This is a genomic window from Amycolatopsis sp. NPDC088138, assembly GCF_044741685.1.
Lineage (GTDB): Bacteria > Actinomycetota > Actinomycetes > Mycobacteriales > Pseudonocardiaceae > Amycolatopsis.
On sequence record NZ_JBIUTB010000004.1, the window covers coordinates 1,108,614 to 1,164,217 of the forward strand.

53 protein-coding genes (2 of these 53 cut by a window edge) are annotated in these 55,604 nt (G+C 72.1%); 22 read left to right on the plus strand and 31 right to left on the minus strand.

Annotated features, from left to right (window positions below):
• The 4 genes from ACIOD2_RS25955 to ACIOD2_RS25970 form a co-directional block, all read right to left on the minus strand.
• On the minus strand, positions 1-482 hold the 5' portion of the coding sequence (locus ACIOD2_RS25955) for an ATP-binding cassette domain-containing protein (protein ID WP_400542926.1). 475 nt of this gene lie to the left of the window's left edge; only the first 482 of its 957 coding nucleotides appear in the window; it begins with the start codon at positions 480-482; the stop codon falls past the left edge of the window.
• A 26-nt stretch (positions 483-508) separates the two neighbouring features.
• Positions 509-1,351 carry a DUF4097 family beta strand repeat-containing protein gene (locus tag ACIOD2_RS25960; protein WP_400542929.1) on the minus strand — a complete coding sequence of 281 codons (843 nt, stop codon included), beginning with the start codon at positions 1,349-1,351 and terminating at the stop codon, positions 509-511.
• Positions 1,352-1,421: 70 nt separating this feature from the next.
• On the minus strand, positions 1,422-1,913 hold the full coding sequence (locus ACIOD2_RS25965) for a toxin-antitoxin system HicB family antitoxin (RefSeq protein WP_400542932.1): 492 nt from the start codon (positions 1,911-1,913) through the stop codon (positions 1,422-1,424).
• Between the two features lie 92 nt (positions 1,914-2,005).
• The gene (locus tag ACIOD2_RS25970; protein WP_400542935.1) at positions 2,006-2,689 is read right to left on the minus strand and encodes a FadR/GntR family transcriptional regulator; all 684 of its coding nucleotides are present in this window, start codon (positions 2,687-2,689) and stop codon (positions 2,006-2,008) included.
• 49 nt (positions 2,690-2,738) lie between these two features.
• On the opposite strand from ACIOD2_RS25970, the gene ACIOD2_RS25975 reads away from it, so the two are divergent.
• From ACIOD2_RS25975 to ACIOD2_RS25985, 3 genes are all read left to right on the plus strand, one after another.
• Positions 2,739-3,968, plus strand: coding sequence for a CynX/NimT family MFS transporter (locus tag ACIOD2_RS25975; protein ID WP_400542938.1), 1,230 nt, complete (start codon positions 2,739-2,741; stop codon positions 3,966-3,968).
• 52 nt (positions 3,969-4,020) lie between these two features.
• Positions 4,021-4,929 (plus strand): XRE family transcriptional regulator, encoded by a 909-nt coding sequence (locus ACIOD2_RS25980; protein WP_400542941.1) that lies wholly within the window; start codon positions 4,021-4,023, stop codon positions 4,927-4,929.
• 85 nt (positions 4,930-5,014) lie between these two features.
• Entirely contained in the window at positions 5,015-6,841 is a 1,827-nt protein-coding gene (locus ACIOD2_RS25985; RefSeq protein ID WP_400542944.1) for a proprotein convertase P-domain-containing protein, read from the plus strand.
• Positions 6,842-6,918: 77 nt separating this feature from the next.
• Here the strand turns inward: ACIOD2_RS25985 and ACIOD2_RS25990 are convergent, their stop codons facing one another.
• Positions 6,919-8,313, minus strand: a complete 1,395-nt coding sequence (locus ACIOD2_RS25990; RefSeq protein WP_400542947.1) for a mycothione reductase — start codon at positions 8,311-8,313, stop codon at positions 6,919-6,921.
• 106 nt (positions 8,314-8,419) lie between these two features.
• Entirely contained in the window at positions 8,420-9,292 is an 873-nt protein-coding gene (locus ACIOD2_RS25995; protein ID WP_400542950.1) for a M15 family metallopeptidase, read from the minus strand.
• Between the two features lie 166 nt (positions 9,293-9,458).
• Here ACIOD2_RS25995 and ACIOD2_RS26000 point away from each other — a divergent pair, with 166 nt between their 5' ends.
• A complete protein-coding gene (locus ACIOD2_RS26000) occupies positions 9,459-10,277 on the plus strand; it encodes a S1 family peptidase (protein WP_400542953.1) in 819 nt (272 codons plus the stop codon).
• Between the two features lie 17 nt (positions 10,278-10,294).
• Entirely contained in the window at positions 10,295-10,726 is a 432-nt protein-coding gene (locus ACIOD2_RS26005) for a GNAT family N-acetyltransferase (RefSeq protein WP_400542956.1), read from the plus strand.
• A gap of 178 nt (positions 10,727-10,904) precedes the next feature.
• On the opposite strand, the gene ACIOD2_RS26010 is transcribed toward ACIOD2_RS26005, so the two are convergent.
• From ACIOD2_RS26010 to ACIOD2_RS26020, 3 genes are all read right to left on the minus strand, one after another.
• Positions 10,905-12,080 (minus strand): 8-amino-7-oxononanoate synthase, encoded by a 1,176-nt coding sequence (locus ACIOD2_RS26010; RefSeq protein ID WP_392775910.1) that lies wholly within the window; start codon positions 12,078-12,080, stop codon positions 10,905-10,907.
• A gap of 102 nt (positions 12,081-12,182) precedes the next feature.
• Complete coding sequence (locus ACIOD2_RS26015) at positions 12,183-13,793, minus strand: DEAD/DEAH box helicase (RefSeq protein WP_400542959.1); 1,611 nt, start codon at positions 13,791-13,793, stop codon at positions 12,183-12,185.
• 327 nt (positions 13,794-14,120) lie between these two features.
• Entirely contained in the window at positions 14,121-15,128 is a 1,008-nt protein-coding gene (locus ACIOD2_RS26020) for a serine protein kinase RIO (protein WP_400542962.1), read from the minus strand.
• Between the two features lie 284 nt (positions 15,129-15,412).
• Here ACIOD2_RS26020 and ACIOD2_RS26025 point away from each other — a divergent pair, with 284 nt between their 5' ends.
• Positions 15,413-16,942: a phytoene desaturase family protein gene (locus ACIOD2_RS26025; RefSeq protein WP_400542965.1), complete on the plus strand. Its 1,530-nt coding sequence runs from the start codon at positions 15,413-15,415 to the stop codon at positions 16,940-16,942.
• Positions 16,943-16,954: 12 nt separating this feature from the next.
• Here ACIOD2_RS26025 and ACIOD2_RS26030 read toward each other — a convergent pair whose 3' ends face one another.
• A complete protein-coding gene (locus ACIOD2_RS26030) occupies positions 16,955-17,509 on the minus strand; it encodes a suppressor of fused domain protein (protein WP_400542968.1) in 555 nt (184 codons plus the stop codon).
• A gap of 83 nt (positions 17,510-17,592) precedes the next feature.
• Between ACIOD2_RS26030 and ACIOD2_RS26035 the strand changes: the two genes are divergently transcribed.
• Positions 17,593-18,687 (plus strand): NAD(P)/FAD-dependent oxidoreductase, encoded by a 1,095-nt coding sequence (locus ACIOD2_RS26035; protein WP_400542971.1) that lies wholly within the window; start codon positions 17,593-17,595, stop codon positions 18,685-18,687.
• 394 nt (positions 18,688-19,081) lie between these two features.
• Here ACIOD2_RS26035 and yaaA read toward each other — a convergent pair whose 3' ends face one another.
• On the minus strand, positions 19,082-19,828 hold the full coding sequence (yaaA, locus tag ACIOD2_RS26040; protein ID WP_400542974.1) for a peroxide stress protein YaaA: 747 nt from the start codon (positions 19,826-19,828) through the stop codon (positions 19,082-19,084).
• A 55-nt stretch (positions 19,829-19,883) separates the two neighbouring features.
• Between yaaA and ACIOD2_RS26045 the strand changes: the two genes are divergently transcribed.
• On the plus strand, positions 19,884-20,843 hold the full coding sequence (locus ACIOD2_RS26045) for a GNAT family N-acetyltransferase (protein WP_400542977.1): 960 nt from the start codon (positions 19,884-19,886) through the stop codon (positions 20,841-20,843).
• A gap of 13 nt (positions 20,844-20,856) precedes the next feature.
• Here ACIOD2_RS26045 and ACIOD2_RS26050 read toward each other — a convergent pair whose 3' ends face one another.
• The 3 genes from ACIOD2_RS26050 to ACIOD2_RS26060 all read right to left on the minus strand — a co-directional run bounded on the left by ACIOD2_RS26050 (position 20,857) and on the right by ACIOD2_RS26060 (position 24,196).
• Entirely contained in the window at positions 20,857-21,762 is a 906-nt protein-coding gene (locus ACIOD2_RS26050) for a 2-hydroxyacid dehydrogenase (protein ID WP_400542980.1), read from the minus strand.
• 16 nt (positions 21,763-21,778) lie between these two features.
• Positions 21,779-23,587, minus strand: a complete 1,809-nt coding sequence (locus ACIOD2_RS26055; protein WP_400542983.1) for a S1 family peptidase — start codon at positions 23,585-23,587, stop codon at positions 21,779-21,781.
• Positions 23,588-23,839: 252 nt separating this feature from the next.
• A complete protein-coding gene (locus ACIOD2_RS26060) occupies positions 23,840-24,196 on the minus strand; it encodes a VOC family protein (protein WP_400542986.1) in 357 nt (118 codons plus the stop codon).
• Between the two features lie 124 nt (positions 24,197-24,320).
• On the opposite strand from ACIOD2_RS26060, the gene ACIOD2_RS26065 reads away from it, so the two are divergent.
• The 3 genes from ACIOD2_RS26065 to ACIOD2_RS26075 are packed head-to-tail and all read left to right on the plus strand — an operon-like array spanning position 24,321 to position 27,693.
• Positions 24,321-26,069, plus strand: coding sequence for a proline--tRNA ligase (locus tag ACIOD2_RS26065; RefSeq protein WP_400542989.1), 1,749 nt, complete (start codon positions 24,321-24,323; stop codon positions 26,067-26,069).
• The gene (locus ACIOD2_RS26070; RefSeq protein ID WP_400542992.1) at positions 26,069-27,004 is read left to right on the plus strand and encodes a hypothetical protein; all 936 of its coding nucleotides are present in this window, start codon (positions 26,069-26,071) and stop codon (positions 27,002-27,004) included. Before ACIOD2_RS26065 ends, ACIOD2_RS26070 begins: the two co-directional genes overlap by 1 nt.
• Positions 27,005-27,030: 26 nt before the next feature.
• Positions 27,031-27,693, plus strand: a complete 663-nt coding sequence (locus tag ACIOD2_RS26075) for a hypothetical protein (RefSeq protein ID WP_400542995.1) — start codon at positions 27,031-27,033, stop codon at positions 27,691-27,693.
• On the opposite strand, the gene ACIOD2_RS26080 is transcribed toward ACIOD2_RS26075, so the two are convergent.
• On the minus strand, positions 27,671-29,797 hold the full coding sequence (locus tag ACIOD2_RS26080; protein ID WP_400542998.1) for a bifunctional lysylphosphatidylglycerol flippase/synthetase MprF: 2,127 nt from the start codon (positions 29,795-29,797) through the stop codon (positions 27,671-27,673). The genes ACIOD2_RS26075 and ACIOD2_RS26080 overlap by 23 nt on opposite strands.
• A gap of 123 nt (positions 29,798-29,920) precedes the next feature.
• Positions 29,921-30,616: an HAD family hydrolase gene (locus ACIOD2_RS26085; protein ID WP_400543001.1), complete on the minus strand. Its 696-nt coding sequence runs from the start codon at positions 30,614-30,616 to the stop codon at positions 29,921-29,923.
• 104 nt (positions 30,617-30,720) lie between these two features.
• Here ACIOD2_RS26085 and ACIOD2_RS26090 point away from each other — a divergent pair, with 104 nt between their 5' ends.
• A complete protein-coding gene (locus ACIOD2_RS26090; protein ID WP_400543004.1) occupies positions 30,721-31,725 on the plus strand; it encodes an ABC transporter permease in 1,005 nt (334 codons plus the stop codon).
• Here the strand turns inward: ACIOD2_RS26090 and ACIOD2_RS26095 are convergent.
• The 3 genes from ACIOD2_RS26095 to ACIOD2_RS26105 are packed head-to-tail and all read right to left on the minus strand — an operon-like array spanning position 31,663 to position 33,696.
• Positions 31,663-32,073: a secondary thiamine-phosphate synthase enzyme YjbQ gene (locus tag ACIOD2_RS26095; protein WP_323335616.1), complete on the minus strand. Its 411-nt coding sequence runs from the start codon at positions 32,071-32,073 to the stop codon at positions 31,663-31,665. The two genes, ACIOD2_RS26090 and ACIOD2_RS26095, sit on opposite strands and share 63 nt — an antisense overlap.
• A 10-nt stretch (positions 32,074-32,083) precedes the next feature.
• Entirely contained in the window at positions 32,084-33,304 is a 1,221-nt protein-coding gene (locus tag ACIOD2_RS26100) for an MFS transporter (RefSeq protein ID WP_400543008.1), read from the minus strand.
• Entirely contained in the window at positions 33,301-33,696 is a 396-nt protein-coding gene (locus ACIOD2_RS26105; protein WP_400543011.1) for a cupin domain-containing protein, read from the minus strand. The genes ACIOD2_RS26100 and ACIOD2_RS26105 overlap by 4 nt, the downstream gene beginning before the upstream one ends.
• Before the next feature lie 53 nt (positions 33,697-33,749).
• Here ACIOD2_RS26105 and ACIOD2_RS26110 point away from each other — a divergent pair, with 53 nt between their 5' ends.
• On the plus strand, positions 33,750-34,409 hold the full coding sequence (locus tag ACIOD2_RS26110; protein WP_400543014.1) for a TetR/AcrR family transcriptional regulator: 660 nt from the start codon (positions 33,750-33,752) through the stop codon (positions 34,407-34,409).
• Here ACIOD2_RS26110 and ACIOD2_RS26115 read toward each other — a convergent pair.
• The 5 genes from ACIOD2_RS26115 to ACIOD2_RS26135 all read right to left on the minus strand — a co-directional run bounded on the left by ACIOD2_RS26115 (position 34,394) and on the right by ACIOD2_RS26135 (position 39,355).
• Positions 34,394-35,038, minus strand: coding sequence for a LuxR C-terminal-related transcriptional regulator (locus tag ACIOD2_RS26115; protein ID WP_400543017.1), 645 nt, complete (start codon positions 35,036-35,038; stop codon positions 34,394-34,396). The genes ACIOD2_RS26110 and ACIOD2_RS26115 overlap by 16 nt on opposite strands.
• 10 nt (positions 35,039-35,048) lie before the next feature.
• On the minus strand, positions 35,049-36,359 hold the full coding sequence (locus tag ACIOD2_RS26120) for a sensor histidine kinase (protein WP_400543020.1): 1,311 nt from the start codon (positions 36,357-36,359) through the stop codon (positions 35,049-35,051).
• A gap of 571 nt (positions 36,360-36,930) precedes the next feature.
• On the minus strand, positions 36,931-37,140 hold the full coding sequence (locus ACIOD2_RS26125; RefSeq protein ID WP_400543023.1) for a hypothetical protein: 210 nt from the start codon (positions 37,138-37,140) through the stop codon (positions 36,931-36,933).
• A gap of 13 nt (positions 37,141-37,153) precedes the next feature.
• Complete coding sequence (locus ACIOD2_RS26130; protein WP_400543026.1) at positions 37,154-38,269, minus strand: fatty acid desaturase family protein; 1,116 nt, start codon at positions 38,267-38,269, stop codon at positions 37,154-37,156.
• Between the two features lie 12 nt (positions 38,270-38,281).
• On the minus strand, positions 38,282-39,355 hold the full coding sequence (locus ACIOD2_RS26135) for a ferredoxin reductase (RefSeq protein WP_400543029.1): 1,074 nt from the start codon (positions 39,353-39,355) through the stop codon (positions 38,282-38,284).
• Positions 39,356-39,446: 91 nt separating this feature from the next.
• On the opposite strand from ACIOD2_RS26135, the gene ACIOD2_RS26140 reads away from it, so the two are divergent.
• The 5 genes from ACIOD2_RS26140 (at position 39,447) to ACIOD2_RS26160 (ending at position 43,759) form a co-directional block, all read left to right on the plus strand.
• Entirely contained in the window at positions 39,447-40,100 is a 654-nt protein-coding gene (locus ACIOD2_RS26140; RefSeq protein ID WP_323335629.1) for a TetR family transcriptional regulator, read from the plus strand.
• 122 nt (positions 40,101-40,222) lie between these two features.
• Positions 40,223-41,335, plus strand: a complete 1,113-nt coding sequence (locus ACIOD2_RS26145) for a Re/Si-specific NAD(P)(+) transhydrogenase subunit alpha (RefSeq protein WP_400543033.1) — start codon at positions 40,223-40,225, stop codon at positions 41,333-41,335.
• Positions 41,332-41,646: an NAD(P) transhydrogenase subunit alpha gene (locus tag ACIOD2_RS26150; RefSeq protein ID WP_400543036.1), complete on the plus strand. Its 315-nt coding sequence runs from the start codon at positions 41,332-41,334 to the stop codon at positions 41,644-41,646. Before ACIOD2_RS26145 ends, ACIOD2_RS26150 begins: the two co-directional genes overlap by 4 nt.
• On the plus strand, positions 41,643-43,031 hold the full coding sequence (locus ACIOD2_RS26155) for an NAD(P)(+) transhydrogenase (Re/Si-specific) subunit beta (protein WP_400543039.1): 1,389 nt from the start codon (positions 41,643-41,645) through the stop codon (positions 43,029-43,031). The genes ACIOD2_RS26150 and ACIOD2_RS26155 overlap by 4 nt, the downstream gene beginning before the upstream one ends.
• The gene (locus ACIOD2_RS26160) at positions 43,028-43,759 is read left to right on the plus strand and encodes a lipoate--protein ligase family protein (RefSeq protein WP_400543042.1); all 732 of its coding nucleotides are present in this window, start codon (positions 43,028-43,030) and stop codon (positions 43,757-43,759) included. The genes ACIOD2_RS26155 and ACIOD2_RS26160 overlap by 4 nt, the downstream gene beginning before the upstream one ends.
• Positions 43,760-43,840: 81 nt before the next feature.
• Here the strand turns inward: ACIOD2_RS26160 and ACIOD2_RS26165 are convergent, their stop codons facing one another.
• Positions 43,841-44,365 carry a histone-like nucleoid-structuring protein Lsr2 gene (locus tag ACIOD2_RS26165; protein ID WP_400543045.1) on the minus strand — a complete coding sequence of 175 codons (525 nt, stop codon included), beginning with the start codon at positions 44,363-44,365 and terminating at the stop codon, positions 43,841-43,843.
• A gap of 142 nt (positions 44,366-44,507) precedes the next feature.
• On the opposite strand from ACIOD2_RS26165, the gene ACIOD2_RS26170 reads away from it, so the two are divergent.
• Positions 44,508-45,902, plus strand: coding sequence for a dihydrolipoyl dehydrogenase family protein (locus tag ACIOD2_RS26170; protein WP_400543048.1), 1,395 nt, complete (start codon positions 44,508-44,510; stop codon positions 45,900-45,902).
• Position 45,903: 1 nt separating this feature from the next.
• On the opposite strand, the gene ACIOD2_RS26175 is transcribed toward ACIOD2_RS26170, so the two are convergent.
• Positions 45,904-48,648 (minus strand): hypothetical protein, encoded by a 2,745-nt coding sequence (locus ACIOD2_RS26175; protein ID WP_400543051.1) that lies wholly within the window; start codon positions 48,646-48,648, stop codon positions 45,904-45,906.
• A 268-nt stretch (positions 48,649-48,916) separates the two neighbouring features.
• Between ACIOD2_RS26175 and ACIOD2_RS26180 the strand changes: the two genes are divergently transcribed.
• Together ACIOD2_RS26180 and ACIOD2_RS26185 are read left to right on the plus strand one after the other, a co-directional pair.
• Positions 48,917-49,420: a DUF3145 domain-containing protein gene (locus ACIOD2_RS26180; RefSeq protein WP_323335642.1), complete on the plus strand. Its 504-nt coding sequence runs from the start codon at positions 48,917-48,919 to the stop codon at positions 49,418-49,420.
• A gap of 42 nt (positions 49,421-49,462) precedes the next feature.
• A complete protein-coding gene (locus ACIOD2_RS26185) occupies positions 49,463-50,056 on the plus strand; it encodes a hypothetical protein (RefSeq protein WP_400543054.1) in 594 nt (197 codons plus the stop codon).
• A 58-nt stretch (positions 50,057-50,114) separates the two neighbouring features.
• Here ACIOD2_RS26185 and ACIOD2_RS26190 read toward each other — a convergent pair whose 3' ends face one another.
• The 5 genes from ACIOD2_RS26190 to ACIOD2_RS26210 all read right to left on the minus strand — a co-directional run bounded on the left by ACIOD2_RS26190 (position 50,115) and on the right by ACIOD2_RS26210 (position 55,110).
• Positions 50,115-51,365 carry a beta-ketoacyl-[acyl-carrier-protein] synthase family protein gene (locus ACIOD2_RS26190; RefSeq protein WP_400543057.1) on the minus strand — a complete coding sequence of 417 codons (1,251 nt, stop codon included), beginning with the start codon at positions 51,363-51,365 and terminating at the stop codon, positions 50,115-50,117.
• 29 nt (positions 51,366-51,394) lie between these two features.
• A complete protein-coding gene (locus ACIOD2_RS26195; protein WP_037820481.1) occupies positions 51,395-51,640 on the minus strand; it encodes an acyl carrier protein in 246 nt (81 codons plus the stop codon).
• 84 nt (positions 51,641-51,724) lie between these two features.
• Positions 51,725-52,708, minus strand: coding sequence for a beta-ketoacyl-ACP synthase III (locus ACIOD2_RS26200; protein ID WP_400543061.1), 984 nt, complete (start codon positions 52,706-52,708; stop codon positions 51,725-51,727).
• On the minus strand, positions 52,705-53,628 hold the full coding sequence (locus tag ACIOD2_RS26205) for an ACP S-malonyltransferase (RefSeq protein WP_392771765.1): 924 nt from the start codon (positions 53,626-53,628) through the stop codon (positions 52,705-52,707). Before ACIOD2_RS26205 ends, ACIOD2_RS26200 begins: the two co-directional genes overlap by 4 nt.
• Before the next feature lie 267 nt (positions 53,629-53,895).
• Positions 53,896-55,110 carry a PucR family transcriptional regulator gene (locus ACIOD2_RS26210; RefSeq protein ID WP_400543065.1) on the minus strand — a complete coding sequence of 405 codons (1,215 nt, stop codon included), beginning with the start codon at positions 55,108-55,110 and terminating at the stop codon, positions 53,896-53,898.
• Between the two features lie 120 nt (positions 55,111-55,230).
• Between ACIOD2_RS26210 and ACIOD2_RS26215 the strand changes: the two genes are divergently transcribed.
• Positions 55,231-55,604: the start of an ABC transporter ATP-binding protein gene (locus tag ACIOD2_RS26215; RefSeq protein ID WP_400543068.1), read on the plus strand. It continues 532 nt past the right edge of the window; only the first 374 of its 906 coding nucleotides appear in the window; its start codon is at positions 55,231-55,233; its stop codon lies beyond the right edge, outside the window.

Genomic DNA, 55,604 nt, shown 5'->3' on the forward strand with positions numbered 1-55,604 from the left:
TCGTCGAGGAACAGCACCGGCGGGTTCGCGACGAGCGCCCCGGCCAGGTCGAGCCGGCGCCGCATGCCGCCGGAGTACGTCCGGACCGGCCGGTCGGCGGCGTCCTCGAGGCTGAACCGGGCCAGCAGCTCCCGGCCGCGGGCCTTGGCCCGCTTGGTGCCCAGGTGGTAGAGCCGCCCGACCATCTCGAGGTTCTCCGCCCCGGTCAGGTGCTCGTCGACGGCGGCGTACTGCCCCGACGCGCCGATGTGCGAACGCAGCTCGTGCGCGTCCCGCACCACGTCGAACCCGGCGACCGTCGCGTGGCCCGCGTCCGGCTTCTGCAGGGTGGTGAGGATCTGGACGGTGGTGGTCTTGCCGGCGCCGTTCGGCCCCAGCACCCCGAGCACGGTGCCCTCCGGCACCGTCAGCGACATCCCGTCGAGCGCGGTCACACTGCCGTACTTCTTGACGAGTCCTTCGGCCACGATGGCGTCTGACATCGGATTCCCCTTCTGTGTCAGCGAATTCAGGACCGGCGGACGACGATGTCGCCGGTGTAGGAGCGGGCGCGGACCTCGACGGTCTCGTCGGTCTGCCCGGGGCCGTCGGCTGCGGTGAGCGAGTTGTGCACCCGGCCGGTGAGCGAGTTGAGGGTCAGCCAGGCGGCGCTGCCTTCGCGGATGCCGACCTCGATCTCGCCGACCGCGGTTTCGAGCACGACGGAGTCGCGGATGACCTCACCGATCCGGACGTCCCCGGCGGCCGTCTTGGCGTTCACGGCCGTGTGCGCGACGTCGACGAGGATGTCGCCGTTGGCCGAGTTGACCCGCAGGTCGCCGGTCACGGTGCCGATCCGCGTCTCGCCGCTGGAGTTCTTCAGCACGGCCGAGCCGTCGATCTCGCGGATCCGCAGGTCGCCGGTGCCGGTGCTGAGCTCGGCGTGGTCGGACGCGTGCTCGACGGTGACGTCGCCGAGGGCGGTGACGGCCTCCAGCCGGGTCGTCCGCTCGAGGTGCAGGTTGCCCATCGACGTCTTGAAGCGGCAGTCGCCGAGCGACCCGGTGGCCCGGAAGTCCCCCATCGCGGTGGTGCCGCGGATCCGGGAGCCGGTGGGCAGTTCCACCGTGACGACGATCGAGCCGCCCTTGCCGAAGAGCTTCGTGTAGTACTTCGGGCCCTTGACGAGCAGGGCGCCGTCGGAGAACTCGACCTGGGTTTTCTTGACGGCGGCGACGTCGTCGCGGTCGTGCGGGTCGACCGGGAGGATCTCGACGACGGTGTCGTCGCGGTCGCTCGCGGCGATCCGGATGTCGGCGGCGCTGGCGTCGATGGTCGCGGTGATCGGTTCGGGGGTGGCGAAAACGGGCATGGCTGCGCCCTCCTGGGGTGCGTCGGTGGCGTCTCCGCAGGTCGGAGACGTGAGGGGAAAAGAGCTGTGGTTACCGGACCCAGCCGGTGTAGTTGTCGCCGTAGAGCGAGTTGCGGCGCCGCGGGGCGCTCTTGTCGGGCCCGAGCCCGGCGCTCGCCGCCCGGACGAGCCAGGCGTTGGTCGAGATCCGCTCCCGGGCCGCCGCCTCCTCGACCCGCTGCTTGAGCTGTTCGGGCAGGCGGAGGTTGATCCGGGCGACCGCGCCGTCGTCGGCTTCCAGTGGCGGCGCGGGTGTCTCCTGGGGTTCTGGCTCGGGTGCCGTCGGCACCGAGACGGCGAATTCGGCGTCCCGGCGGCGGAGGCGCACCTCGACGGAGCCGGGTGCGAGGTCGCGGGTGATTTCGTCGGCCGCGGCCGAGAGTGCGTCGAGCAGGGTCAGCCGGATCGCCGACTCGAGCGGCGCGGTGAGCCGCTCGGCGAGGGCGACGGCCTCGTCGCCCGCCGCTTCGGCGGCGACCGCGAGCTCCCGCCGGAGTTCGTCCACGAAGGGCGTCAGGTCCATGGCACAATTATGGCGCCATCGTGGCACCACGACAACCCTGAATTGGCACCCTTAGGGGTCAACGGTGGTGCCAGATTGGGTAAAAGCCCAGCTCAGGCCGTTTCGATCCGGGACAGCAGCTCGTCCAGGAACCCACAGGCCTCGGCCGCGGCCCGGTCCGCGTCGCGGTCGGCGATGGCGTCCGCGAGGCCTTCGTGGCCGATCTCGGGCATGTGCTCCGCGCCGGGCGTGATGCTGGACGTCGCCGCGACGCTCGCCGTGATGACCTCGGTCAGCCCGCGGTACAGCTCGGTGAGCAGCCCGTTGTGGCTGCTGCGGACGACCGCGCAATGGAACTCCGCGTCGGTGCGCGCGAAGTCCGGCCAGCGGCCTTCCTGCAGTTCGAGGTCGCGGCGGGCCAGCAGCGCGCGCAGCTCGGCGACGTCCTCGTCGGTGCGCTCGGCCGCGGCGAGCCGGGCGCCCTCGACCTCGAGGGTGCGCCGGACCTGCAGGACCTCGCGCAGCTCGTCGCCGCACAGCCGGCGGATCGCGCCGGACACCTCGCTGGTCGCGCGCACGTAAGTGCCGTCGCCCTGGCGGACTTCGAGGATCCCCGTGTGCGCGAGCGCGCGCACGGCCTCGCGGATGGTGTTGCGGCCGACGCCGAGCTGTTCGCCCAGCTCGACCTCGGTGGGAATGCGCTCGCCGATGGGCCATTCGCCCTGCGTGACCGCGGTCCGCAGCTGGTCGATGACCTGGTCGACGAGGCCTGCCCGCCGGGTGGTGGCCAGAGGCACAGGAGTTATCCCTTCATCCAATCATCCTACGTATGCGATAGTAGCTCGTATGCCCGTCGAATCCCGTGAATCAGCACTCGAAGCCGAACTGGACGGCGCGATCGAGACGCGCACGCCCGGTGTGGTCGCCGGCGGCGCGCTCCTCGCGGTCGCCGTGGTGCTGACGGCGCTCAACCTGCGCCCGGCCATCACCGGGGTCGGCCCGATGCTCGCCGAAATGCGCGCCGGCCTGGGCGCGTCCGTGCTCTGGGCGGGCGTGCTGACGACGTTGCCGACCCTCTGCTTCGCCGGTGCCGGGCTCGCCGCGCCGCTGCTCGCCCGCCGCGCCGGGATCGGCGCCGCCATCGCGGTCGCCCTGAGCGCGCTCGCGGCCGGGCTCGTGCTGCGCGTGCTCGACGGCCCGTACGTCGTGCTCGGCGGGACGCTCGTGGCCACCGCCGGGATCGCCCTGATCAACGTGCTCATCCCGGTCGTCATCAAGGGCTCCTTCCCGGCTCGGATCGGCCTGATGACCGGCGTCTACACCGCCGCCCTGCAGGGTGGCGGCGCGCTCGGGTCGGCCGTGACCCCGCAGCTGGGCGACGCGTTCGGCGGCTGGCGCCCGGCGCTGGGCAGCTGGGCGGTGGTGGCCGTCGTCGCGCTCGCCGCGTGGATTCTCGCAGCCCGCGGCACCGGCCGGGCACCGCGTCACGCCGACGCCGCCGAGGGCGGCCGCTCGCTGCTGCGCAACCGGCTGGCCTGGATCGTCACGGCCTTCTTCGGCCTCCAGGCCTTCTACGCCTACGCGGCGATGGGCTGGTTCCCGCAGGTGCTGATGGACGCCGGCGTGTCGCGTGACCAGGCGGGCCTGCTGTTCGGCCTGGTCTCGCTCATCGCGGTGCCGATCAGCCTGGTCGTGGCGCCGATGGCGGCCCGGCAGCGCGGCCAGGGCGGCTGGATCGTGCTCTTCGGCGTGTTCGGCGTCGCCGGCACGGCCGGGCTGATGCTCGCCCCGGCGTGGTCGCCGCTGCTGTGGAGCCTGCTGATCGGCCTGGGGATGAGTGTCTTCTCGCTCGCCTTGACGGTGATCGCGCTGCGGGCGAAGACCGGCGCCGACACCGCGCGGCTGTCCGGGATGGCCCAGGGCTTCGGGTACCTGTTCGCCGCGCTCGGCCCGTTCCTGTTCGGCCTGCTGCACGACGCCGCGGGCGGCTGGACGCTCCCGCTGGCCATGCTGCTGGGCCTGCTCGTGGTCCAGATGGTCTTCGGCGCCCTGGCCGGGCGCCACCGGTTCGTCTGATTCTTAACAGTTAATGCCTGTTCGCGGCCGTTCGGCGGCTTAAGATCGTTCGATGGCGGTTCCGTCGCCGGCCCTCGGGACGTTGCTGCGCACCGGCCCGTTCGACGCGGCCCTGCGCGCGGCGATCCGCGCCCGCGGGCTGAGCCTCGACCGCCTGCGTGAACACCTGCACGCCCGCGGCGTCTCGGTCACGACGGCGACGCTGAGCTACTGGCAGTCCGGCCGCAGCCGCCCGCAGCGGCGGGACTCGGTGCGCGGGGTGCGGCAGCTCGAGGTCGTTCTCGACGTGCCGCCGGGTTCGCTCGTCGCGCTGCTGGGTTCGTCGCGGCCGCGCCGGTCCACGGCCACTGAGATCGGCCGGTTCTGGCCGGACGGCGGGCGCATCGACGCCGCGGTGTCCGATGTGGACACCCGATGGGACGAGCGGCTGACCCGGATCAGCCAGCACGACGTCGTGACGGTCGGGCCGGATCGTGAGGAGCTGGAGTTCCATTCACGGCAGGTGCTGCGCGCCGAGGCGGACGGCCCGGACCGCTGGGTGGTCATCCTGCACCTCGACGAGCACGACCGGCCGCTGCCGGAGGTGCGGTCGCTGCGGGGCTGCCAGGCCGGGCGCAGCGTGCACAAGCCGGAAGACGGCCTGCTCGTCGTCGAGCTGCTCTTCGGCCGCCCGCTCGTCCGCGGCGAAACGGTGATCACCGAGCACACGCTCGTGAACCGCGCGCCGCACCCGCTGGCCACGAACTACGAACGGAAGTTCCGGCTCCCGGTCCGCGAATACGTGGTCGAAATCCGCTTCGACCCGGCGGCGGTGCCGCCGGTGTGCCGCCGTTTCGTCGAACGTGACGGGCAGCCGGCCGAATACGCCGACGTCGCCCCGGAATCCGGTGCGGTGCACGGGGTCGCACTCACCTTCGGCCCCGGCCGTTACGGTTTCGACTGGGAATGGGACGCCAGTTAACTGTTAAGGCCCTGCGGATCTTCAATTCGGTGTTTCCGGCGATCTACCGTTTGCGCATTCCACTCCCCGAACCGAGGAGAAAAGCATGCGCAGGATCGTTTCCGCCGCGAGCGTGGCCGCGCTGGCCGCGCTCGGACTGGGCTTCCAGCCCGCTCAGGCCGCGCCACCGGCATCGCCCTCCCATCCGCAGGCCGAGGTCGACGGCGTGGCCGCCGCGTTCGGCCTGTCCGCGGACCAGGCCCGGGGCCGTCTCGCCGCCCAGGACGGCGCCCACCGCCTGGCCTCGGCGCTGCCGACCGCCGTCCGGCAGCAGTCGGCCGGGCAGTGGTTCGACGCGGCCACCGGGAAGCTGACCGTCGCCGTCACCACCCAGGCCGCCGCGGACCAGGTCCGCGCCATCGGGGCCGCGGCGCAGGTCGTGGCCCGCGGCCAGGCCGAGCTGGACCGCACCGACGCGGCCGTGCGCGCCCTGGTCGGCAAGGGGGTGCCCGGCGTCTACGGCTGGGGCGTCGACGTCCGCGGCAACGAGGTCGGCGTCTCCGTCGACCGGACGAAGAAGACCGCCGCGACCGACGGTTTCCTGTACCGCGTCAAGGAACTCGACGGTGTCCGGATCACCGAGACGACCACCTCGCCGAAGCAGCAGTCGGGCACGATCCAGACCGGCAACCCGTGGTGGCCGGGCAGCGAGTCGAACTGCTCGGTCGGCTTCCCGGTCACGGATTCCAGTGGTGCCAAGCACTTCCTGACCGCGGGGCACTGCACGAACGACAGCAACCAGGCCGCCTACGGCGCGTCCGGCCAGCAGAACAAGGTCGGCACGTCGAACGTCGGCGGCACCCACAGCGTCAACGGCCAGGAAGGCGACATGGGCCTCGTCGCGGTGACGGAGGCGGGCTGGAACCTCTCGGCGTCGGTCAACACCTGGGGCCAGCCGGCGGTCACCCTCTCCGGCTCGGCGGAGGCCATGGTCGGCGACAGCGTCTGCCACTCCGGCAACACCTCGCACTGGCAGTGCGGCGAGGTGAAGTACACCCACAAGTCCGCCGACTACGGCAACGGCCTCATCATCGGCGACCTGACCTGGACGACGGCGTGCTCGCTCGGCGGCGACTCCGGCGGCGGCTGGCTGCTCGGCACCAAGGCTGCCGGCCTGCACGACGGCGGCCCGTCGCAGTGCGTCCAGAACCCCAGTGACGGCGACATGTCCCTGTTCCAGCCGGTGATCGAGGCGCTGAACAAGTGGCAGCTCACGCTGGTGACCAGCGGCGGCACCGGCGACACGACGGCGCCGAGCGCGCCCGCCAACCCGCGGTCCACGGGCACGACGTCGAACAGCGTCTCGCTCGCCTGGGACGCGTCGACGGACAACACCGGCGTCACCGGCTACGACGTCTACAACGGTTCCGCGCTCGCCACGAGCGTCGCGGGAACCAGCGCCACGGTCTCCGGCCTCACCCCGGACACGGCGTACTCCTTCACGGTCAAGGCGAAGGACGCCGCCGGGAACGCGTCGGCCGCGAGCGCCGCGGTGTCGGCACGCACCCAGCCGGGCAGCGGCGGCAACCGCACGCTGACCAACGACACCGACTACGCGATCCGCGACTACCAGCAGGTGTTCAGCCCGATCGGCTCGACCCTCACGGGCAGCGCGGCCGCCTCGATCGGCGTCTCGCTGACCATCCGCCACACGTGCGCCGAAGACCTCGGCATCACGCTGCTCGACCCGAAGGGCAAGGCGTATGCGCTGAAGTACAGCGGCGGCAGCACCTGCACACCGTGGAGCGGCCCCCGGACGTTCACCGTCCCGGCCGCGGCATCCTCCCCGGCCGCGGGCAAGTGGCAGCTGCGCGTCACCGACTACGGCCCCGGCGACACCGGCACCCTCGACACCTGGTCGATCACCCTGTGACGACCACCCGGTGAACGCCGTGAGGGGCACCTTCAGGGCTTATATGTCCCTGAAGGTGCCCCTCACGGCATTTCGGCTCAGTCCAGGGGCAGGTTGAGCAGCGCGTTCTCGACCAGCTCCGGCATGGCCGGGTGAATCCAGTACTGCCCGCGGGCCATCGCGTGCGCGTCCAGGCCGAAGCTCATCGCCTGGATCAGCGGCTGGATGACGCTCGACGCCTGCGGCCCGATGATGTGCGCACCGAGCAGCTGCCCGGTCGCGGGGTCGGCGAGCAGCTTCGCGAAGCCCGTGGTGTCCTCCATCGCCCAGCCGTAGGCGATCCCGGCGTAGTCCTGCTTCGAGGTCACGTACGAGACGCCGAGCTTGCGGGCCTTCTGCTCGGTCAGTCCGACGGAGGCGACCTGCGGGTGGGTGAACACGGCGTGCGGCACGAACCGGTGGTCGGCCTTGATCCGCTCGTCCGGGTGCAGCAGGTTGTGCTGCACCACCCGGGATTCGTGGTTCGCGACGTGCTTGAGCTCGTGCGGCGAGGAGAGGTCGCCGAGCGCGTAGATGCCCTCGACGACGGTCTCCTGGTAGTCGTCGACCACGACGTGCCCACTGTCCATTGTGGTCACACCGGTGGCGGCGACGTCGAGGAGGTCGGAGTTCGGCTTGCGCCCGGTCGCGACGAGCAGCAGGTCGGCCTCGACGGTCTCGGCGCCCTGCGGCCCTTCGAGGTCCAGCGCGACGCCGCCGTCGGTTTTGCGCGCCCGTACGGTCTTGCGCTCCAGCCGGACGTCGAAGCGTTCCGAAGCCAGCTCGGTGAAGCGGGCGCTGACGTCCTCGTCCTCGGAGCGCAGCAGCCGCGCGGACCGGTTGACCAGCGTGACCTGCACGCCGAACGACGAGAAGACGTGCGCGAACTCGGCCGCGATGTAGCCGCCGCCGAGGATGACGATCCGCTCGGGCAGCTCGTCGAGCCGCATCACCGTGTCGGAGGTGTGGTAGCCCGTGTCCTCGATACCGGGGATGTCCGGGATCACCGGGCGCCCGCCCGCGGCGAGCACGAACTTGTCGGCGGTCAGCACCTCGTCGGGACGACCGTCGGGGAAGCTGACGCGCAGCTCTTTCATGCCGGTGAACCGGCCGGTGCCCTCGTAGACGTCGACGTTCTTGTTGTCCTCGTGGCTGCGCCGGTACTCCGCGCCGCCCGCGGCGATCGGGTCGATGCGCCCGAAGATGCGGTCGCGGACGTCGCGCCAGCGGACACCCTTCAGCTCCTCGTCGACGCCGTAGCGCGCGCTCTCGGCGGGCGTGTACGCGACGTCGGCGGCGTAGACGAACATCTTCGTCGGGATGCAGCCGACGTTCAGGCAGGTCCCGCCGAAGGTGCCCTTCTCCACGATGGCCGTCTTCTTGCCGGCGAAACCGGGCCCGAGGATCGAGTTCCCCGATCCCGTCCCGACGATCACCAGGTCGTAGTGGGGCACTTCATCCTCCGCGGGGCTCGTTCCGGACCGTTCACCCTAGCCAACCGACGTCGCGAATCGAGTGTTCCCGGCTGTGCTTAACGTCGTATTACGTGCTCAGTACCCGTCAATGCCCGGTCGCCGTGAAGTGCATCCGGTCCTTCGGGCTGGTCCACGCGCCGCCCCAGCTCCAGCCGGCCGCCGCGAACGCGCGGACGGTGGCGTCGCCGGCCAGGACCATGCCGGGCCGCGCCCGCGAGCGGTCGACGTAGGCCGAGGCCAGCTCGGGCAGCACCAGGTCGCCCTGGGTGTAGGGGTTGCAGAACGGGTTGACGTCCACCGCCAGCCCGTAGGCGTGCGCCGACCAGTTCGTCTGGCCGCGCGCCGGGCGGCAGACGAACGCGCTGGTGGAGTTGCCGTCGCCGGTCGGCGGCAGGTTCAGCTCGGCCGGGCTGGTGACGCGCATTTCCTCCAGGGGGAAGTGGCGGGCGAAGAGCTGCCCGAAGACCTTCGTGATCGCGGCGGCGCCTTTGGCGTTCACCAGCATCTCGCCGGTGTGCGCGCGGCCGTCGAAGCCCCAGAACGCCATCGTGAGGTAGCGCAGGTCGGCCGCCTTGACCGGGCAGGCGGCCTGCCAGGTGCTGCGCGCGAGGACGGCGGCGGGCACCACGCTGATCGTCGAGGCGTAGGCGTTCCCGGCCGGTGGGGGAAGGACGTCTTTTGTCGGAAGTGCCCGGTTCACCAGTTCGGGTGGCGTCGGCTCGACCTCGCCGAAGCCGTCCGGGCGGCGGGGGAGCGGCCGGGCACCCACCTGCCAGGTGACGGCGGGCGCGCTCGACGTCGCCGGCGGCGTCGTTTTCACCGGGGCGGGGGGTTTGGACACGGTCGTCGTGACCGGTGCCGCGGCAACGGGCTGGGGCGTCGAGGGGACTTCCGACGTGCACGCGCCCAGCGTCAGAGCCATGACCGCCCCGAGCGCCGCCGTCGCTGTCCGTCGCATTCCGCAATCCTGACATAAACGTTCGGTGATCGCGGAGTCCACCCGTTTCAGTGACACCGCTTCGGGCTCACTCCGATTAGGGTATTCAGGGCCACCTGTTCACGCTGCGGAGTCGCGTGAGTGCCGTGCGCAGTGCCTTGTTTTGTGTCTAAGAGGGGAACGACCCATGTCCGTGAAGTCCCGCCGATCCCTGCTGCTCGTGAGCGGCGCGCTCCTCGCGGTCGCGGCGGTCGCCGTCCCGGTCGTGGTGAACACCGCTGCTTCGGCGGATCCGGCGTCCGCCAACCAGCCCCGGATCGTGGGTGGCAACAAGGCTTCGCTCGACGACCACCCGTACGCCGTCTACCTGGCCGACACGGGCGGGAACCAGTACTGCGGCGCGGTGATCGTCAGCTCCACGGCGGTCGCGACGGCGGCGCACTGCGCCAAGGCGGTCGCGAAGCAGGACGTCCGCGTGGTGGCCGGCCGCGAGGACAAGCGCACCAACGACGGCCAGGTGCTGAGCGTGTCGAAGATCTGGATCAGCAAGGGGTACAACGACCCGACGCAGGGCAACGACGTCGCGGTGCTGACCGTGCGCGGCCAGCTCGACTACCGGCCCGCGAAGCTGCCCGGCAGCGGCGACTCGGCGTCGTACCGCGAGGGCACCCAGGCGACGGTGCTCGGCTGGGGCCGCGTCGCCGACGGCGGCGACCGGTCCGACTACCTGCGCAGCGCCCAGGTCCCGGTGATCGGCGACAAGGCCTGCAACTCCGACTACGACGTCTACGACCCGAAGACCATGGTGTGCGCGGGTTACGCCGACGGCGGCGTCGACGCGTGCCAGGGCGACTCCGGCGGCCCGCTGGTCGTCGGCGACACGCTGATCGGGCTGGTGTCCTTCGGTGACGGCTGCGGCAAGGCCGGCAAGCCCGGTGTCTACACGCGCGTTTCCGCGTACGTCGACGACATCCAGCAGCAAGCCAACCCGCGACTCTTCGGCTGAGCGTGGTAAGCAGGGGCATGCCGACCCTGCACGACGCGACCGGCCCCGAGCTGACCGCCGCCCAGCTGCACGACATCCTGCGCCTGCGGGTGGACGTCTTCGTGGTGGAGCAGAAGGCCGCCTACCCGGAACTGGACGGCCGCGACCTGCTACCGGACACCCGCCACCTCTGGTTCGCGGACGGCAATGGGGTCACGTCCTACCTACGAGTCCTGCAAGACCCCGGCAACATCCGCCGCATCGGCCGAGTAGTCACCGCGGCCCCCGCCCGAGGCAAGGGCCTGGCAGCCCACCTGATGGACGCGGCCCTGACGATCCCCGGCGAATACGTCCTGGACGCCCAAACGTACGTCCAGGGTTTCTACGCGCGCTACGGCTTCGTCGCCGAAGGCCCCGAATACACCGACGACGACGGAATCCCCCACATCCGCATGCGCCGCCCCGCCTGACCCGACGCCGTGTCGTCCCCGCAATCACGCGTGATGCCCCTCTAATCACGCGTAGTGCCTCTTCAATCACGCGAGAAGCCCGCCGGATCACACGAGTCGTCCACCCAGGTACGCGAGTTGGCCCTCCGGGTACGCGTGTCGTCCGTCCAGGTACGCGAGCCGACCGTTCCGGTACGGCTCAGTCGGCCGCACCGCGCGGCGCGGTCGCCGTGATCACCTTCACCGCACGGTCCACATCGGACTCCGTGAGGTCGGCGCGGACCGTCAGCCGCAGCCGCGAAATGCCGTCCGGCACCGACGGCGGCCGGAAGCAGCCGACGCGGATGCCCTGCTCGGCGCAGGCCGCGGCCCACGCGACGGCCGTCTCCGCGGACGGCGCCTGCACCGAGATCACGGCCGCGTCCGGCAGGCTCGCCTTCAACCCCGCGGCCTTCAGCTGCATCGCCAGGTTCCCGGCGTTCTCCTGGACCTTCTCCGCCAGCCCCGGCTCTTCCTTCAGCGCGTGCAGCGCGGCGAGCGCGGCGGCGGCGCTGGCGGGTGCGAGCGCCGTGTCGAAGATGAAGCTGCGCGCGGTGTCGATGAGGTGCTTGATGACCCGGCGCGGGCCGAGCACCGCCCCGCCCTGCGCGCCGAGGGCCTTCGAGAGCGTCAAGGTCGTGACGACGTCGGGGGCGCCCGCGAGCCCGGCCGCGTGCACCGCGCCACGTCCGCCTTCACCCAGGACGCCGAAGCCGTGCGCGTCGTCGACCAGGAGTCCGGCGCCGTGTTCGCGGCAGATCCCGGCCAGCTCGCCGAGCGGGGCGAGGTCACCGTCCACCGAGAACACCGAGTCGGTCACCACCAGCGCCCGCGGCTTGCGCCGGGTCGCCAGGGCGTGCTTGATCGCCGACGGCGTCGCGTGCGCCACCGCGGCGATGTCGGCCCGCGACAGCCGGCAGCCTTCGATGAGCGACGCGTGGATGTACTTGTCGGTGACGATCGCGGCTTCGCTGCCGGACAACGCCGTCACCGCGCCGAGGTTGGCCGTGAAGCCCGACGAGAACACGAGCGCGGCCTGCACCCCGCAGAACCGGGCGAGCTCCATCTCGAGCTCGGTGTGCAGCTCGGTCGAGCCGGTCACCAGCCGCGAACCGGTCGAGCCGGCGCCCCACCGCAGCGCGGCGGCCGCGGCGGCCCCGGCGACCCGCTTGTCGTGGGCCAGCCCGAGGTAGTCGTTCCCGGCCAGATCCAGCTCGTCGGTCTTGGCGGGCCGTGGCCGCAGCTGCCGCACCAGACCCGCGCCCGCACGCTTCTCCGCCTCGACGTCGAGCCAGTCGAAAACCTCTTCGGGCGGAAGTGTCGGCGGCGTAGTCACGTCCCGCAGTCTCCCACCCGGACCTCGCCCGTCCGTGAAGCGGGCCTGGAAACGCCGGAAGCCCCGGACCGGCGAGTGCCGGTCCGGGGCTTCCGGGGGAAATCAGCTGTCGTAGCCGCGACGCGGGCCACGGCTCGGGCGGCCGTAACCGCCGCCGCCACCGCTGCCCGAGCGGGGCTGACGGCCGCGGCCGCCGAAGCCGCCGGGACGGCCTTCGCGCGAACCCTGGCCGTAACCGCCACGGTCGCCGCCGCGCTCACCGCGGTCGCCGCCGTAGCTGCCGCCGCTCGTGCCGCGGTCGCCGCCCTGGCTGCTGCTGCCACCGCGGTAACCACCACGGCTCGAGCCGCCGAAGCTGCCGCGGTCGCCGCGGTAGCCACCGCCGCCACGACGCGGGTTCTCGCGCCGACGCTCGATGACCGGCTCGCCACTGGGCTCGCGGGCACCGGTGATGCGGTTCAGGGCCTCGTCACCCGGGCGGACCATCGTGGACTCGGCGCGGACGCCGGCCCGGTCGGTCATCCGCTTGACCATGCGGCGCTGGTCGTTGGTGACCAGCGTGACGACGACGCCGGACGCCCCGGCGCGCGCCGTGCGGCCCGCGCGGTGCAGGTAGTCCTTGTGGTCGGCCGCCGGGTCGACGTGCAGCACCAGCGAGATGTCGTCGACGTGGATGCCGCGCGCGGCGACGTCCGTGGCGACCAGCACCGGGGCGTGGCCTTCCTTGAAGTCGGCGAGGACGCGGTTGCGCTGCCCCTGCGTCTTGCCACCGTGCAGGGCCTGCGCGTTCACGCCCTGCTCGCGCAGGCGCTCGGTGAGGCGGTCGACGTGGTGCTTGGTCCGGACGAACATGATCGTGCGGCCCTCGCGGGCGCCGATCTGCGTGATGACGTCCTGCTTGTCCTGGTGCGACACCTGGAGCACGTGGTGGTCCATGGTCGTCACGCTCGCGGTCGACGGCGCGACCGAGTGGGTGACCGGGTCGCTCAGGTACTGCCGCACGAGGCGGTTGACGTCACCGTCGAGCGTCGCCGAGAACAGCAGCCGCTGCCCACCCGGCGGGGTGAGGTCCATGATCTCGCGGACCTGCGGCATGAAGCCCATGTCGGCCATCTGGTCGGCCTCGTCGAGCGCGATGAAGTTGCAGTCGCCCAGGTGCGCGGTGCCTTGCCGGACGTGGTCCGACAGCCGGCCCGGGGTGGCGATCAGCAGGTCGACGCCACGGGAGAGCGCGTCGGCCTGGCGGGCGAAGGCCATGCCGCCGACGGCCGTGCGGCACCACAGGCCGAGCGACTTGGCCAGCGGGGTGAGCGAGTCGGCCACCTGCATGGCCAGCTCGCGGGTCGGCACCAGGATCAGCGCGCGGGGGCGCTTCGGGCGGGCCTTGCCGTCGGCGAGCCGGGCCAGCATGGCCAGGCCGAAGGCGAGGGTCTTGCCGGAACCGGTCTGGGCGCGGCCCAGGACGTCGCGGCCGGCCAGTGCGTCCGGGATGGTCGCGGACTGGATCGGGAACGGGCTGGTGATGCCGGCCTCGGCCAGCGCGCGGAGCAGCGGCTCCGGCAGGCCCAGCTCGGCGAAGGTCCTGGTCGCCACGGTCTCGACGGCGTCGTCGCGCAGCGAGTCCCCACCGGCGGGGCGCTGACGCGGCCGACGGTCGGGACGGCCCGCGTGCGCGGACGTCGAGGAGGGACCAGAGTTGAACGTGACTGTCACAAATGCCTCTCGGACGTGGTTCGTCACAAGGAGGCCCGGGCTCCCCGCGCGCAGGCAGGGCAAGATGGTGTGCGTGGGCGTTCACAGGGACGGACCCCGGCACACTGTGTCTTGTCGCTATCCGACACTGCGCGCCGCTTGTGGGAATGCGGATCACCGCGAGCCATTCGGTGGCTCTGGAGGCGACGGACACCAACTCATCCACGCCGCCGGTTGCGGTCTGTACATACTGTACCTGAAGGGGAGCTGGTCCTCCGCATCGAGGTAACCCGTTGTGGGCGGCGTCGCAGACGTGTTCCACACCACACCCGCGACGCCGCCGCGTGATCACCCGATCCCGGTCATCGCCACGAGTTCCGCCAGCAGCTCATCGGTCCTGGTGACGTGCTCGCCGAGGCCCCGGCCGTGGAACCAGCCGGCCAGGTTGCGCACGTCCCGCGCCAGGAATTCGACCCCGCCCGGGTTGGCGACGACGTCGACCACCTGAGGTAAGTCGATCACCACCAGCCGCCCCTCGTGCACGAGCACGTTGTACGCCGAGAGGTCGCCGTGGGCGAGCCCTTCGGACGCGAGCAGCTCCAGCGCCGCGGTGGCCTGGAACCACAGGTCCTTCAGCTTGCCGGGCTCCGGGCGCACCTGCGCCAGCCGCGGCGCCGCCGTCCCGTCGTCCTCGCCCAGGAACTCGAGCAGCAGCTCGGTCCCGTTGCGCTGCACGGGGTACGGCACGGGCGCGCCGAGCGTCCACAAGCGACTCAGCGCGGCGAACTCCGCGACCGCCCACTGCTCGGCGATCAGGTTGCGGCCGAACGCGGTGCGCTGCGCCATCGCCCGGGTCTCGCGGGAGCGGCGCATCCGCCGCCCCTCGAGGTAGCCCGCGTCGCGGTGGAACAGCTTGTGCTCGTCGCTGCGGTAGCGCTTCGCGGCGAGCAGCGCGCCGGGGGTGCCGGGCAGGCCGCGCCGCAGCAGGTGGACGTCGGCCTCCTTGCCGGTCTTGAGGACGCCGAGGTCGGTGTCGACCGCGGCGAGCTCGGTGACGACCCAGTCCGGCCGGGGGAGCGGGCCGTGTTCGGCGTCGTCCCAGGTGGACCAGCGGTCGGCCCCGTCGGGCAGCTGGTTTTCGGTGTAGGCGTCGTCCCGCAGTTTCGCGAGCCGGACGCGTTCGCCTTCGGTGAGCCGCCCGCTGCGGGTCGGCTCGGGTTCGTCGTCGAACCGCGCACGACGGGAGAACCGCGGGTGGTCCTCGTCGAGCCGCGCGCGGCGGCGTGGTGGGTGGTCTTCGCCGCCGGGCTGTCCGCGGCGGCGTTCGTCGAAGTCTTCGAAATCGTGCAGGCGCACTGGTGGGTTCTCCTGGGTCAGGGGTGCCCCACCGGGCGCGTGATCAGCCTCGGGGGGCGGGTGGGCTGGGGCGCAGTCGGGCCCGCACAGTCATCACCACAGGCACCTCCCCGCTCTCTCGCACACCGGCTCCCTGCCGGACGTCTTCACAGCTTGCCGCGCCGCCCCGGCGCCGCGCAACCGAATAGCGCGAACGGTCCGTTCGTGCCCTTTCCTTGAAATCCGGGTGCCGCCGTGGTCACGATGATCAGGCAGGCCGAACGCGGCCGAACGAGGAGGAGCGGATGGAGTCCTACGACGTCGTGGTCGTCGGAGGCGGGCACAACGGGCTGGTCGCGGCGGCCTACCTGGCGCGGGCGGGCCGGTCGGTCCTCGTGCTGGAGCGGCGCGGCGAGACCGGTGGTGCCGCGGTGTCGTTCCGCGCGTTCGAGGGCGTCGACGTCCGGTTGTCGCGCTACTCGTACCTGGTCAGCCTGCTGCCCAAGAAGATCATCGCGGACCTCGGCCTCGACGTGGCGCTGCGGCGGCGCCGGATGTCGTCCTACACCCCGGCGGGCGACTCTGGTCTCCTTGTCGACACGGGCGACGAAAGCCGGACCGCGGCGTCGTTCCGCGCCCTCACCGGGTCCACATCGGACTTCGCGGCGTGGCGCCGGTTCTACGAGCTGACCGGGCAGGTCGCCGAACGCGTCTTCGGCACGCTCACCGAGCCACTTCTGTCCGAAGTGGACTTCCGGGGCCGGGTGGCCGACGCCGGCGCGTGGTCGATGCTGTTCGAGCGGCCGATCGGCGAGACGCTCACGTCGTGGTTCGGCGACGACACGGTCCGCGGCGTGGTGCTGACCGACGCCCTGATCGGCACGTTCGCCGCGGCGGATGCCGGCGACCTCCGGCAGAACCGCTGCCTGCTCTACCACGTGATCGGCAACGGCACGGGCGACTGGGACGTGCCGGTCGGCGGTATGGGCGCGGTCACCGGCTCGTTGGCCGCGGTGGCTTCCGCGGCGGGCGCGAAGCTCGTCACCGGCGCCGAGGTGCTGGCGATCGACCCCGGCGGCGAGGTGCGCTACCGGCGCGGCGACACCGAGCACGTCGTGCGCGGCGGCCACGTCCTGGCGAACGTCGCGCCGCCCACGCTGGCGCGGCTGCTGGGCGAGGAACCCGCGGAGCGGCCGGAAGGCGCGCAGCTCAAGGTGAACATGGTGCTGTCGCGGTTGCCGAAGCTGCGTGACCCCGGCGTCGACCCGGCCGAGGCGTTCGGCGGCACGTTCCACGTCAACGAGACCTACACCCAACTGGAAGCGGCCTATCGCGAGGCGGCGGCGGGGAAGATCCCCGCGCTGCCGCCGTGCGAGATCTACTGCCACTCGCTGACCGACCCGTCGATCCTCGGCCCGGCCGAGCGGGCGGCCGGCGCGCAGACGCTGACGTTGTTCGGCCTGCACATGCCCGCGCGGCTCTTCGAGGGACGCAACGACGAAGCACGCGAAGAGGCGTTGCGCGCGACGCTGGCTTCGCTGAACAGCGTGCTGGCCGAGCCGATCGAGGACTGCCTGCTGACGGATCCCGGCGGAAAACCCTGCGTCGAAGCGAAGACCCCGCTGGACCTGGAAGCCGAGCTCGGGCTGCCGGCCGGGCACATCTTCCACCGGGACCTGGCGTGGCCGTTCGCGGACGATCCGGCGTCGGCCGGGCGCTGGGGCGTCGAGACGGCGCACGAGCGCGTGCTGCTGTGCGGCGCGGGAGCGGTGCGGGGAGGTGGTGTCAGCGGCATTCCGGGCCACAACGCGGCGATGGCCGTGCTGGGTTCCTGACCCCCACCCTCGCTAGATGACCGGCGGCCGGCGGACGTCGTAGAGGTCCCAGTCCAGCTGCCAGAACGCGTCGATGCCGTTCTCGCGGATGTAGGTCCGCTCGGTGTCGTGCACGGGGTAGCAGCCGGCGATGCTGATCGGCGCGCCACCGATGTCGATCAGCGTGTACTGATGCGCGTCGAGTCCGGCGGGCGCGGACACGGCGAAGGCGGTCATGGCGGACTCCGGGGCGATCGGCTCGCCGAAGTCGATCGTGTCGCCGTAGACGAACGGGCAGGTGCCGCGCAGCTGCTCGGCGAGGTAGGCGATGGACAGGGCCCAGACCGGGTCGTCCGAGCGGACGCTGATCCACAGCTCCGGCTTCACCCCGTGCCAGTCGGCGTGGTCGGCGAGCGAGAGGCCGTAGGTCGCGCCGGTCAGGTAACGCGGCTCGGGTTCGTCGGCGTAGACGAGCGAGATGACGTCGTCCAGGCCGGTGTGGCTGGACGGGATCGGCTGCAGCCGGGGCTCGGTGCTCCCGGTCAGGGTGTCGAGATGGGCGACATACCGCTCGGCACGGCTCGGCATGGCGTGCAGCCTACGGCCGACCGGGCGCCGGTGTGGCGAATCCGGGTCGCCCGGGCGCGGCACGTTCGGGCAGGGTGGGAAGCATGCGAGTGCTCGTGATCGGAAGCGGGATCGGCGGCGCGGCCACGGCCTACCACCTGGCGGGCCGGGGTGCGGAAGTGATCGTGGCGGACGCGGCGCGTCCCGGGACGGCCACCGAGGCCGGCGCCGGGATCGTCAGCCCGTGGACGTCGCGCTGGGAGGACGCCCTCTATCCGCTGGCGGCGGCCGCGGCCCGCTACTACCGGGAGTTCCGGGCGGAGCTGGCCGAGCTGGGCGAGGAGTCGTCGTTCGAGATCGTCGGCGGGATGATCGTCTCGGCCGAGGAGTCCGAGCTGGCGGCGGCGCAGGAGCGGCTGACCGCGCGGGCGGCGGGCGCGCCGGAGGTCGGCGAGGTCCGCCGGCTCGACCCGGCGCAGGCCAGGGAGCTGTTCCCGGCGCTGGCACCCGGGCTGAGCGCGGTCCACCTGTCCGGTGCCGGGCGCGTCGACGGGCACCAGCTGCGCCGTGCCCTGCTGTCGGCGGCCGGGCGCCGGGGCGCGAGGTTCGTCGAAGGCGAGGTCGCCTTCCGCGCCGACGGCACGGTGGCGGGTGCGCAAGGGCCGCTCGAAGCGGACAGCGTGGTGGTCGCGGCCGGCGCGTGGAGCCGCGAACTGCTGGCCCCGCTCGGCGTCGACCTGCCGGTGACGCCCCACCGCGGCCAGATCAGCCACTTCGACCTGCCGGGCACGGACACCGCGGCCTGGCCGGTGGTCCTGCCGGGCACCAGCCACTACCTGCTCGCCTTCGGCGGCGGCCGGGTGGTCGCGGGCGCGACCCGTGAGGCGGAGGCCGGCTTCGACTACCGGGTGACGGCCGCCGGTCAGCGCGAAGTGCTGGACAACGCCCTGACGATCGCCCCGGGCCTGGCCGACGCCACCCTCGCCGAGACCAGGGTCGGCTTCCGCCCGGGCACCCCCGACGGCCTCCCGATCCTGGGCCGCATCCGCCCGGGCCTGACGGTCTCGACGGGCTTCGGCGCCGGAGGCCTGACGAACGCCCCCTTCGCCGGAAAGCTGGTGGCGGCGGTCGCGCTGGACGAGGACCCGGGCTTCGACCTGACCCCGTTCTCCCCGGACCGCTTCCAGCCGGGGCACTGAGCCGGCCCGGCTTCTCGCACCCGACGACCGCGGCGCCGGCCGGCTTCTCGCACCCGACGACAGCGTCTCCGGGCAGGCGCTTCGAGCCGGGCCGGCTTCTCGCGGCAAAACAGCCGCGCCCCGGGCCAGGCCGATCCTGGCACGCTCGAAAGCCGGCCGCGCTCGGCAGCGACCAGCGAGCGGCCTTCGCCGGACGGGTCGCGGGCACCACCGGCGGAGCCGGGGCACGGGGCGAGTGGTGGCCGGCCGGCCGCACGGGCCGGCTCCCGGCCGGGTCGGCGCGCCGCGAAATCGTGGAGCCCGGCACGGATCGGCGGTGCCTGGTGCCTGGTCGCGATCTGCCGCCGCGTGGCCGGCCGCAGAGCCGGGTCGTGGGCTGCCGCGGGGCTTGTCGTCAGCCTTCGGTGATCAGGTCCAGGGCGTGGTCGCCGGTGCGTTCCACCGTCAGGCCCGCCTTCCTGATCACCTTGGCCAGCTGGTCCACAGTGGACGGTTCGGCGCGGGTGACGGCCAGCACGTGGGCCAGGCGGCCCTTGTACGCCTTGTTGAAGTGGCTCACCGTCACGCGCTCGCCCCGGGCGTTCTCGGTGACCACGCGGACCGTCACCGCGTCCGGGCGGAGTCCGGCGAAGGCCGAGTACGTGCCCGAACGGAGGTCGACCACCAGGCCTTCGATGTTCTGCAGCACCGGCTCGAGCGCCGGCTTCCACATACCGCGGACGGTGCCGAGCGCGGGCAGGGAGTTGCCGCCCGAAAGGCGGTACGCCGGGATCGGGTCGGTCGCCGAGACCACGCCGAACAGCGAGGACGTCACCGCCAGCCGGCGGTGGGCCTTCTCCAGGCCCGCCTTCGTGAAGCTCTTCACGTCGAGCGCGTCGTACAGGACGCCCGTGTAGCGGCGCAGGGCCGGCATCGTCGGGGACGTCCACAGCTGCGCGTTGCGCGTGACCTCCCCGGCCTGGCGCTCGGTGATGCCCAGGACCGCGATGCTGGCCTGGACGTCGCCCGCCAGCTCGACGAGCGCGTCGGCGATCTTCGCGCGCGTCGGGTTCAGCTCGGGGAACGACAGGGCGGCGTGGTCCAGCGGGGCGCCGCGGCCGCCGTCGGCCTTGGTCTCGGAAGGGGGGAGGAGCACCAGCACGCACTGAGCGTAAATCGGGATGCGTGGCCCGTGGCGCGCGGCCTAGCCTCGGCGCATGGACCTGACCTGGCGTCCCCTCACACTCGACGACGACGCGGCCCTCGCCCGGCTCTACGCGGCCGCCGAGGAAGTCGACCGGACGGGTGAGCACTTCAGCACCGAGGACCTGCGCGAGGAGCTCGAAGGTCCCAACATCGACCTGGCCGGGGCCACCACCGGCGCCTGGGACGGCGACCGGCTCGTCGGCTACGGCCTCGCCCGCCGCCGCGACGCCGCGAACCCGGTGCACATGATCCGGCTCCAGTCGGTCGTGCACCCGGACCACCGCGACGACGCCGTCGGCGCGCACCTCGCCGACTGGTTCACCCGGACGAGTCGCGAAGTCCACGCACGCGCCTTCCCGGACGCGCCGCTCGAACTGCACCACGGCGCCCACCAGAACGAACGCTGGATCGCCGGCGTGCTCGCCGCGGCCGGCTACGAGCACCGGCGGACGATGGTGACCATGCGCGTCGGCCTCGCCGACCTGCCGCCGCAGCCATCGCTGCCGGACGGTGTCGTGCCGGTCCCGTTCGACTTCGAACACGACCTCGCCGCGCTCGATGCCCGCAACGACACCTTCGGCGGCCACTGGGGCAGCACCGCCTACGAGCCCGGCGCCTGGCGCCACCTCGTCACCGGCTCCAAGGACTTCCGGCCGGACCTGTCGTTCCTCGTCCTCGACGACGACAAGGTCCTGGCGTTCGTGCTGAGCCACTTCTACGCGTCCGAAGCCGAGGTGACCGGCGTGCGCGAGCTCTACGCCACCTGGGTGGGCACGCGCGAGGCGCTGCGCGGCCGCGGTGTCGCGTCCGGGCTGCTCGGTCACACCTTGCTGGCGGCGAAGGCGGCCGGGTTCGACCGGTCGGCGCTGAACGTCGACGTCGACAACGCGCACCGCGCGCTGGGCGTTTACGAACGGTGCGGCTACCGGGTCGACGACGAGTGGTACGTGTACGTCAAGCCGCTGAACTGAATTCAGTCGCAGTTCAGGCTTCAGGCACCAGGTTGAGTAGCTCCTCGCCCTGCACGTACCTGCGCAGCTGCTCCCCGGCCAGCTTCTTGGCGCGGGGGTAGAACGACGCCGACCCGCCCGCGATGTGCGGGGTCAGGACCACGCCCGGCACCGTCCACAGTGGATGGCCGGCGGGCAGCGGCTCCGGGTCCACCACGTCCAGCGCGGCGCGGAGCCGGCCGGTGCGCGTCTCGGCCAGCAGGGCGTCCGTGTCGATCGCCGTGCCGCGGCCGACGTTGACCACCAGGGCGTCTTCGGGCAGGGCCGCCAGCTCGGCGGCACCCAGCAGGCCACGGGTCGCCGGGGTGTCCGGCAGCACCAGGACCACGATGTCGGCTTCGGGCAGCAGCGCCGCCAGCTCGTCGGCGCCGTGCACGTTCCCGGCCGGCCGAGGGTGGCTCGCCACCCTCGTCACCACCGCCTCGGCGGCGAGGAGCTGACGCTCGATCGCCCGGCCGATCGAGCCGTACCCGACCAGCAGCACCCGGCTGCCGGCCAGGGACCGGGTGTGTTCGCGCACCCACTCGCCACGCGCCTGCTGGGCGAACCAGCGCGGCAGGTCCCGCTGGGCCGCGTGGATCAGCGCCAGCGCGTGCTCGGCCACGCTCAGGTCGTGCAGCCCGCGCCCGTTCGCCAGCCGCACGCCTTCCGGCAGCAGCGGGACCAGGTTCTCCACCCCGGCCGAGAGCGACTGCACCACGCGCAGCGCGGGCAGCCGCCCGATCAGCTTCGGCGGCTCCGGGCCCCGGTCGTACGGCAGGACGTAGAACTCGACACCGTCGAGGTCCGGCGGGGGCGAGCCGAGGCCGTCGTAGTACGCGGCCTCGACCCCCTCCGGCACCTCGATGTCGGTCCACGGCAGCAGTACGCGAGCGTTCATGCCGCCTTTCTACCCGTTACCGCGTGTAGTACCCCTGCAGGTCGACCACCAGGTTCGTCGAACCGGCCGAGTTGCGGACGTCCAGGCGCGCGCCGGACCCGAGCCGGACCGTCGCCGCGTTGGACGTGTTGTCGCCCGGGGTGGCGTTCAGCGTCGACGGGATGTCGCTGTAGGGCAGGTCGTGCGACCAGGCCGACAGGAACGACCGCACGCTCGGCTGCACGTCGGTGAGGTTGACCGCCGCGGCGGTCGCCTCGGCGGGCAGGCCGGCGGCCTGGACCGTGACGATCCCGCCCGGGCCCAGCGGGGCCGGCGGGGTGAGCGCGCGGGTGTCGAGCAGCCGCGCCGGCGTGCTCAGGGCCGCGTACCGGCTGCCCGCGTCACCCGGCACGAACGAGCCGAGCACCGACAGCAGCGCGTGGCCCTGGCCGTGGTGGAGGAACAGCCGGATGGCGCCGTCGTCGCCGATCCGCACGAGCGACTGGGTCGCGCGGTCCTCGGCCTTCGCGATGTTCAGCGTGGACGGCCCGGGCGAGCCCTGGGCGTACACGCTGAAGAACGTGCTCGAGTCGGTCTCCGTGCCGGTCAGGTTGACCGCCACGGCGACGGCGTCGGCCGGCACGCCCGCCGTCCCGCGGACCGGCACGGTCACCACCTCACCGCCGGTGAGCTTGCCCGGGTGCCCGCCGAGCGAGCCCCGCGTGTCGAGCACCTGGACCGGCTTGTCCGCCGGCTGGTAGGTCGACTCGCCCGACGCGCTGTAGTAGCCGAGGTAGTCGACGATCACGTCGATCGAGCCGGCGTTGTTGCGGACCTTGATCCGCCCGTCCGCGCCGACCGGGACCACGGCCATGACCGCCGCGGTGGCGCCTGCGCCGAGGTTGAGGTTCGACGTCGACGGCAGGGTGTCGCCGTACGCGGTCAGGAACGTGCCCGCGGTGCCCTCGATCCCGACGATGCTGACGGCGACGGCACCCGCGGTCGCGGGCAGGCCCGGGATGGCGACGGACACGGACTCGCCCGAGGTCACCGGCTTCTGGTGGTCACCCTGCGCGGTGCGGGTGTCCAGGACCCGCTGCGCGACCGGCAGCGCCGTGTAGGCGTCCCCGCGCACGCGCGGGCCGATCCAGCTCGCGAGGTCGTCGACGCGGGTCTCGACGGCGCCCTGGCGGGTCTCGGTGGAGCCGAGGCAGCCGGCCTGCCACGAGGAGTCGTGCAGCCCGATCAGCTCGGCCGTGCCGTCGTGCTCGCGCAGCAGCGGGCCGCCGGCGTCGCCCTGGCAGGTGGTCGTGGCCGCGTCCGGGTCGCCGGCGATCGCCAGCGTGGTCGCGGTGGTGCTCCGCACCGCGACGGTGGCGGTGTGCGGGGCGTCGGGCACCCATTCGGTCGCGGTCCGGCCGTAGCCGACGACGCGCAGCCGCTCGTTCACCGCCGGTGCCGTGGTCCCGACGACGGCCGGGGTGACGTCGGCCACCGGTGCCGACAGCTTGGCCAGCACCACGTTCCGGTCGGCGCGGAACAGCAGGTCCACAATGGACCGTTCGGCGCCCGCGGTGCCGCGCTTGCCGACGACGGCCCTCGAAGCGAGCTTCGGCGAACCCGCCACCCCCGCGTTCTCGGGGAAGCAGTTCGCGGCCGTGAGCACCCACTGCGGTGCCACGAGCGCCCCGCTGCACCCGTGTGCGGTGCCGACCTCGATCCTCGTGGTGAACCCGTACGCGCCGTCGGCGGCGGGACCGCCGGTGACCGCGGCACCGGGCACGGCGGTGAGCACGCCCAGCGCCGCCGTGATGCCGAGCAGGGCACCCGCTCTCACCCGGCGCATCAGAGCGCCGCCTTCGGCCGGACGCCGACTGCAACACCAAAAAAGGGCATCAGGAATCTCCCCCTGAGAAAAGGCTGGCCACGAACGTGATCCGTCGCGGTCGTACGCGCCGAAGACCCCCCGCGGCCCCCCGCCGGGCCGATGCTAGCGGTCGGCACCGGCCGGTGACCAGTGCCGAAAATCGGCCCGGAGCAGCGAATTCACCGCTCCGAACCGAGCATCGGCGCGACGGAGCCGGGCGTTACGGAAGCCTCACCCGTCGTGCGAGCCGGACACGCAGAACTCGTTGCCCTCCGGATCCGCGAGCACCGTCCACGCGAAGCCCGGCACCTCGTGCTGCGCCTGCTCGGTCGCGCCCAGCGCCACCAGCCGTTTCACCTCCTGTTCCCGGTCTTCGGCACCGAGGTCGATGTGGACCCGGTTCTTGCCCGCGCGTGGTTCGGGCACCCGCTGCAGCCCCAGCGACAGCCCGCCCTCCGGCGGGGCGAGGAACAGGAACTCGCCCTCGAAGTCCTGGGCGACGGTCGTGCCGAGCGCCGCCGTCCAGAACTCCGCCAGCCCGCGCGGATCCGCGCAGTCGATCGTGATCATGGCCATGCGAAGGTTCATGACCCGGACGCTAGCGACCGGCACCGACAAAAACGGCCCGTCGAGTAACCCGTTGGAGTCATGACGGGGGGAGTGACTACCCTGAGCGGGACTTTCACACCCGCTTGGCGCAGGGAGCCCCGCAGTGATCACCAGGACTTCGTCGTTGTTCCTTCGCACGTTGCGCGAGGATCCGGCGGACGCCGAGGTACCGAGCCACCGGCTCCTGGTACGCGCCGGCTACGTCCGCCGGGTCGCCCCGGGCGGGTACTCGTGGCTGCCGCTGGGCCTGCGCGTGCTGCGCCGCATCGAGGCCGTCGTGCGGGACGAGATGAACGCCATCGGCGCGCAGGAGATCCAGTTCCCCGCGCTGCTGCCGAAGGAGCCCTACGAGGCGACCGGCCGCTGGACCGAGTACGGCGACAGCCTCTTCCGCCTGAAGGACCGCAAGGGCGCCGACTACCTGCTCGGCCCGACGCACGAAGAGCTGTTCACGCTGACGGTCAAGGGCGAGTACAGCTCCTACCGCGACTATCCGGTCACGCTGTACCAGATCCAGACGAAGTACCGCGACGAAGCGCGGCCCCGCGCCGGCATCCTGCGCGGCCGCGAGTTCGTCATGAAGGACTCGTACTCCTTCGACCTCGACGACGAGGGCCTCGAGCGCTCCTACCAGGCGCACCGCGCCGCCTACACCAAGCTGTTCGACCGCCTCGGCCTCGAGTACGTCGTGGTGAAGGCGACGTCGGGGGCGATGGGCGGCTCGGCGTCGGAGGAGTTCCTCGCGGTCGCCGAGACCGGCGAGGACACCTACGTCCGCAGCACCGAGTCGGGTTACGCGGCGAACGTCGAAGCCGTCGTGACGCCCGCGCCGGCCGCGCAGCCGGTCGAGGGCCGTCCCGAGGCGCAGGTGCACCACACGCCGGACACGCCCACCATCGAGACGCTGGTGAACTTCCTCAACGCGGCCGGGCTCGGCCGCGAGTTCACCGCCGCGGACACGCTGAAGAACGTCATGCTCAAGACGCGTCAGCCGGGTGCGAAGGAGTGGGACCTGGTCTGCGTCGCGCTCCCCGGTGACCGCGAAGTGGACATGAAGCGCCTCGAAGCGTCGCTCGAGCCGGCCGAGGTCGAGCTGCTCGACGAGGCCGACTTCAAGGCGAACCCGTTCCTGGTCAAGGGTTACATCGGCCCGAAGGCCCTGCAGGACAACGGTGTGCGCTACCTCGCCGACCCGCGGATCGCGCCCGGCACCGCCTGGGTCACCGGGGCCGACAAGCCCGACCACCACGTCGTCGACCTGCTCGCCGGCCGCGACTTCACCCCCGACGGCACCATCGAGGCCGCCGAGGTCCGCGAGGGTGACGCGTCGCCGGACGGCCACGGCACCCTGGTCGCCGCGCGCGGCATCGAGATCGGGCACATCTTCCAGCTCGGCCGCAAGTACGCCGACGCGTTCGAGCTGGACGCGCTCGGCCCCGACTCCAAGCCGATCCGGATCACGATGGGCTCCTACGGCGTGGGCGTCTCGCGGCTGGTCGGCGTGCTCGCCGAGCAGAACCACGACGAGCTCGGCATCATCTGGCCGCGCGAGGTCTCGCCGTTCGACGTGCACGTCGTCATCGCGGGCAAGGACGACGCGGTGCGTGCCGGCGCCGAGAAGATCGCCGCCGAGCTGGACACCGCCGGGCTCGAGATCATCCTCGACGACCGCAAGGCGACGCCGGGTGTCAAGTTCGCCGACGCCGAGCTGGTCGGCGTGCCGACCATCCTGGTGGTCGGGCGCGGCCTGGCCAACGGTGTCGTCGAGGTCAAGGACCGGCGCACCGGCGAGCGCGAGGAGATCGCGGTCGACGCCGTCGTCGAGCACCTGGTCAAGCTCGTCCGGTCCTGATGAGCCGGTTCCGCCGGCGTGACGACACGACGCCGGGGTACGAGGACAACGCGGCGCTTCGCGGGTTCGGTGGTTACGAGCCCGCGGACGCGCCGCGCTTCCCGTCCAGCGGAGGTGTTGACGCGCCGCGGGCCGAGCCGAAGCGGATCCGCCCGGCCCCGAAGCCGCCGAAGTGGCGACGCTCCTCGCGGGCACCGTGGGTCGGGCTCGTGCTCATCGCGCTGATCGCGGGCGTGCTGAACGCACTCGGCGTGGGCAAGTCGCACCGGCCGGCCTCGGCACCCGTGCCGCGGACGCCGGTGGTCGAGACGCCGGCGCCGCGGGTGGTCGTTCCCGCCGCGGTGAGCGGCTGGCAGTCCGTCGCGGCCAAGGACGGCTCGTACGCCTACGACGTCCCCCCGGCCTGGAAGCCCGAGCCGAGCACGCTCCACGGCTGGGAGAAGACCGCCGCGGTGCCCGGCATCAGGCTGATCACGAGCGCGTTCCTGGGTGAGGACTTCTGCGAGCACGCCAACCTCGGCGGCGCGGGGGTCACCACCGAGCCGGTGGCCGACAACGGCGAAGCCGCGCGCAAGGCCGTGACCGACCTCGGCGTCAGCGCGTTCAGCCCGGACAACGGGCCGCTGGCCGCGGTGACCCCGGACGCCGGTGCGGACGCGCAGATCACCAAGGCCGACGGCACGAAGGCCCCGGCTCGGATCGTGGTCGCCGAGGTGATCCCGACCGAAACCGGCCAGTGCGCGGCGAAGCACGCCCTGGTCGCCGCGATGGCGTTCGGTGCCGGCGGCGCGTCGGGTGTGGTCGTCGCCTACGCCGACAGCGACCGCGCGGGGCCTGCGATCCGCGAGGACCTGCTGGGGATCCTGAAGAGCTACCGGTTCGTCCCGGCGGCCGGCCGCAGCACGACGACCCCGCCGCCGACCACCTACCGCTGAGCGCCGGGGTCCGGCAGGGTGGGCCCATGGACAAGCGGCTCGCCCGGCTCCGCGCCGGCGCGTTCGGCGTCCTGGGCGCCGCCGGGTTCCTGCTTCTGTTCGGACCGCTTCTGGCCAAGGCCTGGGGCTGGACGACACGCGCACGCAGTCCGGAGTGGTGGGGCGCGGCCGGGCAGTGGGCGGGAGCCGTCGGGACCGTGGCGGCCGTGGCCGTCGCGCTGTGGATCGCCATCCGGGACGGCCGGGCGGCGCGGGCCGACCGGCGGCAGCGGGACCGGCGGGAGCGGCAGGAGCAGGCGTCGAAGGTCACCGCGTGGATCGAGCGGGACGGGCGCCGCACTCACATGGTCGTGTCCAACGCCAATGCCGAGGCGGTCAACCACGTCGTCGTTTCGTTCGACCTCGTGCGGAGCCTGCCGATGACCGGCTCCACCCTGCACCGCGGGCCGGAGATCGAAGACGACGAGTACCTCTTCGCCGTGCTCCCGCCGGGGAAGTGGCGCATGGCGGTGCCCGAAGCGCGCCTCGACACGGAGCTGACGCCGGGGGTGATGATCGCGTTCAGCGACTCCCGCAACGGGCACTGGCTCCGGCTGACCGACGGCGCCCTGATCGAGAAGGACCAGAACGTCGTCGGCCGCCGGAAGATCCGGTTCCCGCAGCGGATCAGCGTCCCCGAGAGCTACTGACCAGCTTCGCCAGTTCGCGCAGCCGGACGTCCGGCAGGTACGCGCGGCTCAGCGCCAGCCCGATCCGCGGCAGGTCGGCCTCGTCGCGGAACGCCAGGTAAAGCGGGACGTGCCGCGGCTGGAACTTCGCCTTGAACGCGTGCAGCGAACGGAACCCGTAGTACGGCTCCATCACGCGGCCCAGCGACTCCAGCGTCCGGTCGATCGTGCGCGTGGGCGCCCCGTTGGCACTGCGGGCCAGCGGCGCGCCCGAGAGCGAGACGAACCGCGCGCCCTCTTCGCGGAAGGCCAGGCAGGCCGACGCGATGAGGAACTCCATCACCGGGCGGAAACCGTGGGCGCTGCGGCGCATGACGTCCAGCGTCCAGCCGCCGACCTGGCCCGCGCCGGTGTAGACCGGCAGCCAGGACGTGACGCCGTGGACGACGCCGTCGGCGTCCACCGCGAGGCCGACGCGGGTCGCCGGGTCCATCGCCTCGTCGAGCCCGCCGAGGGTGAAGCCCATCTCCGGCATGCCCTTGCCCGACATCCACTCCTCCGACAACGCCCGGACCTGGGCGAGGATGGGTTCCGGCTGGTCGGCCAAGCGGACCAGCCGGAAGTCGATGTGTTGTTTGGCCGCCTTGTTCAGCGCCGACCGGACGTCCTGCCACGCCTTGCCGCGGAACTCGAGGTCCGCGAGGTCGAGCACGTTGTCCTCGGCCACCTGGACGTGCTGCCAGCCCAGCTCGCGGGTCGCCGCGACGGTGGCTTCCGTCGCCGAGAAGACGCACGGCACCAGGCCGGAGTTCTCGCACATGGCGGCGAACTCGGTGACCGTCGCCGCCGCGGTGCCGTCCGGGGCGATCGGGTCGCCGAGGGCGACCGCGACCCCCGCGTGGCGGCGGTAGGCGAGGTAGGACCGGCCGTCTTCGCGGACGAAGTACGTGTTGCGCGGCCACGTCGTCATCCACGACAGCGTGCTGCCGCCGTGCCGCCCGAGCAGCGTGCGGGCCAGCGCCACGCCCGGACCCTGGGCGTGGCGACGCAGCCGGCGTCGCGACGGCACCCGGAAGGCGTGGCGCCCGGCGATCAGCACGATCAGCTCGACCGTCCACAAGAGATTGTCCACGAAGAACAGCGGCAGGCCGGCGGTGTCGTAGTCGCCGCCGAAGACGTCGGCCAGCCCGATCACGGTGGCGGCCGCGAGCCCTTGCAGCGTAACGAACACCGAGAGCGCGACGGCCCAGCGCCACGCGACACGGCCGCCCTTGCGCAGCCCGTTGAGCATCGGCACCACCAGCAGGACGAGGATCGCCAGCTCCGGCGCCGTCAGCGAAACGCCGTCCGCGGACCCGAACGGGCCGTCGCCGGGCACCAGGAACATCACGACCTCGGCGACGGTGAGCAGCAGCAGGCCGGCGACGATCAGCAGCCGCCATTCCCGCACGTTCGGCCCCGTGGTGTCGGTCTTGCCGCGTGGGCCGACCAGCCGCTTCCCGAGCGGGATGGCCAGCGCCAGCGCGAAGAAGTGCACGAGGTCGGCGAGCGTGCCGACGTAGATGATCGCGACGCCGGCGTACACGCAGAGCCCGGCCCGCAGGCGCAGGCGCCACGGCGGCCGCAGGGTCGCGCTGGCGACCGCGACGGCGGCGAGCGCGCCACCGGAGAACCCGACGTCGAGGCTGCCCGCCATCCGCTCGGCCCACAACCAGCCGGAGTTGCGGCTCAGCGCGAGGAACTGGGTCGCGACGAGCACGGAGACGAACTGGCCGCCGATCGTCACGGCCATCGCGCGCCGCGTCCCCAGCTGCCACTCGGCGAAGCCCGCGAAGAGCGCGAAGCTGCCGACCATCGGGAGGTAGTACCAGGGGATGACGGCGAAGAAGGGCCCGGTGAGCATCGTCCACCACCGGCCCGCCTCCAGCGACGGCAGTCCGTAGGCGATGAACGGGAAGGCCGCGCGGTCTTCGGCGGCGTTCCAGAGCGCCCCGGTCGCGACGGCCAGCAGGAGCATGGCGAGCACAACACTGCTGGTGAACGGCAGTCGCTGCCGCAGAACCGCGACCGTGCCGCGGATGCGTCCCCCTCCGGCGGGCAGGCCCGCCGACGCTGTTTCTGTCATGACTGGAAGTCTGGCGAGTGCGGGCGTTCCGGACATCCGACGGCAGAGCGAGATTTCCCTTAGGGGAGTCCTCCTTCGGAGTGAGGGTCATCCCGGTCGGAAGGACGATGACTCTCGGGGTTGTCAGCCGAGGACGGCGCTCCGGACGGCGTCGGTGTCGGCCAGATCCGGCAGCACCGTGTGCGCGCCCGCGGCCTGGAGTTCGGCCGCGGGGTAGTGCCCGGTCGCGACGGCGACCGCGATCGCGCCGTGGGCCAGCGCGGCTTCGACGTCGCTCGGGGTGTCGCCGATGACGACCACGGCGTCGGCGGCGAACGGCATCCCGTGCTTGGCCGCCGCCTGCGCCACGGCGTGCGGGACCAGGTCCGGGCGGTGCGCCGAGAGCGTGCCGTAACCGCCGATCGCCAGGTCGAGGTGCTCGTCCAGGCCGAACGCGGCGAGCTTGTGCCGCGAGATCTCCGGCAGGTTGCCGGTGACCAGCGACTGGACGACGTGGTCGTGCCCGGCGAACGCGGTGAGCGCCGCGGCGGCGCCCGGCAGCGCCCGGGCGTCGGCCGGCAGGTGCCCGACGGCCCGCTCGGACTCCGCGATCAACGCCTTCCAGAGCGCTTGGAGCAGTTCTTCGGTCGGCTCGATGCCGTGCGCGGTGAGCAGGTCTGTGCTGATCGCGCGCTCGGTGCGGCCGCCGAAGTCGGGGTAGGTGGTCAGTTCGGTGCCGGTCGCCGCGGCCAGGGCCGCGGTGTACCAAGCGGCGCCGAGGCCGGTGAAGTCCACCAGCGTGTGGTCGATGTCCCAGAGCACCAGCCGCGTCTTCGTCACGGGGTCGAGGTTACCGGCGTCACTATTCAACACGTGTTGACTTCTTGGGCGACGGCTCCTACCTTGGAGGAAATTCAACGCATGACGAATAACTGGAGGCTGTCATGATCGGTCCTGTCCGGCGCCCCGCCGGGGCGCTCGCCCTGGTCGCCGCCGTGGCCGGCGCGCTGGTGGCGGTGGTGCTCGGGTTCCTCACCTTCGGCGCGCAGGCCACCGTCGCGCCGGATCACGTCCCGGTGGCGGTCGTCGCGCCGCCGGGGGTCGCGCAGCAGCTCGCCGCGCACGGCGGCGGCCAGCTCGACTGGACCGTCGCGACCTCGTCCGAGGCGCGAAGCCTGCTGGAGGACAAGAAGGTCTACGGAGTGCTCGAACTCGGGCCCGGGCCGTCCGCGACGGTCGTCACCTCGGGTGCGGTCAACCCGGCGGGCACGCAGGTCGCGCAGCAGGCGCTGACCGGCGCCGCGAGCGCGCTGGCGGGCGCGCCGAAGCAGGAGGTGCTGCACCCGGTGAGCCTCGCCGGGCGGACCGCGCCGCTGGCCGCGAGCGCCCTGGCCTGGATCGGCGCGCTTGTCGCCGGCCTCGCGCTGACGCAGCTGGCGAAGCGCACCGGACGCACTCTCGGCGCGGGCGCCCGGCTCCTGCAGGTCGCCGGCGCCGGCGTGCTGGTCACGGCCGTGGTCGCCGGGTTCTTCGCCCTGTGGGACGCCGCGTTGCCGCTGACCGCGGGCGTTCTCGGGTTCGTGTTCCTCGCCGCGACGGCCTTCGCGGCCGTGCAGGCCGGCCTGCTGCGCCTGCTCGGCTTGCGCGCGATGGCCGTGCTCGGCCCGCTCTACCTGGTCGCGCCCGCCGTCGCCGGGCAGGTGCCGGAGCTGCTGAACCCGGCCTACCGCACGCTGCTGTGGTCGTGGACGCCGTTCCGCTTCTCGGCCGAGGGCCTGCGCAGCCTGCTGCAGGGTGTGCCGGGCGCGCCCGACGTCACGACCGGCCTCTGGGTGCTCGGCGCCCTGCTGGCCGCCGGGCTCCTGGTCGCGCTGTGGCCCGGCCGGTCAGCCCGCGAGGAAGCTGAACCGCACCTTCCGGACCGGGTTGTCGAGGTTGGTGTCCACTAGGCAGACCGACTGCCAGGTGCCCAGCGCGAGCACGCCGCCGAGCACCGGAACCGTCGCGTAGGGCGGCACCAGCGCGGGAAGCACGTGGTCACGGCCGTGACCCGGGCTCCCGTGCCGGTGCCGCCACCGGCCGTCACGGGGGAGGATCTCGTCGAGCGCGGTCAGCAGGTCTTCGTCGCTGCCCGCGCCCGTCTCGAGGATCGCCAGGCCCGCGGTGGCGTGCGGGACCCAGACGTGCAGCAGGCCGTCGTGCGCGTCCGCGTCGCGCAGGAAGGCCTCGGCCTCGTGCGTGAGGTCGTGGACGACGGCGTCCGAGCCGGTGCGGACCTCGATCTCGGTGGAGTACATGGACTCCAGCCTAGGGAGCGGCCACCAGTTCCGCGGGTTGCCGGGTCGAGGTGCCGAGGCGGGTGAAGGCGAACACCGCCAGGCCCGCCAGCAGCACCGCGCCGGCGGCGTACGGGACGGCGGGGGAGATCTCGTACAACCCCGTCCCCAGCAGCGGGCCGCCCATGAACGCCAGCGCGCTCGCGGAACCGACCAGCCCGGCGACGGCACCCTGCTCTTCCCGGGTCGCGAGCAACGTCGGCGCGGACATGAACCCCGGCGTCGCGAACCCCATCCCTGCCCCGAGCACGGCGACACCCACGCCGAGCAGGAGCCCGTTCGACGCGACGACCACGAGCAGCATGCCGCCGGTCATCACGACCGCACCCACCCGGATGAGCCGCACCGGTGTCCACTTCAGCCGCGGCACGGCCAGCACCTGGACGAGGATGATCATCCCGGCGCCGGCCAGCATGACCAGGCTCGTCACCCGGCTGGTGTCCTGCGCGGCGAGGCCCAGCCTGTCCTGCACCAGGAACCCGATGGTCATCAGGACGATCGCCAGCGCGAGGTACAACCCGAAGCCGATGACCAGGAACGGCCACATGCGCCGGTCGCGCGGGCTGACCTTGACCATCGGCGGGCGCACCTCCCGCGCGGGCGGCTTCGGCAGGCCGATCGCCACCAGGACGGCGATCACCGCCAGGATGACGGGCGCGACGTAGATCGGAACCATCTGCCCGGCGAGGCTCAGCACCCCGCCGAGGGCGGGCCCGACCGCCAGCGCGAGGCCTTGCGCCGCACCGAACATCGACATCCCCCGCACCCGCTCGGCCGGGCCCGACGTCATGTCGGCGATGTAGGACTGCGCCGTCACCGGTGTTGCCGCCCAGGCGAGCCCGAACACGATCCCGCGGGTGAGCAGGACCAGCGTGAACAGCAACGGCACAGCCAGGGTGCCGGCCAGTCCGACCCGGGCGACGAGCGCGAACGCCAAGAGCGCCACCATCGCGCCGGCCAGCGAGATCAGCAGGACCGGCCGATGCCCCCACGACGCGCCGCGCCGCCCCCAGAACGGGCTGGCCAGCACCACGCCGGCGCCGCCGACCGCCCACACCGCGCCCAGCGCGAGCTCGCTGAACCCGAATTCGCGGGCCAGCGGCGGGAGGATCGGGTTCAGCATCTGCTGCCCCGCCATCAGCCCGAAGACGGCCAGGCACACCACCAGAATGCCTCGCCGGTCCGCGCTCACGCCGCGTCCCTTTCGTGCTCGGTGCCGGAGCGCGGCGTGATGGACAGCAGGTCGGCGGGCTCCTCGACGGCCAGCCGGTGCCACCGGCCGGGCGGCACGACGAACGACTGCCCGGCCCTCAGCGTCGTCACGGGCTCCGGCCCTTCGTCCCTCAGGTAGACGCGCAGCGCGCCGGAGAACACGAACAGCACCTCGTGGCCGTTCGGGTGCCGCTCCCAGTAGTCGGCGTGCACGGCGGTGTCGCTCCCGGCGTGGAACGCGCCGATCGTCCACAGGCTCCCGGCGTCACCGGCCAGCGCCGCGCGACGGCCGCCGCCGGGGTCACTGGCCTCGGCGGAGCCGTCCGGTAGGAGGTGGATCATGGTCTTGAACAGGTCGTAGTTTTCGAACATGTTCCGAAAGTACCACGAGCGCCGGACGGGTGTCGACCGGCATGATGGACGGCATGCCACGACCCACCGGCCGCATCGGCCGGCCGCCGACGACCTCACGCCCGCAGATCCTCGAAGCGGCGCGGGTGATCCTCGACAGCGAGGGCTGGCACAAGCTGACGGTCCGGCGGCTGGCCACCGAGCTGGGCGTCGGCGCGACGACGCTCTACCACCACGTCCGCGACAAGGATGACCTGATGATCCAGCTGCTCGACTACTACGCCTCCCGGTTGAAGCGGCCGGAGCTGCCGGAGGACCCGCGCGAGCGGATCCTCGTCGCGGCGACCGTGATGCACGACTCGCTGGCCGCTTGGCCGGAGGCGGTGGAGGTCCTCACGGCCGACGACCTGCTCGGCGAGTCGGCGCTGTGGATGGTCGAGGCCATCGTCGGCGGGGCGATCGGCTGTGGCCGGACCCCGGACGAGGCCGTCGAGCTGTACCGGAACATCTGGTACTACACGGCGGGGGAGATCCTGGTCCGCGTGCGCGCCGCGCGGCGCGCCGGAGAGGACCGGCCGCGCTACCGCGACACCGTCTTCGGGAAGCTGGACGAAGCCCGGTTCCCCAGCCTCGCGGCGGTCGGGGAGCGCTGGCCGGAACTGGCCGAACGCGACACCTTCGCGCGCGGGCTACGGGCCTTCGTCGACGGGATGCTCGCTCAGGAGTCCAGGTAGCGCAACACGGCCAGCACCCGGCGGTTGTCCCCTTCGGACGGTGGCAGCCCCAGCTTGCCGAAGATCGACGTCACGTACTTCTCGACCGAACCGGCCGAGAGGAAGAGCTTCGCCGCGATGGCGGAGTTCGACCGGCCTTCGGCCATCAAGCCCAGCACCTCGCGCTCGCGCGGGGTGAGCCCGCTCAGCGCATCGGTCTGGCGGGTCGCCGAGAACAGCTGGCTGACGACTTCCGGGTCGAGGACCGTTTCGCCGTCCGCGACCCGGCGCAGCGCGTCCAGGAAGTCCGACACCTCGGCGACGCGGTCCTTCAGCAGGTAGCCGACACCACCCGCGCGGTCGGCCAGCAGCTGCGACGCGTACTTCGTCTCGACGTACTGGGAGAACAGCAGGATCGCGCAGCCGGGCAGCTCGGCCCGCAGCGCGATCGCCGCCCGCAGCCCTTCGTCGGTGTGCGACGGCGGCATCCGGATGTCCACAATGGACACGTCCGGATCGTGCCCGGTCACCGCGGCGCGCAGGGCGTCGGCGTCCTTCACCGCGGCGACGACCTCGTGGCCCCGGAAGGTCAGCAGCTCCACGAGGCCCTGGCGCAGGATGGTGGAGTCCTCCGCGATGACGATCCGCATGCCGCCGACCCTAGCGGGGCAGCGGTACCCGCGCGGTCACTTCGGTCGGACCGCCCGGCGGGCTGCTCACGGCCAGCTCGCCGTCGACCGTCCGCAGCCGTTCGGCCACCCCGGCCAGCCCGCCGCCGGGGACGATCCGGGCGCCGCCCCCGCCGCTGTCGCGCACGAGCAGCCACAGCACGTCGCGGTCCTCGCGGATCTCGGCCAGCGTCGTCCCGCCGTGCTTCGCGGCGTTCGTCAGCAGCTCGGCGGCGCTGAAGTAGACGATCGTCTCCAGTGACGGCGGCGGACGGCGGGGCAGGTCCACGGTGACCCTGGCGTCCATGCCGGACGTCGCGACCAGCGTCGAGAGGGCCACGTCGAGGCCCGCGTCCAGGGCCGCCGGGTGGATGCCGCGGGCGAGGTCGCGCAGCTCGGTCAGTGCCTGCTTCGCGTTGGTGTGCGCCGCGGTGACCAGCTGCCGGACCTGGGCGACGTCGAGGTCGTCGGCGTTCAGCTCGTCCTTGGCCAGCCCCAGTTTCATCGCCAGCGCGACGAGCTGGGCCTGGGCGCCGTCGTGCAGGTCACGCTCGATCCGGCGCAGCCGCAGCGCCGAGTCCTCGACCGCCGTCGCCCGGCTGGCCTCCAGGTCGCGGACCCGCTCGGACAGCACGCGCTCGCCGAGCAGCCCGACCACGAGCAGCCGGTCGAGCGCGACGAAGGCGTGCACCACCCACGGCAGCGCGACCAGCACGAGCAGCCCCGACGCCGACCAGGCGAGCGCGCCCGCCCAGCTCTCGGCGTAGATGTCGAAGGCCGGCATCCGCTGCGTGCCGAGCGGGAACCAGAGGAAGGCGTAGCTCGTCGCGGCCAGGCCGAAGGACGTCGCGGTGAACACCGTGAACAGGCCGGCGAGGGTCAGCGGGAGCCGCAGCAGCAGGTAACCGGCCGTGCGCCAGCCCGCCGGGTCGCCGACGCGAGCCTTCACCCAGCTCCACAGGCCGGGTTTCAGCTCGGGACGGCGCGGGGCGGGCACGCTCACGCCGAGCAGCACCCGGGCCAGCCCGCGGTGGGCGGCGCCGAGGGCGCGGGCGTAGAGCAGGGCGCCGGCGAGCACGAGGAACCCGACGAGGATCGGCGTCAGCCACAGGCCGAGCACGAGCACGACGAGCATGCTGAGCAGGGAGAACAGCGTCAGCGGGCCGGAGAGCCACAGCCACGCGTACTCCGCCCAGAAGTCCCGCGCGGCCAGCGGCCCGAACACCCGGCGCAGCGGGTGGGGGCGGGGAAGATCGAGGCTGGTCACGACTCCAGTCTCACCGTCCGGCGCACCGCTGCCCATCCGGATTTCCCCCGGAGCCGGCGGGGGCGCCCCCGAATTCCACGCTACCGGTCGGCACCGACAGATCTGGTTGCCGGAAAGCCGTGAGGGGCACCTTCAGGGACCTGGCGTTCTGAAGGTGCCCCTCACGGCGTTGGCGAAGCGCGCGAAAGCCGCTTCGAGGACGCTGTGGACCTCAGCTCGGCTTTTCGCGGAAGCGTTTGCGGTACGTGCGGCGCGGCCGCCCGGTGATGCTGCCGAGGAGCGTGGTCGGCCCGATGAGATGACCGACGCGGCACGACCCCGGCGCTGCTGTTCCGGGTGGGGCGCGACGCAACACTGCCGACGAGCGGCGTGGCCAGCCCCCATGAGATGACCTGCAGCAGCACAGCCGTGGCAACCCCGCGTCGCTGTCCCGGGCAGGCGTGACACAACGCCGCCGCCGAGCCGCGCAGCGCGAATTCGGCACCAGCCCGCCGGGGCGCCCCCGTGATCCACGCTACCGGCCGGCCCCGACGGTTTCAGCGCCGAAAAGCGCCCGAAAGCCGCTCTGAGGACCACAAGGCCCTCAAAGCGGCTTTCGCGGAAGCTCTCAGTCGTCGAGTTCCGGGTCCACGCGGTCTTCGCGTGCCTTCTGCGCCGCTTCGCGCATCTCGATGACTTCGGTGAGCCAGTCACCGGTTTCGCGGGCTATGTCGCGTACCGCGCCGGTGATGATGGTCGCGATGTTGCCGATGTGGGTGGCGGCCGACTCGGTGATCACCTGGACCGTGTCCTTGCCGCTCTCGAACTGCCCGACCATGAGCATCGTCCTTCTATGCCGCGCGGAGTTCCTGGTCGCGCTCTACCGTAGCGCCTGCACGCGGGGCGCCGTTCCACGGCAGCGCGAGCTTCACCAGCTTCTTCGCCACCGACCACAGCTGCTTGTGCAGCGGGCCGGTGTTGTACGGCAGGCCGTACTTCTCGCAGAGCGCGCGCACCTCGCCGGCGATCTCCGGGTAGCGGCGGGCCGGGATGTCCGGGAACAGGTGGTGCTCGATCTGGTGCGACAGGTTCCCGCTCATGACGTGGAACAGCGGGCCGCCGGTGATGTTCGCCGAGCCGAGGATCTGGCGCAGGTACCACTGCCCGCGCGACTCGTTCTCGGTCTCCTCCTCGGTGAAGCTCTCGACGTCGGCGGGGAAGTGCCCGCAGAAGATGATCGAGAACGACCACAGGTTGCGGACCAGGTTCGCGGTCGCGTTGCCGGCGAAGGTCAGCGGCGCGAGCGGGCCGGTCAGCAGCGGGAACAGCACGTAGTCCTTGCCGACCTGCCGGGACGCCTTCTTGACCATCTTGCGGACGACCTCGGTGGTGTCCGACCACTTGCGCTCGCCCTTGACGATCCGGTCGAACTCCAGGTCGTGCAGCATCACACCCCACTGGAAGAACACCGCCAGCGCCACCGCGTACGCCGGGTTGCCCAGGTAGTACGGGTGCCACTTCTGCGCCGGGTCCATCCGCAGGACGCCGTAACCGATGTCGCGGTCCTTGTCGAGGATGTTCGTGTACGTGTGGTGGATGTAGTTGTGCGAGTGCCGCCAGTTCTCGGCGGGCGCCACGTTGTCCCACTCGAAGCGCTGCGAGCTCAGCGCCGGGTCGCGCGTCCAGTCGTACTGGCCGTGCATGACGTTGTGGCCGATCTCCATGTTGTCGAGGACCTTCGCCAGCGACAGCGCGCCGACGCCGGCGAGCCACGCGGGCGGGAAGAACCCGGCGAACAGCAGCGCCCGCCCGGCGACCTCGAGGCCGCGCTGGGTCTTGATGACGTTGTGGATGTAGTCGACGTCTTCCTGGCCGAGGTCGTCGACGATCCGCTGCCGCAGCGCGTCGAGCTCGTGGCCGAATTCGTCGACCTGCTCGGGGGTGAGTCGGTCCTGCAGGCCGGTCATGGTGGGAACTCCTTAAGCGTCGATCTCGACGTCCCCGACGGGGACGGAGATGCAGAGCTGGATCTCTTCGTCTTCTTCGCCGGAAACCTCGCCCGTCTTGGCGTTGCGGACGCGGCCGGCCGTCTTGAGCTGGGTGCAGGAGAAGCAGATGCCCATCCGGCAGCCGTGCTCCGGGGACAGCCCGGCTTCCTCCGCCTGCTCCAGCAACGGCTTCCCGGAGTTGGCGCACTCGCGCCCGCTGCGCTTGAAGCGCACCTGGCCCTCGGCGTTCGCCGTGTCGAAGGTCAACGTGGGCGGCGTGAACTCTTCGGTGTGCACCCGTTCACCGAGCTGATCACGGACGGCGTCCATGAGCGGCTTCGGGCCGCAGACGAAGGTTTCCGCGTCGCGGTACCACGGCGCGGCCGTCTCGAGGTGCTCCGGCGAGAAGAACCCGCGCAGGTCGCCGCCGGTCTTCGCGTGGGTGTACGCGTGCACGACGCGCAGCCCGGGGTGGCGGGCGGCGAGCTCGGCCAGTTCGGTGCGGTAGAGCACGTCGGACGGGCCGTTCGAGTACTGCAGGAACACGATCTCGCCGGGGTGGCCCTCGTCGACGAGGGTGCGCGCCATGGCCAGCACCGGGGTGATCCCGCTGCCGCCGCCGATCAGCAGCACCCGGCGCGGCCGGGTGGCGGGCAGCGTGAACGTGCCGTCCGGTGTGGACAGTCCGACCACGGAGCCGACGCCGATCGCGTGGTTCAGGTGCCCGGAGACCAGGCCCTGCTCCTTGATCGTGAACTCGAGTTCGCCGGAGGCGTGCTGCGAACCGCACGGCGAATAGCAGCGTGTGCGCCGGACGCCGTCGATCGCCACCTGCAGGCGGACGTACTGCCCGGCGGTGAAGCCCGGCCACGCCCGGCTCGGCTGCACGGTCAGGGTGACGCTGTCGGGCGTCTGCTTCCGCACGGCCGTGACCAGCCCGCGGACCTCGCGCCGGACCAGCATCGGGTCGACGAGCTCGAGATACCGGTCCATTCCGTGGGGCGTGAGCAGCGCCTCGGCGAGCGAGGCGAGCCGGCGGACCCGCTTGGGCATGAGCGCCGTCATCGGACCTCCTCGATTACAGTGAACGACTGTACACTCAACAGTGCACGGCATGAGTGGACGACCTGTCAACGCGAGAGGCGGAGGATGTGACGTGAGCAACGCGGTGGACATCCGTACGCTGGAGGACGTGTCCGAGGAACCGGTGAGCCGCCAGGAGCGCAAGCAGCGCACGCGCCAGGCGCTGCTGGACACGGCACTGGACCTCCTGGCCGACCGCCCGTTCGCCAGCCTTTCCCTGCGCGAGGTCGCGAAGGGCGCGGGCCTGGTGCCGACGGCCTTCTACCGCCACTTCGCCTCGATGGAGGAACTCGGCGTCGCGCTCGTCGAAGAAACGACCCGCACGCTGCGCGGCATGATCCGGTCCGCGCGCACCGACCCGGACACCTACCAGGGGATGATCAGCGCCTCGGTGGCCACGCTGCACCAGTTCGTGCGCGCCAACGAGGACCACTTCCGGTTCCTGACGCGCGAGCGGTACGGCGGCGGGCCGCTCGCCAGGGCCATCGGCGTCGAGCTGCGGATGTTCTCCGGCGACCTCGCGATCGACCTCGCCCGGTTCGCGACGCTGCGCTCGTGGCCGACCGACGACCTCCACATGCTCGCCGACTTGATCGTTTCCGTGATGCTTACGACGATTGTCGAACTCCTGGAAGCACGGCCCGGTGAAGATCCGAAAATCACCGGAATGGCGGAAAAACGGCTGCGGTTGATCCTTCTCGGCGTTCCACACTGGAAGACTCGCTGAACGATTCCTGCACGTCGCCCGTACTTCTGGCAATACGGCGAGACTTGCGACTCAGGTCGCTGGGGACTGTCGGTCCGGCGTGGTACAACCCACGGATCGTTCCTCGCCGATGAGGAGGTCGTGTGGCGGACAGCGAACAGCATCAGCAGCTCACCGTGGGTGTGGTGACCGAGTCACGCCCCGGGGAGCGCCGGGTGGCCATGGTGCCGAAGCTCGTCGGGAGGCTCGCGCAACGTGGTCTGCGGGTCCTCGTCGAACCGGGCGCCGGGGCCGGTGCGCACCTCAGCGACGACGCGTACACCCAGGCCGGCGCCGAACTCGGCGACGCGTGGAAAGCGCCCGTCGTCGTCAAGGTGAACCCACCCTCGGCCGACGAGGTCGCGAGGCTGGGCCGGGGCACCGTGCTCATCGGCTTCCTCGACCCGCGCGGCAACCCGGAGGGGCTCGCGAAGCTCGAGGAGGCCGGTCTCCGGGCGTTCGCGATGGAGGCCGTCCCGCGGATCTCCCGAGCCCAGGCGATGGACGCGCTGTCGTCCCAGGCCAGCATCGGCGGCTACCGCGCGGTGCTGCTCGCGGCCCAGAAGCTCCCGCGCTTCTTCCCGATGCTCACCACCGCGGCCGGCACCGTGCCCCCGGCGAAGGTGCTGGTGCTCGGCGCCGGCGTCGCCGGGCTGCAGGCGCTGGCCACCGCGAAGCGGCTCGGCGCGCAGACCACCGGCTACGACGTCCGGCCCGAGGTCGGCGAGCAGGTCAAGTCGCTCGGCGCGCAGTTCCTCGACCTCGGCATCGAAGCCGTCGGCGAAGGCGGGTACGCCCGCGAGCTGACGGCCGAGGAGCGTGAGGAGCAGCAGCGCCGGCTCACCGAAGCCATCACGAGGTTCGACGTCGTGATCACCACGGCGCTGGTCCCCGGGCGCAAGGCGCCGACCCTGGTCACCGCGGACGCCGTCAAGGGCATGCCCGCCGGGTCCGTCGTGGTCGACCTGGCCGGTGAGAGCGGCGGCAACTGCGAGCTGACCAAGCCGGGGGAGGACGTCGTGGAGCACGACGTCACCATTTTGTCGCCGCTGAACCTGCCCGCCGAAATGCCTTCGCACGCCAGCGAGCTCTACGCCCGCAACGTCACCGAGCTGCTGGAGCTGCTCGTGACGAAGGAGGGCGAGCTGAAGCTCGACTTCGAGGACGAGATCGTCGCCGGTGCCTGCGTGGCCGGGCGCGAAGGGAGCGTCGCGTGAGCCCACTCGTGCAGAACCTGGCGGTGCTGGTGCTCGCCGGGTTCGTCGGCTTCGCCGTCATCTCCAAGGTGCCCAACACGCTGCACACGCCGCTGATGTCCGGCACCAACGCCATCCACGGCATCGTGCTGCTGGGCGGGCTGGTCGTGCTCGGCCTCGGTGTCGACGGCGTGTTCAACAAGATCCTGCTGGTCATCGCCATCGCCTTCGGCACGATCAACGTCGTCGGCGGCTTCCTGGTCACCGACCGGATGCTGTCGATGTTCAAGGCCAAAAAAGCACCGGCCGCCGACGAGGAGGAGGACAAGTGACCGACTTCGTCGCGATCCTCTACATCGTCGCGTTCGCCCTCTTCATCTACGGCCTGATGGGCCTCACCGGCCCGCGCACCGCGGTCCGCGGCAACTGGATCGCCGCGGTCGGCATGGGCATCGCCGTGATCGCCACCCTGCTCACCCCGGGCATGGGCAACTGGCTGCTGATCGTCCTCGGCGTCGCGATCGGCGCGCTGGTCGGCGTGCCGTCCGCGCGCAAGGTCAAGATGACCGCGATGCCGCAGATGGTGGCGCTGTTCAACGGCGTCGGCGGCGGCGCGGTCGCGCTCATCGCGTGGGTCGAATTCAACTCCACCGACGGCTACGCGCACGAGCCGGCGTACATCGCCATCGCGTCCCTGTTCGCCGCGATCATCGGGTCGATCTCCTTCTGGGGCTCGAACATCGCCTTCGGCAAGCTGCAGGAGCTGATCAGCGGCCGCCCGATCACCATGGGCAAGCTGCAGCAGCCGGTCAACGCGCTGCTCCTGCTGATCGCGCTCGCCTGCGCGGTGATCATCGTGGCCGGCGGCGACTCCGGGTGGCTGATCGTCGGGCTGCTGGTCGCGGCGGGCATCCTCGGCCTCACCGTGGTCCTGCCGATCGGCGGCGCGGACATGCCGGTGGTGATCTCGCTGCTCAACGCGTTCACCGGGCTGTCGGCCGCGGCGATGGGCCTGGCGCTGGACAACACGGCGCTGATCGTGGCCGGCATGATCGTCGGCGCGTCCGGCTCGATCCTGACCAACCTGATGGCCAAGGCGATGAACCGGTCCATCCCGGCGATCATCGCGGGCGGCTTCGGCGGCGGCCCGGCCGTCTCGTCCGGCGGAGGTGCCAAGGAGGAGCGCCCGGTGCGCTCGACCAGCGCGGCCGACACGGCGATCCAGATGGCGTACGCCAGCAAGGTCGTCGTGGTGCCGGGCTACGGCATGGCCGTGGCGCAGGCGCAGCACACCGTCCGCGAGATGGCGAAGCTGCTGGAGAAGAAGGGCATCACGGTCGAGTACGCGATCCACCCGGTCGCCGGCCGGATGCCCGGGCACATGAACGTGCTGCTCGCCGAGGCCGACGTGCCGTACGAGCAGCTCAAGGAGATGGACGAGATCAACTCCGAGTTCGCTCAGACCGACGTCGCGCTGGTGATCGGCGCGAACGACGTCACCAACCCGGCCGCGCAGACCGACCCGACCTCGCCGATCTACGGGATGCCGATCCTCAAGGTCAACGAGAGCCGGTCCGTGATCGTCTTGAAACGCGGCATGAGCTCCGGCTTCGCCGGGATCGACAACGACCTGTTCTACGATCCCAAGACCAGCATGCTCTTCGGCGACGCCAAGTCGTCGGTGGGCGAGATCGTGGAGGAACTCAAGGCGTTATGACGAGCGGGTCGGATGTGCGTGCGGCGTTCACCGACCCGGCCGAGAACCTCGCGTTCGACGAAGCGCTCCTCCGGGTTGCGCCGGAGTCACCGGTCGTGTGGCTCTGGCGCAACCCGGTTTGCGTCGTGGTGGGGCGCGGGCAGCGGATCGCGCGTGAGGTGCACGCCGACGCGTGTGAACGTGACGGCGTCCCGGTGCTGCGGCGGGCCAGCGGTGGCGGCACCGTGTTCCACGACCCGGGCAACCTCAACGTCACGCTGGTCCTCCCCGGCCCGGCCGATCGGCCCCTTGAAGCCCTCGGCAAGGTGATGAGCGCCGCCGTCGACCAGCTCGGGCTGGTGCCGCGGATCGGCGACCGCGGGCTGTTCGTCGGGGACGCGAAACTGTGCGGCTTCGCCGTCTTCCGCACCAAGACCGGGTTGCTGGCGCATTCGACGCTGCTGGTCGAGACGTCGGCCGCGCTCGTCGGCCGCTACCTGACGAGCGCACCGCCGGACCCGCGCCCGCTCGACTCGCACCGCAGCCCCGTCGCGTCCCTGGCCGAGCACGGCCTGCGGCCCGGCTTCCCGGCGGTCGAAGCCGCGGTGCGAGCGGCGGCGTCGCAGATCCTCGGGACGCTCGTGCCGCGCCCGCCGTCCGCGGCCGAGCTGTCCCGGCAGCGGGAGCTGCTGCACACCCGCTACCGGTACCCGTCCTGGCACGCGGACGGCGCCCAGCGCGCGGCCTGACCCGCCGATGCCGTGAGGGGCACCCTCATGGCTCTTAGGTCCATGAAGGTGCCCCTCACGGCACGTCTGTCTACTGTGGACTTACTCGGCGGCCGAGAACGTCACCGTGGGCACCTTGCGGGCCGACGCGCGGGTCGTCTTCTTCGGCTCCGCGGCCTTCCGCGCGCGAGCGGGCTCGGCCTTCGCGGCGGTGGTGGTCTTCGCGCGAGTGGTGGTCGTCTTCGCCGGGGCCGCGGCCTTGGCGGCCGCCTTGGTGGTCCGTGCCTTGGCCGGTGCGGCGGCGGTCTTCGGCGCGGCCTTGGTGGCGCGGGCCTTGACCGGGGCGGCAGCAGCAGCGGTGCGACGGCCGGCGACCGGCTTCGCTGTCTTCGGGGCGGCCTTGGCACGGGTTTTCTTCGCGCCCGGGACGATCCGGGGTTGGCGCTTGCGGCCACCGGTGCGTCGGCCGGCGTCGGCGTAGCGCTGCAGGAGGGCCCGCAGGGTCTCGGCGTTGGCGAAGGAGAGGTCGATGTCGTAGTCGATGCCGTCGAGCGCGAACCCGACGGTCTCCCCGGCGGCCTCGCCGGTCAGGTCATCCAGCACCCGCACAGCCGTGTTTCTGGCCACGACAAACCTCCCGTGCTCGAACGTGTGATAGTCGCGTGCACCGGGTCTCGGCGACCTCCCCGGTGCCGCCGATAACTTGCAGCTTCCTGACGAGGATAGCCGTTGGCTTGCGCGATCTCGCGTGGTGGTGTGCGCTGATGCCATGTCCGGACAGACGTTTGACGTAGTGGTGATCGGCGGCGGCCCGGTGGGCGAAGTGGCCGCCGAACGAGCGGTTCGCGGCGGCCTCAAGACCGCCTTGGTCGAGCACGAACGATTCGGGGGCGAGTGCTCCTACTGGGCGTGCGTCCCGAGCAAGGCCTTGCTGCGGCCGGGAAACCTGCTCGCCGCGGCCAAGCGGATCCCGGGGGTGCCCGTCGGTGACGCGCTCGACCCGGCGCAGGTGTTCGCCCGCCGGGACTGGTTCACCGGCAAGGGCGACGACACGGGCCAGTTCGAGTGGGCCCGCGGCGCGGGCATCGAACCGATCCGCGGGCACGGTGTCATCACCGGCGAGCGGGAAGTGACCGTCGACGGCGACCGGGTCCTGACCGCGCGGCACGCGGTGATCGTGTGCACCGGCAGCGTCCCGAACACCCCGAAGATCCCGGGGCTCGACACGATCCGGCCGTGGGGCTCGCGCGAGGCGACGTCGGCCTCGGCCGTGCCGGCCCGGCTCGGCGTCCTCGGCGGCGGCGTGGTCGGCGTCGAGATGGCGCAGGCCTGGGCGACCCTCGGCGCGCAGGTGCACCTGGTGATCACCGGCGAGCGCCCGTTGCCGCGCAACGCGGAGTTCGTCGGCGACCTGGTGCTGCACGGGCTGCGGGAAGCCGGCGTGTTCGTCCACACGATGTCCGGTGTCGAGAAGGTCGCCGCGGTCGACGGCGGCACCGAGCTGACGCTGAAGGACGGCGAGGTGCTCGTCGTCGACGAGTTCCTGGTGGCGACCGGGCGGCGTCCCGGCACGGCCGGTCTCGGCCTGGAGAACATCGGCGTCGAGGCCGGCGGCCCGCTCACCATCGACGACACCGGCCAGGTGTCCGCAGTGGACGGTGGCTGGCTCTTCGCCGCGGGCGACGTCACCGGCCGGGCCCCGCTGACCCACCAGGGCAAGTACGGCGCCCGCGCGGCCGGCGACACGGTGGCCGCACTGGCCAAGGGCGAGAAGGTCGACACGTCGCCGTGGAGCCCGTTCACCGCCACGGCCGACCACCACGCCGTGCCGCAGGTCGTGTTCACCGACCCGGAGGTCGCCTCCGTCGGCCTGTCGGACGCGCGAGAGGGCTCGGCCGACCGCGTCGTCGACATCGACATCGCGGTGGCGGGCTCGTCGCTGCACGCCGACGGGTACCAGGGCAAGGCCCGGATCGTCGTCGACACCGAGCGGAACGTGCTGCTCGGCGTGACGTTCGTCGGCCAGGACGTCGCGGAGCTGCTGCACTCGGCGACGATCGCGATCGTCGGGGAGGTTCCGCTGGACCGGCTGTGGCACGCGGTGCCGTCGTTCCCGACGATCAGCGAGGTGTGGCTGCGGCTGCTGGAGGCCTACGGGCTCTGATTCACTGGGCGGGCAGGTCCAGGGCGGCCTTCGCCGCCCTGGCCAGGCCGGGATCGTCCGGAGTGGACGGTCCCGGCACCCACACCGCCTGCACCACCCGGACGGACGTGCCCTCCAGCTTGGAGGTGTAGGCGGCGTTCTCGAACTTCGGCGCCGGGCTGTCCCACTTGCCGGTCTCGGCGGCGAGGTCGAGGATCCCGCCGCCGCCCGGTGTGTCGGTGATCGCCTTGAAGGCGGCGGCCTGCGCGGCATCGGGGAAGGCGACGATGCCGATGGTCACCGCACCCGCCCGGCCGTCGACGGTCGTGGTGTAGCTCGCCCGGCGCACGCCCGAGCAGCTGGTTTGCTGCAGGCTGGCCTGCGCGTCCCCGAAGGCGTGCGACGCGCACCGCTGGTCACCGTCGGCGGCGCGCAGCGAGAACTGCAGGCTCTCGGCGGGCGCGGCTTTGGTGGGCTGCGGGGACGGCGGCTGGGAGACGGGCGCCTGGGAAGCGGGCGCGGCGGTGGTGTCGTCCCCGCTGGTGGCGACGACCACCGCGGCGACGACCAGGGCGACCAGCAACCCGATCGCCCCCAGCGGCAGCCACCGCACGGTCCGCGAGGTGGGCGCGGCCGCCGCGGGCGCCGGACGCGGATTCGCCCGCGGGGGCGGGAAGGCCGGAGTTTCCTGCCGGGGGAGCGGAGCCGCGGCCGGACGGGGCGGCCCGGGGTGCGGCAGGGTTTCGGTGCGTTCGGTGTCGGTGGCCGATGGGTGGGGCGGGATTTGTTCGGCCCCGGGGAAAAGCGGCAGCACGGAGGCAGGCTTGCCGAGGGTCTCGGTGCGCTCGGAGTCCACGAAGTCCGGGAGGCCGGACTCGGCGGATTTCGTGGTGATCGAGGTCGAGTCCAGAGCGGCGGCAAGCCCGGCGGCGGAGGTGCGCGCCGGACCCGAGTCGGCGGGCTTCGCAGCGCGGAGGACGGCCGCGGTGTTCGGAGCCACGGCCGCGGCCGGCTCGGCTGGGGTGCGTGGCGCTGGTTCGGTGGGGTTTGTGGTTCCGGGAGTCGCGGTGGTGTCCGCAGCCGTCGCCGGGGCTGTCTCGGCTGGAATTCTCGGCGCCGCGGGCTCGGCGAGGCTTGTGGTTCCGGGGGCCGCGGTGGTGTTCGGAGTCACCGCAGGGGCCGACTCGGCTGGAGTCCGCGGCGGTGCGGGTTCGGTGGCGTTTGTGGTTCCGAGAGCCGCAGTGGTGTCCGGAGTCGCCGCAGGGACTGACTCAGCTGGGGTTCGCGACGCCGCGTGCTCGGTGGGGTTGGTGGTTCCGAGAGTCGCAGTGGTGTCCGGAGCCACCGCCGGGGCCGAGTCGGCGAGTGTTCGCGGCGAAGTGGGTCCGGCGGGTGTTGTGGTTCCGAGAGCCGCTGTGGTGTTCGCGGCCGCGGGGATCGCCTCGGCTGGACCGGTGTCTTCGGCGGATTCCGTGGTCTCGGGGGAGGCGGCGGGTGTTCGCGGCGGCGCGAGTTGGGCGGTGCCGAGGGTTGCTGCGGCGTTCGGAGCCGCCGCGGCGGCCGCTTCGGCTGGGAGGCTGGGTTCCGTGGTCTCGGGGGAGGCGGCGGGAGTTCGCAGCGGCCCGAGTTCGGCGGGCTGGGTGCTGCCGAGGGCTGCCGCGGCGTTCGGAGCCGCGGCGGCGGCCGATTCGGCCGGGAGCTCGGGTTCCGTGGTCTCCGGGGTGGCTGCAGGGGTTGTGGCACCGGGAGCGGCCACGGTGTCCGAGGCCGCGGCGGAGGCCGGCTCGGCCGGGTGGCCGGGTTCCCCGGCCGCGGAGGTTGGCGCCGGAGCGGATTTGGTGGGTTTCTTGCTGTCGGAAGCCGTATCCGGAGCCACTGCGGCTGCGGCCTCAGGGTGCGCCGGAGGAAAATCGGCGGAATTCGCGGTGTCGGTCGCGACCGCGGTGTCCAAAATGGTCTCGGAAGTCTCCGCCGTCGCGGAATCCGCGGGGATTTCGGAATCCGGGCCCTTTGGGATGCCAAGAGCTTCGGTGGTTTGCGTTCTGCTACTTGCACTCGGCGTTTCGGTGCGCCAATCCGCAAGGCCACGCGCAGGTGTTCCCGAGACCTGGGACGGCACGCGCTGCACTGTGTCCCAAAGGGACTCCGGCGGCGTGTCGTCGCTGAACCGGCTGAATCCCTCGCCCAGGAGGACTTCGTCCGAGAACTCGGGTGCGTCCGGGGCCAGGCCGCGGATCAGCGCCCGCACCTGGTCCACCGACCGGGGACGGTGGGCCGTCGCCAGGGAGACCGCCGCCGCCAGCATGGTCGTCGGGGTCGGGTGCAGGACGCGGACCGGGCCCGCCAGGTCGCTCGCCGGCTGGTCGACCGTCTCCACGTACGGGCCGACCGCCACGATCGTGCCCACCGGGGCCGTGCCCGGAACCAGTTCCACGATGCGGCTTTCGCAGGCCTGGGACAGGTCCAGGGCTTCCGTCGCCGGGTTGACCGCGTCGTCGTCGGCCACCAGGGGCCAGCCGTCGGCCCGCCATTCCGCGCCCAGCGGGGCTTCCAGCCGCAGCGCCGGGTCCGGCAGGTCGACGCCGATGACGATGATCACGCCGTGGGGCAGCAGAACCACCGCCTCGATCGGGCGATCGGTCACCGTCCCCACGCCGATCAGCGCGATCCCGCCGACGACGGTGCTGCCGCGGCCCAGGGAGGCCAGCGCCGCCCGGACGTCGTCGGCCACCCGGGACTGCTGCCGCTCGAGGCGCACCAGTCGCACCGAAAACCCTCCCCGCTCGTCGTTCCGGATCATCACGCTAGCGCGCCCGGCCGTATCCACGGTGCGACACGGGCGGGACGCGGCCACGTGCCCACCGAAAGTGGTGCTGCGGGTGACTTGTGGTGTTCGTGTGGCCAAACAGCACGGTTGGGGTGCAGAATGTGCTACAACGCATCGGAGGCGGTATTCGGGAGCCGCACTGAGGCCACGCAGCTCGATTTTCAGGGCGTAGGGGAAGACGTCCCTCGTCGAGCAAGCGGAGGTAGCAGTGAGCACCCGTGGCAGCACCCGAGGTGTGGTGTACGTCCACTCGTCGCCGTCTGCGGTGTGTCCGCACGTCGAGTGGGCTATTTCGGGCACCCTCAACGCCCGAGTCGACCTGAAGTGGACGGCGCAGCCGGCCAGTCCGGGTCAGCTTCGCGCCGAATGCGGATGGCGCGCGCCCGCGGGCACCGGCGCCAGATTGGCGTCCGCTCTCAAGGCGTGGCCGATGATCCGGTTCGAAGTGACCGAAGAGCCCAGCGCGGGCGTCGACGGCGAACGGTTCTGCTTCGCGCCCGGGCTCGGCCTGTGGCACGGACGGACCAGCGCCAACGGCGACATCGTGGTGGGCGAGGACCAGCTGCGCGCACTCGTGAGCATGACCCGCGGCGGCGAGTCGCTGGCCCACAAGCTCGACGAACTCCTGGCCGCGAGCTGGGACGAAGCGCTCGAGCCGTACCGTCACGCCGGTGACGGTGCTCCGGTGACCTGGTTGCACCAGGTCGGCTAGCACCGGGTGAGGACCGGTGGCGGGGCCGGTACGCTCTTCGGCGTGACGACCCCCGCCTCCAGCTCCCGCCAGCGCTGGCTGGTGCCCGTCGTGGTCGTGGTGCTGTCCGTGACCGTGGGCGGCGGCCTGCTCGCGCGCGAGCTCTACCGCCGTCCCGACCAGCCCACCCCGGACACGTCGGCGCCCGCATCGTCGCAGGCGTCGGCCAGCACCGGCGTGCCCGCCCCGTCCGGCGCGGTCGCGATGATGCCGGACGCCCAGTTCCACCCGCAGGCCGCCCAGGTGCGCCAGGTGCTGGAAACGTACTTCGCGGCCATCAACGCCCAGAAGTACCAGCAGTGGACGACCGTGGTCACGGCGGAACGGGTGGCGCAGCAGCCGCCCGTCACCTGGAAGAACGGCATCCGCACCACAAAGGACACCGACGCCGTCGTCTACCGGATCGAGCGTGGCTCCGGCTCGTCACTGCGGGTCCTGGTCGGGTTCCGGAGCGAGCAGAACGCCGAAGACGCCCCGGACTGGTTCCCCGAGCCGTGCATCCAGTGGCGGCTCGTGATGCCCATGGTCGTCGAGAACTCCGCGCTGAGGATCGCCGCCGTCGACGGCGGCCTGCAGCCCGAACACCAGAAATGCTGAACCACTGAACGAAAAAGGGCCCGGCCGAAGCCGGGCCCTTTTTCGTTTGTCAGCGTGCTCAGGCCGCCGGGGTGAACAGCAGGGCGGTGTTGTGGCCGCCGAACCCGAACGAGTTGCTGATCGCCGCGGTCAGCTCGACCTTGCGCGGTTCGCCCGACACGACGTCCAGCTGCACCCGCGGGTCCAGGTCGGTCAGGTTCATCGTGGCCGGCACGATGCCGTGGTACAGCGAAAGGATCGTGATGATCCCCTCGACCGCGCCGGCCCCCCCGACCAGGTGACCCATCGAACCCTTCGGCGCCGTGACGATCGCGTGGTCGCCGACCGCCTTGCGGATCGCGGCCGCCTCGCCGATGTCACCGACCACAGTGGACGTCGCGTGCGCGTTCACGTGCCCGACGTCCGCCGCGGTGACGCCGGCCATCTTCATCGCCGCGCGCATCGCGGCGATCTGGCCGATGCCCTCGGGGTGGTTGCCGGTGATGTGGTAGGCGTCCGAGGTGATGCCGTGCCCGGCGATCGTCGCGTAGACGCGCGCCCCGCGGGCCTTCGCCAGGTCCGCCCGCTCCAGGATGACCACGCCCGAACCCTCACCGAGGACGAAGCCGTCCCGGTTCGCGTCGAACGGCCGGGATGCGGCACCCGGGTCGTCGTTGCGGGTGGACACCGTGCGGGCCTGGGCGAACCCGGCCAGCGTGATCGGGTGGATGCACGCTTCGGCACCCCCGGCGACCACGACGTCGGCGCGGCCGGAGCGGATCATCTCCACCCCGCTCGCGATGCCTTCGGCACCCGAGGCGCAGGCCGAGGCCGGGGAGTGCACCCCGGCCCGCGCCTTCAGGTCGATGCCCACGTGCGCGGCCGGGCCGTTCGGCATCAGCATCGGCACGGTCAGCGGCGACACCTTGCGGAGACCCTGCTGGTGCAACAGATCGTTCTGGGTGAGCAGGGTGACCGGGCCGCCGACGCCGGTACCGATCGACACGCCGAGGCGGTCGGGGTCGACGTCGGTGTGCTCGTCCGTCGGTTCTTCGAACCCGGCGTCGGCCCACGCCTGGCGGGCGGCGATCAGCGCGACCTGCTCGCAGCGGTCCAGCCTGCGGGCCTGCACCCGCGGGAGGACTTCCGAGGGATCGACGGCCAGCATGCCGCCGATCTTGACCGGCAGCTGCAGCTCCTCGACCCAGTCGGCTTCGATCGTCCGGACCCCGCTCCGCCCGGCCAGCAGACCGTCCCAGGTGGACGTCACGTCCCCGCCGAGAGGTGTGGTGGCGCCGAGACCGGTGATCACGACGTCGATGTTGCTCATGGGAGTCTCCTCAAGGAGGGGAACAGGACTTACTTCGAGTTGGCCGACACGTAGTTGACGGCGTCGCCCACGGTCTTCAGGTTGGCGAGCTCGTCGTCCGGGATCTTGACGCCGAACTTGTCCTCGGCCTGCACGGCGATCTCGACCATCGACAGCGAGTCGATGTCCAGGTCGTCCACGAACGACTTCTCGGCGGTGACGTCGTCCTGAGCCACACCGGCCACCTCTTCGACGATCTCGGCGAGGCCGGCGAGGATCTCAGTGTTGTCAGCCATGGGGTAGTTCCCTTCTCGGTCTTACTTGGGGTTTGGGATGGTGCTGGGTAACCGGTGGGCGAGTGCCCGCCGGGAGCGTAACGGTCAGGGGCAGACGAACGCCTGCCCGGCGTAGGACAGGCCCGCGCCGAAGCCGACCGCCAGCACCACGTCACCGGACTTCGCCGTCCCGGCCTTGCGCATGTGGTCCAGCGCGAGGGGGATGGACGCCGACGAGGTGTTGCCGGAGTACTTGATGTCGTCGGCGACGACCATGTCTTCACGGGCGCCGTTGGCCCGCAGCTTCTTCGCGATCGCCTCGACGATGCGCAGGTTGGCCTGGTGCGGGATCAGCACGTCCACATCGGACGGCTTCAGCCCGGCGACCTCGAGGGCGCGCAGCGCGATCGGCGCGATCTGGGTGGTCGCCCACCGGAAGACCGACTGGCCCTCCTGGTAGATGAACTTCTCCTCGGTCATCCCGATCAGGTCGACGAGGTCGCCGGCGCTGCCCCAGGAGACCGGGCCGATCTGCGGCTCGTCGGACGCGCCGACCACCGCGGCGCCCGCGCCGTCGGCGAAGATGATCGCGTTCGCGCGGTCGGTCGGGTTCACGGAGTCGGTGAGCTTCTCGGCACCGATCACGAGGACCTTCTTGGACGAGCCCGCGCGGACCAGGTCCGACGCGACACCCAGGCCGTAGCAGAATCCGGCGCACGCGGCGTTGAGGTCGAACGCGCCGGGGTTCGGGATGCCGATCCGGGCGGCGACCTGCGCGGCGGCGTTCGGGATCTGCGTCGGCATCGTGCAGTTCGGCAGGATCACCGTGTCCACTTCGGACGGGTCGACCCCGGCGTCGGCCAGCGCGGCGGTGCCGGCGGCGACCGCCATGTCGGTGAGCAGCTCGTCCTTCTCGGCGAAGCGGCGCTCGATGATCCCGACGCGGGTCTGGATCCACTCGTCGTTGGTTTCCATGATCTTCGAGAGGTCGTCGTTGCTGACGATCCGCTCGGGCTGGTAGCTGCCGACGCCCAGCACGCGGCTGCCGCGGGAGCCCGGGTTGAGGCTCAGGGCGGGTCGGTCGGTCACGAGGCGTCCTCCTGGCGCAGCGCCGCCAGCTCGGCCGGCGTCTTCAGCGCGGTGGTAGTGGTGACGACGCCCTTGAGCTGCCGCTTGACCAGGCCGGTCAGCGTGCCCGCGGGCGCGAGTTCGACGGTGCGGGTGACGCCGAGCGAGACCAGGCCGTCCATCGTCAGGTCCCAGCGGACCGACCGGGTGACCTGGGCGACGAGCCGCGCCAGGTACTCGGCCCCGCTGGTGACGACGGCGCCGTCCGCATTGGACAGCAGCGGGCGGGTCGGGTCGGCGGGCGTCAGCTCGGCGGCGTGGGCGCGCAGCGCCTCTTCGGCGGGCGCCATGTAGTGCGTGTGGAACGCGCCGGCGACCTTGAGGGCGCGGATCTTCGTGCCCTCGAGCGGTTCGGCGACGATCTTCGCGATGGTGTCGGCGGCACCGGAGGCGACGATCTGCCCCGCTCCGTTGCGGTTCGCGGCGGCGAGACCCTGGCCTTCCAGCCACGCGACGACCTGCTCGGGGTCCCCGAGCATCACCGCGGCCATCGACGTCGGTTCCATCGCGCACGCCTTGGCCATCTCGGCGCCGCGGACGGCGGCGAGCGCGACGGCGTCGGCGGGCTCGAGCACGCCGGCGATCGCGGCGGCGGCCAGCTCGCCCACCGAGTGCCCGGCGACCGGCGCGTCCGCGGGGACGGGCGCGGTGGCCTGGAGGTGCTCGAAGGTGAGCAGCGAAAGCGCGACGATCAGCGGCTGCGCGATCGCGGTGTCCTGGATCTCCTCGGCTTCGGCTTCCGTGCCGAGGCGGAGCAGATCGAGCCCCGCGCGCTCGGACCACTGCGCGACGCGCTCGCGGGCGCCGTCGAGGTCGAGCCAGGGCGTGAACATACCGGGGGCCTGGGACCCCTGACCGGGAGCGAGCACTGCTGCTGTCACCCTCTAAGACAACACGGGGACGGTCCTTCAGCGGGATGCCGACGCTCACAGTGTCTGCCGCGCGTCTTTGTCGGAAACCTCCAAAGACGCGCCGTGCGACCTCGCACGTAACCCGGAAGCCTTGTCGGGTTCACTGTAATCTGGGTCACGCGGGAGAGGAAGAGCGCGGCCGGGTCCGCACGTTCGGACGCCGCGCCGGCCGGACTTCCCGCGGCCTGCCGCGCACTGTTGGCAGGTCGCTCGGGCCCAGAGTCACCAGAGGCCGCTTCACCAGAGGCCGCGGGCGCGGGCCAGGCGGCCCACCGCCAGCGCGATCCGCAGCACCAGGGCGTCCCGGGGGTCGGTCGGCTGGCAGCCCGTCAGGTCCGCCGCCTTGCGCAGGCGGTAGCGGACGGTGTTCGGGTGCACGAACAGCGTCTTCGCGCACGTCTCCAGCACCCCGCCGCTCTCGAGGTACGCCTCGACCGTGCGCTGCAGGGTCGGGCCGGCCTCCTCCAGCGGGCGCGCGATGCTGTCGACCAGCAGCCGCTCGGCTTCGGCGTCGCCCGAAAGCGCGCGCTCCGGGAGCAGGTCCACCGAGCGCACCGGCCGCGGCGCGCCCGGCCAGCCGACGACCGCCCGCAGGCCCGACAACGCCTCCGTCGCGCTGTGGTGCGCTTCGGCCAGCGTCGGGACCGTCGGGCCGGCGACCACCGGGCCGTCGGCGAAGGCCACCGACATCCGGCCGAGGATCTCGCGCTCCTTCACCCCGCCCTCGGTCGCGCCGCCGACGACGACCACCAGCCGCGAACCCTGCACGGACAGCAGCACCGGACGTCCCACCCGGGCGGCGCGGCTGCGGACCTCGAACACCACCGTCGGCGGGTCCTCCGACGGCGGGTTGCCGACCAGGACCGTCGCCGCGGCGGTCGGGTCCCAGCCCAGCGCCGTCGCGCGCGAGAGCACGGACTCCTCCGCGTCGCCGCGGACGATGCCGTCGACGACCAGTGCCTCCAGCCGCGCGTCCCAGGCGCCGCGCGCCTCGGCCGCCGCGGCGTAGGAGTTGGCCGCGGCGAAGGCGATTTCCCGGCCGTAGCGCAGGATTCCCTCGATCAGCGCGGCCCGCTCGGCCTCGTTCGCCGCGAACGCCGGCAGCTGCTCCTCGAAGACTTCGATGGCGAGCCGGACCATCCCGACGGCCTGGCGCAGGCTGACCCAGCGCGAGAGCTCGGCCGGCGCGTCGCGGAACGCCTCGGTCGTGAGCTTCAGGGCCTCCTTGGAGTCCCGCAGCCAGCCGACGAAGCCGGCCGCGCCGGCCTGGGTGATCAGCAGGACGCTCGCGCGCTGGTCGGCGGGCAGCCGGGCGAACCACGGCAGCCGCTGTTCCATCACGGCGATGCTGGCGCTCGCCAGGCTGCCGGAAGCGCGCTCCAGCCGCTGGAGCGTCTTCGCGGACAGCCCGTGGTGCTTCGGCACGCGGCGCGGTGTGGTGGTTTCGGCCATTTCGACGCGATCCTACGTGGCCCGCAACTTTCGTAGCCGGTGCCGGCAACGCGGGTCGCTATGCGGTGCGTGTACCTCCTGCCTACGATCGCAGCCAAGCGAGGAAATGGGGGCACCGGGATGACCGGTCTAGAGATCGACGCGATCTCCAAACGTTACGGCGACGTGGTCGCTTTGCGGGAAATGACGTTCGACGTCCGGCCGGGCGAATTGTTCGGCTTCGTCGGCAGCAACGGCGCCGGGAAGACGACGACCATGCGCATCGCGCTGGGCGTCCTTTCCGCCGACGCCGGGCAGGTGCGTTACGCGGGCGAACCGGTCACGCACGAAACGCGACGGCACATCGGCTACATGCCCGAGGAACGCGGCCTGTACCCGAAGATGAAGGTGGGGGAGCAGCTCACCTACCTGGCCCGGCTGCACGGCATGTCCGCCACCGCCGCCAAGGCGTCGGCGGAGAGGTGGACCGAACGGCTGGGCGTCGCCGCCCGCCG

Coding starts and splice junctions, on each gene's coding strand:
- ACIOD2_RS26115 (WP_400543017.1), bottom strand. CDS start 35,038: ATGCGGATCGTCATCGCGGAGGACTCCACCATCCTGCGCCAGGGCCTC.
- ACIOD2_RS26210 (WP_400543065.1), bottom strand. CDS start 55,110: ATGGCCGAAACCACCACACCGCGCCGCGTGCCGAAGCACCACGGGCTG.
- ACIOD2_RS26030 (WP_400542968.1), bottom strand. CDS start 17,509: ATGCCGAGCCGTGCCGAGCGGTATGTCGCCCATCTCGACACCCTGACC.
- ACIOD2_RS26005 (WP_400542956.1), top strand. CDS start 10,295: ATGCCGACCCTGCACGACGCGACCGGCCCCGAGCTGACCGCCGCCCAG.
- ACIOD2_RS26125 (WP_400543023.1), bottom strand. CDS start 37,140: ATGGTCGGGCAGTTCGAGAGCGGCAAGGACACGGTCCAGGTGATCACC.
- ACIOD2_RS26060 (WP_400542986.1), bottom strand. CDS start 24,196: ATGAACCTTCGCATGGCCATGATCACGATCGACTGCGCGGATCCGCGC.
- ACIOD2_RS25980 (WP_400542941.1), top strand. CDS start 4,021: ATGGCGGTTCCGTCGCCGGCCCTCGGGACGTTGCTGCGCACCGGCCCG.
- ACIOD2_RS26190 (WP_400543057.1), bottom strand. CDS start 51,365: ATGAGCAACATCGACGTCGTGATCACCGGTCTCGGCGCCACCACACCT.
- ACIOD2_RS26130 (WP_400543026.1), bottom strand. CDS start 38,269: ATGACCGGCCTGCAGGACCGACTCACCCCCGAGCAGGTCGACGAATTC.
- ACIOD2_RS25965 (WP_400542932.1), bottom strand. CDS start 1,913: ATGGACCTGACGCCCTTCGTGGACGAACTCCGGCGGGAGCTCGCGGTC.
- ACIOD2_RS26050 (WP_400542980.1), bottom strand. CDS start 21,762: ATGAACGCTCGCGTACTGCTGCCGTGGACCGACATCGAGGTGCCGGAG.
- ACIOD2_RS26070 (WP_400542992.1), top strand. CDS start 26,069: ATGAGCCGGTTCCGCCGGCGTGACGACACGACGCCGGGGTACGAGGAC.
- ACIOD2_RS26170 (WP_400543048.1), top strand. CDS start 44,508: ATGTCCGGACAGACGTTTGACGTAGTGGTGATCGGCGGCGGCCCGGTG.
- ACIOD2_RS26025 (WP_400542965.1), top strand. CDS start 15,413: ATGGAGTCCTACGACGTCGTGGTCGTCGGAGGCGGGCACAACGGGCTG.
- ACIOD2_RS26045 (WP_400542977.1), top strand. CDS start 19,884: ATGGACCTGACCTGGCGTCCCCTCACACTCGACGACGACGCGGCCCTC.
- ACIOD2_RS26095 (WP_323335616.1), bottom strand. CDS start 32,073: ATGTACTCCACCGAGATCGAGGTCCGCACCGGCTCGGACGCCGTCGTC.
- ACIOD2_RS26105 (WP_400543011.1), bottom strand. CDS start 33,696: ATGTTCGAAAACTACGACCTGTTCAAGACCATGATCCACCTCCTACCG.
- ACIOD2_RS25960 (WP_400542929.1), bottom strand. CDS start 1,351: ATGCCCGTTTTCGCCACCCCCGAACCGATCACCGCGACCATCGACGCC.
- ACIOD2_RS26075 (WP_400542995.1), top strand. CDS start 27,031: ATGGACAAGCGGCTCGCCCGGCTCCGCGCCGGCGCGTTCGGCGTCCTG.
- ACIOD2_RS26055 (WP_400542983.1), bottom strand. CDS start 23,587: ATGCGCCGGGTGAGAGCGGGTGCCCTGCTCGGCATCACGGCGGCGCTG.
- ACIOD2_RS26135 (WP_400543029.1), bottom strand. CDS start 39,355: ATGACGGCGCTCATGCCCAAGCGGGTCCGCCGGCTCGCCTCGCTCGCC.
- ACIOD2_RS25995 (WP_400542950.1), bottom strand. CDS start 9,292: ATGCGACGGACAGCGACGGCGGCGCTCGGGGCGGTCATGGCTCTGACG.
- ACIOD2_RS26090 (WP_400543004.1), top strand. CDS start 30,721: ATGATCGGTCCTGTCCGGCGCCCCGCCGGGGCGCTCGCCCTGGTCGCC.
- ACIOD2_RS26080 (WP_400542998.1), bottom strand. CDS start 29,797: ATGACAGAAACAGCGTCGGCGGGCCTGCCCGCCGGAGGGGGACGCATC.
- ACIOD2_RS25985 (WP_400542944.1), top strand. CDS start 5,015: ATGCGCAGGATCGTTTCCGCCGCGAGCGTGGCCGCGCTGGCCGCGCTC.
- ACIOD2_RS26110 (WP_400543014.1), top strand. CDS start 33,750: ATGCCACGACCCACCGGCCGCATCGGCCGGCCGCCGACGACCTCACGC.
- ACIOD2_RS26120 (WP_400543020.1), bottom strand. CDS start 36,359: ATGGGCAGCGGTGCGCCGGACGGTGAGACTGGAGTCGTGACCAGCCTC.
- ACIOD2_RS26160 (WP_400543042.1), top strand. CDS start 43,028: ATGACGAGCGGGTCGGATGTGCGTGCGGCGTTCACCGACCCGGCCGAG.
- ACIOD2_RS26035 (WP_400542971.1), top strand. CDS start 17,593: ATGCGAGTGCTCGTGATCGGAAGCGGGATCGGCGGCGCGGCCACGGCC.
- ACIOD2_RS26195 (WP_037820481.1), bottom strand. CDS start 51,640: ATGGCTGACAACACTGAGATCCTCGCCGGCCTCGCCGAGATCGTCGAA.
- ACIOD2_RS25975 (WP_400542938.1), top strand. CDS start 2,739: ATGCCCGTCGAATCCCGTGAATCAGCACTCGAAGCCGAACTGGACGGC.
- ACIOD2_RS26000 (WP_400542953.1), top strand. CDS start 9,459: ATGTCCGTGAAGTCCCGCCGATCCCTGCTGCTCGTGAGCGGCGCGCTC.